General features: G+C 44.0%; 56 protein-coding genes (1 of these 56 running past the window's edge). 53 read left to right on the top strand and 3 right to left on the bottom strand.

The features are described 5' to 3' along the window. From HF966_RS07830 to uvrA, 20 genes are all read left to right on the top strand, one after another. Window positions 1-992: the 3' portion of a serine hydrolase domain-containing protein gene (locus tag HF966_RS07830; protein WP_246586711.1), read on the top strand. The gene continues 160 nt to the left of window position 1, outside the view; the window shows 992 of its 1152 coding nt (coding positions 161-1152); the start codon falls outside the window, past its left edge; the stop codon is at window positions 990-992. Between the two features lie 43 nt (window positions 993-1035). Then, a complete protein-coding gene (cshA, locus tag HF966_RS07825; protein WP_168677693.1) occupies window positions 1036-2610 on the top strand; it encodes a degradosome RNA helicase CshA in 1575 nt (524 codons plus the stop codon). Window positions 2611-2730: 120 nt separating this feature from the next. Continuing rightward, window positions 2731-3921 (top strand): bifunctional folylpolyglutamate synthase/dihydrofolate synthase, encoded by a 1191-nt coding sequence (locus HF966_RS07820; RefSeq protein WP_168677691.1) that lies wholly within the window; start codon window positions 2731-2733, stop codon window positions 3919-3921. Then, the gene (locus HF966_RS07815; protein WP_168677689.1) at window positions 3909-5312 is read left to right on the top strand and encodes an MFS transporter; all 1404 of its coding nucleotides are present in this window, start codon (window positions 3909-3911) and stop codon (window positions 5310-5312) included. Before HF966_RS07820 ends, HF966_RS07815 begins: the two co-directional genes overlap by 13 nt. A gap of 27 nt (window positions 5313-5339) precedes the next feature. Further along, the gene (locus HF966_RS07810) at window positions 5340-5981 is read left to right on the top strand and encodes a JAB domain-containing protein (RefSeq protein WP_168677687.1); all 642 of its coding nucleotides are present in this window, start codon (window positions 5340-5342) and stop codon (window positions 5979-5981) included. A 157-nt stretch (window positions 5982-6138) separates the two neighbouring features. Beyond that, window positions 6139-7356: a tRNA guanosine(34) transglycosylase Tgt gene (gene tgt, locus HF966_RS07805; protein ID WP_168677685.1), complete on the top strand. Its 1218-nt coding sequence runs from the start codon at window positions 6139-6141 to the stop codon at window positions 7354-7356. A gap of 83 nt (window positions 7357-7439) precedes the next feature. Then, window positions 7440-7796, top strand: coding sequence for a preprotein translocase subunit YajC (gene yajC, locus HF966_RS07800; protein WP_168677683.1), 357 nt, complete (start codon window positions 7440-7442; stop codon window positions 7794-7796). Between the two features lie 54 nt (window positions 7797-7850). Next, the gene (locus HF966_RS07795; RefSeq protein ID WP_168677681.1) at window positions 7851-8588 is read left to right on the top strand and encodes an alpha/beta fold hydrolase; all 738 of its coding nucleotides are present in this window, start codon (window positions 7851-7853) and stop codon (window positions 8586-8588) included. Next, window positions 8575-11130 carry a bifunctional lysylphosphatidylglycerol flippase/synthetase MprF gene (mprF, locus tag HF966_RS07790; protein WP_168677679.1) on the top strand — a complete coding sequence of 852 codons (2556 nt, stop codon included), beginning with the start codon at window positions 8575-8577 and terminating at the stop codon, window positions 11128-11130. Before HF966_RS07795 ends, mprF begins: the two co-directional genes overlap by 14 nt. Before the next feature lie 46 nt (window positions 11131-11176). Further along, on the top strand, window positions 11177-11839 hold the full coding sequence (locus tag HF966_RS07785) for a YfbR-like 5'-deoxynucleotidase (protein WP_168677677.1): 663 nt from the start codon (window positions 11177-11179) through the stop codon (window positions 11837-11839). Between the two features lie 75 nt (window positions 11840-11914). Next, a complete protein-coding gene (locus tag HF966_RS07780) occupies window positions 11915-13897 on the top strand; it encodes an ABC transporter ATP-binding protein/permease (RefSeq protein ID WP_168677675.1) in 1983 nt (660 codons plus the stop codon). A gap of 104 nt (window positions 13898-14001) precedes the next feature. Next, window positions 14002-15723 (top strand): ABC transporter ATP-binding protein, encoded by a 1722-nt coding sequence (locus HF966_RS07775; protein ID WP_168677673.1) that lies wholly within the window; start codon window positions 14002-14004, stop codon window positions 15721-15723. After that, window positions 15723-17504 carry an ABC transporter ATP-binding protein gene (locus HF966_RS07770; protein WP_168677671.1) on the top strand — a complete coding sequence of 594 codons (1782 nt, stop codon included), beginning with the start codon at window positions 15723-15725 and terminating at the stop codon, window positions 17502-17504. The genes HF966_RS07775 and HF966_RS07770 overlap by 1 nt, the downstream gene beginning before the upstream one ends. Window positions 17505-17648: 144 nt before the next feature. Beyond that, window positions 17649-18875 (top strand): glycosyltransferase family 4 protein, encoded by a 1227-nt coding sequence (locus HF966_RS07765; protein WP_168677669.1) that lies wholly within the window; start codon window positions 17649-17651, stop codon window positions 18873-18875. Further along, window positions 18876-19883 carry an LTA glycolipid anchor biosynthesis glycosyltransferase, IagA/BgsA family gene (locus tag HF966_RS07760; protein WP_168677667.1) on the top strand — a complete coding sequence of 336 codons (1008 nt, stop codon included), beginning with the start codon at window positions 18876-18878 and terminating at the stop codon, window positions 19881-19883. It abuts the gene before it with no gap. 20 nt (window positions 19884-19903) lie between these two features. After that, entirely contained in the window at window positions 19904-20944 is a 1041-nt protein-coding gene (locus tag HF966_RS07755) for a lysylphosphatidylglycerol synthase transmembrane domain-containing protein (RefSeq protein ID WP_168677665.1), read from the top strand. Further along, a complete protein-coding gene (locus HF966_RS07750; protein ID WP_168677663.1) occupies window positions 20934-21200 on the top strand; it encodes a YkuJ family protein in 267 nt (88 codons plus the stop codon). The genes HF966_RS07755 and HF966_RS07750 overlap by 11 nt, the downstream gene beginning before the upstream one ends. 64 nt (window positions 21201-21264) lie before the next feature. Then, window positions 21265-23418, top strand: a complete 2154-nt coding sequence (locus HF966_RS07745) for an LTA synthase family protein (RefSeq protein ID WP_168677716.1) — start codon at window positions 21265-21267, stop codon at window positions 23416-23418. A 70-nt stretch (window positions 23419-23488) separates the two neighbouring features. Further along, window positions 23489-25507 (top strand): excinuclease ABC subunit UvrB, encoded by a 2019-nt coding sequence (gene uvrB, locus HF966_RS07740; protein ID WP_168677662.1) that lies wholly within the window; start codon window positions 23489-23491, stop codon window positions 25505-25507. A gap of 119 nt (window positions 25508-25626) precedes the next feature. Next, window positions 25627-28491, top strand: coding sequence for an excinuclease ABC subunit UvrA (uvrA, locus tag HF966_RS07735; protein WP_168677660.1), 2865 nt, complete (start codon window positions 25627-25629; stop codon window positions 28489-28491). 52 nt (window positions 28492-28543) lie between these two features. Here uvrA and HF966_RS07730 read toward each other — a convergent pair whose 3' ends face one another. Then, window positions 28544-28666, bottom strand: coding sequence for a putative metal homeostasis protein (locus HF966_RS07730; protein WP_168677658.1), 123 nt, complete (start codon window positions 28664-28666; stop codon window positions 28544-28546). A gap of 245 nt (window positions 28667-28911) precedes the next feature. On the opposite strand from HF966_RS07730, the gene HF966_RS07725 reads away from it, so the two are divergent. From HF966_RS07725 to HF966_RS07600, 26 genes are all read left to right on the top strand, one after another. After that, window positions 28912-29880, top strand: coding sequence for a gluconeogenesis factor YvcK family protein (locus HF966_RS07725; protein WP_168677714.1), 969 nt, complete (start codon window positions 28912-28914; stop codon window positions 29878-29880). 5 nt (window positions 29881-29885) lie between these two features. Beyond that, entirely contained in the window at window positions 29886-30830 is a 945-nt protein-coding gene (gene whiA / locus HF966_RS07720) for a DNA-binding protein WhiA (RefSeq protein ID WP_168677656.1), read from the top strand. Window positions 30831-30942: 112 nt separating this feature from the next. Further along, window positions 30943-31566: an ATP-dependent Clp protease proteolytic subunit gene (locus HF966_RS07715; RefSeq protein ID WP_281418518.1), complete on the top strand. Its 624-nt coding sequence runs from the start codon at window positions 30943-30945 to the stop codon at window positions 31564-31566. A 210-nt stretch (window positions 31567-31776) separates the two neighbouring features. Continuing rightward, on the top strand, window positions 31777-32775 hold the full coding sequence (locus HF966_RS07710; RefSeq protein WP_168677652.1) for a D-2-hydroxyacid dehydrogenase: 999 nt from the start codon (window positions 31777-31779) through the stop codon (window positions 32773-32775). 134 nt (window positions 32776-32909) lie between these two features. Beyond that, complete coding sequence (locus tag HF966_RS07705; protein ID WP_168677650.1) at window positions 32910-34148, top strand: PTS sugar transporter subunit IIC; 1239 nt, start codon at window positions 32910-32912, stop codon at window positions 34146-34148. 330 nt (window positions 34149-34478) lie between these two features. After that, window positions 34479-35072 (top strand): aggregation-promoting factor C-terminal-like domain-containing protein, encoded by a 594-nt coding sequence (locus HF966_RS07700; protein WP_168677648.1) that lies wholly within the window; start codon window positions 34479-34481, stop codon window positions 35070-35072. A 154-nt stretch (window positions 35073-35226) separates the two neighbouring features. Next, window positions 35227-35763 carry a YqeG family HAD IIIA-type phosphatase gene (locus HF966_RS07695; protein WP_168677646.1) on the top strand — a complete coding sequence of 179 codons (537 nt, stop codon included), beginning with the start codon at window positions 35227-35229 and terminating at the stop codon, window positions 35761-35763. Next, complete coding sequence (yqeH, locus tag HF966_RS07690; protein ID WP_168677644.1) at window positions 35753-36892, top strand: ribosome biogenesis GTPase YqeH; 1140 nt, start codon at window positions 35753-35755, stop codon at window positions 36890-36892. The genes HF966_RS07695 and yqeH overlap by 11 nt, the downstream gene beginning before the upstream one ends. After that, window positions 36892-37206 carry a ribosome assembly RNA-binding protein YhbY gene (yhbY, locus tag HF966_RS07685; protein WP_168677642.1) on the top strand — a complete coding sequence of 105 codons (315 nt, stop codon included), beginning with the start codon at window positions 36892-36894 and terminating at the stop codon, window positions 37204-37206. The genes yqeH and yhbY overlap by 1 nt, the downstream gene beginning before the upstream one ends. A gap of 19 nt (window positions 37207-37225) precedes the next feature. Then, a complete protein-coding gene (locus HF966_RS07680; protein ID WP_168677640.1) occupies window positions 37226-37864 on the top strand; it encodes a nicotinate-nucleotide adenylyltransferase in 639 nt (212 codons plus the stop codon). Further along, a complete protein-coding gene (yqeK, locus tag HF966_RS07675; protein ID WP_168677638.1) occupies window positions 37857-38438 on the top strand; it encodes a bis(5'-nucleosyl)-tetraphosphatase (symmetrical) YqeK in 582 nt (193 codons plus the stop codon). Before HF966_RS07680 ends, yqeK begins: the two co-directional genes overlap by 8 nt. 35 nt (window positions 38439-38473) lie before the next feature. Continuing rightward, window positions 38474-38845: a ribosome silencing factor gene (rsfS, locus tag HF966_RS07670; RefSeq protein ID WP_168677636.1), complete on the top strand. Its 372-nt coding sequence runs from the start codon at window positions 38474-38476 to the stop codon at window positions 38843-38845. Window positions 38846-38890: 45 nt separating this feature from the next. After that, window positions 38891-39649: a class I SAM-dependent DNA methyltransferase gene (locus tag HF966_RS07665; RefSeq protein WP_168677634.1), complete on the top strand. Its 759-nt coding sequence runs from the start codon at window positions 38891-38893 to the stop codon at window positions 39647-39649. Continuing rightward, window positions 39646-40854, top strand: coding sequence for a nucleotidyltransferase (locus HF966_RS07660; RefSeq protein WP_168677632.1), 1209 nt, complete (start codon window positions 39646-39648; stop codon window positions 40852-40854). The genes HF966_RS07665 and HF966_RS07660 overlap by 4 nt, the downstream gene beginning before the upstream one ends. Continuing rightward, complete coding sequence (locus tag HF966_RS07655) at window positions 40844-41389, top strand: YceD family protein (RefSeq protein ID WP_168677629.1); 546 nt, start codon at window positions 40844-40846, stop codon at window positions 41387-41389. Before HF966_RS07660 ends, HF966_RS07655 begins: the two co-directional genes overlap by 11 nt. Before the next feature lie 94 nt (window positions 41390-41483). Further along, window positions 41484-42173 carry a response regulator transcription factor gene (locus HF966_RS07650; protein ID WP_010001175.1) on the top strand — a complete coding sequence of 230 codons (690 nt, stop codon included), beginning with the start codon at window positions 41484-41486 and terminating at the stop codon, window positions 42171-42173. 8 nt (window positions 42174-42181) lie between these two features. Then, window positions 42182-43288 carry a sensor histidine kinase gene (locus HF966_RS07645; RefSeq protein WP_168677627.1) on the top strand — a complete coding sequence of 369 codons (1107 nt, stop codon included), beginning with the start codon at window positions 42182-42184 and terminating at the stop codon, window positions 43286-43288. Beyond that, window positions 43269-43538 carry an acylphosphatase gene (locus tag HF966_RS07640; RefSeq protein WP_168677625.1) on the top strand — a complete coding sequence of 90 codons (270 nt, stop codon included), beginning with the start codon at window positions 43269-43271 and terminating at the stop codon, window positions 43536-43538. The genes HF966_RS07645 and HF966_RS07640 overlap by 20 nt, the downstream gene beginning before the upstream one ends. Window positions 43539-43589: 51 nt before the next feature. Next, window positions 43590-44510 carry a membrane protein insertase YidC gene (gene yidC, locus HF966_RS07635; RefSeq protein WP_168677623.1) on the top strand — a complete coding sequence of 307 codons (921 nt, stop codon included), beginning with the start codon at window positions 43590-43592 and terminating at the stop codon, window positions 44508-44510. A gap of 66 nt (window positions 44511-44576) precedes the next feature. After that, complete coding sequence (locus tag HF966_RS07630; protein WP_168677621.1) at window positions 44577-45350, top strand: TrmH family RNA methyltransferase; 774 nt, start codon at window positions 44577-44579, stop codon at window positions 45348-45350. A 102-nt stretch (window positions 45351-45452) separates the two neighbouring features. Beyond that, complete coding sequence (gene secG / locus HF966_RS07625) at window positions 45453-45689, top strand: preprotein translocase subunit SecG (protein ID WP_281418517.1); 237 nt, start codon at window positions 45453-45455, stop codon at window positions 45687-45689. Between the two features lie 71 nt (window positions 45690-45760). Beyond that, window positions 45761-48085 carry a ribonuclease R gene (gene rnr, locus HF966_RS07620; protein ID WP_168677616.1) on the top strand — a complete coding sequence of 775 codons (2325 nt, stop codon included), beginning with the start codon at window positions 45761-45763 and terminating at the stop codon, window positions 48083-48085. Between the two features lie 46 nt (window positions 48086-48131). Then, window positions 48132-48596, top strand: a complete 465-nt coding sequence (gene smpB, locus HF966_RS07615) for an SsrA-binding protein SmpB (protein WP_168677614.1) — start codon at window positions 48132-48134, stop codon at window positions 48594-48596. Between the two features lie 100 nt (window positions 48597-48696). After that, a complete protein-coding gene (gene rny / locus HF966_RS07610; protein ID WP_168677612.1) occupies window positions 48697-50253 on the top strand; it encodes a ribonuclease Y in 1557 nt (518 codons plus the stop codon). A gap of 126 nt (window positions 50254-50379) precedes the next feature. Further along, a complete protein-coding gene (locus HF966_RS07605; RefSeq protein WP_168677610.1) occupies window positions 50380-50781 on the top strand; it encodes a DUF948 domain-containing protein in 402 nt (133 codons plus the stop codon). Next, window positions 50782-51372 (top strand): hypothetical protein, encoded by a 591-nt coding sequence (locus HF966_RS07600; RefSeq protein ID WP_168677608.1) that lies wholly within the window; start codon window positions 50782-50784, stop codon window positions 51370-51372. Between the two features lie 27 nt (window positions 51373-51399). Here the strand turns inward: HF966_RS07600 and HF966_RS07595 are convergent, their stop codons facing one another. Further along, window positions 51400-52851, bottom strand: a complete 1452-nt coding sequence (locus HF966_RS07595) for a peptide MFS transporter (protein WP_168677606.1) — start codon at window positions 52849-52851, stop codon at window positions 51400-51402. A 300-nt stretch (window positions 52852-53151) separates the two neighbouring features. On the opposite strand from HF966_RS07595, the gene HF966_RS07590 reads away from it, so the two are divergent. Both HF966_RS07590 and HF966_RS07585 read left to right on the top strand, forming a co-directional pair. Beyond that, window positions 53152-53502: a hypothetical protein gene (locus HF966_RS07590; RefSeq protein WP_168677604.1), complete on the top strand. Its 351-nt coding sequence runs from the start codon at window positions 53152-53154 to the stop codon at window positions 53500-53502. Between the two features lie 27 nt (window positions 53503-53529). Beyond that, entirely contained in the window at window positions 53530-54609 is a 1080-nt protein-coding gene (locus HF966_RS07585) for a metaphase chromosome protein 1 (protein ID WP_168677602.1), read from the top strand. 26 nt (window positions 54610-54635) lie between these two features. Here HF966_RS07585 and HF966_RS07580 read toward each other — a convergent pair whose 3' ends face one another. Next, complete coding sequence (locus tag HF966_RS07580; protein ID WP_168677600.1) at window positions 54636-54959, bottom strand: hypothetical protein; 324 nt, start codon at window positions 54957-54959, stop codon at window positions 54636-54638. 255 nt (window positions 54960-55214) lie between these two features. Here HF966_RS07580 and gmk point away from each other — a divergent pair, with 255 nt between their 5' ends. From gmk to HF966_RS07555, 5 genes are all read left to right on the top strand, one after another. Continuing rightward, complete coding sequence (gene gmk, locus HF966_RS07575; RefSeq protein WP_168677712.1) at window positions 55215-55811, top strand: guanylate kinase; 597 nt, start codon at window positions 55215-55217, stop codon at window positions 55809-55811. Window positions 55812-55822: 11 nt separating this feature from the next. Further along, window positions 55823-56035: a DNA-directed RNA polymerase subunit omega gene (gene rpoZ, locus HF966_RS07570; protein WP_168677598.1), complete on the top strand. Its 213-nt coding sequence runs from the start codon at window positions 55823-55825 to the stop codon at window positions 56033-56035. Window positions 56036-56135: 100 nt separating this feature from the next. Further along, a complete protein-coding gene (locus HF966_RS07565; RefSeq protein ID WP_168677596.1) occupies window positions 56136-56645 on the top strand; it encodes a peptidylprolyl isomerase in 510 nt (169 codons plus the stop codon). Between the two features lie 42 nt (window positions 56646-56687). After that, window positions 56688-57065, top strand: a complete 378-nt coding sequence (locus HF966_RS07560; protein ID WP_168677594.1) for a CvfD/Ygs/GSP13 family RNA-binding post-transcriptional regulator — start codon at window positions 56688-56690, stop codon at window positions 57063-57065. A gap of 10 nt (window positions 57066-57075) precedes the next feature. Further along, a complete protein-coding gene (locus tag HF966_RS07555; protein ID WP_168677592.1) occupies window positions 57076-57444 on the top strand; it encodes a hypothetical protein in 369 nt (122 codons plus the stop codon). Window positions 57445-57671 lie beyond the last annotated feature (227 nt).

Genomic DNA, 57671 nt, shown 5'->3' with positions numbered 1-57671 from the left:
TCAAGGCAGCAAGATTAGATCAAAATGTTTTCTTGAAACAAGATCAAACAGCCGTCCAAGTAGATCAGCAGCTCAAAGCAGCGGGCTACATTGGCACAGCCCTGATTGTGCACCACAATCAAGTGATTTTGCAACAAGGTTATGGCTATGCTGACCATGCCAAGCAGCAACATAACAATGCCCAGTCATTGTATCAAATTGCCTCGTTGCAAAAGAGCTTCACAGCAACGTTAATTATGCAACAAGTTCAAGCTGGGAAACTCAGCCTTGATACGTTATTGTCAAAATATTATCCGAATGTGCCTGGGTCAAACCAAGTAACGATTCGACAAATGATGACGATGACCAGCGGGTTGGCCGAATACATCATGGGAAACAAGGCGAAAACAGAGCAAGATAATGTTGCTTTTGATGCAGCACACGTGCGGTTACTTAATTCTAAAGCATGGGCGTATCAGGCTGTGAATTATCGTTTACTCGCTGGTATCTTGATGCAGGTCACTGGGCAATCATACGACACGTTATTCAATCATGTTTTTAATCAGCAATACCATTTAAATATTGCTGATTATAGTCATTTTTTGACGAATGCGCATCGAACAATTGGGTATCAAAAAGCTGATTATAGTGCGCCAACCTATGATAACCCAGGATTATTTGCCCGGGAAACAGGCACAGGCAATATGGCAATGACCACTGGTAAGTTGTACACTTATTATCGGCTGTTGATTGATCATCAAATCACCGATAAAAAATGTTTACAAGCGATGTGGACGCCAGAAGCTGGGGAATCTTATAGTGCTGGGTTATACCATCATGCAAGTTATAATGACGGGCATGGCGTTATTACTGGCTATGAGCCCACCGTCGTCTTCACGCAAAATGGTCAAGATGCCGTGATTTTATTAAGCAACGTACTTGAAAAAGGGCATAGCTGGGAACCCCTCGCCAAGACCCTATTTACAGAAATTACAGCGATCAAAACGTCGTAACGTTTGATTGCAAACGCGCCAGAGCGCGCAGAGGAGAAAAATTTTGAAGTTTAGTGAACTCGGTTTGTCACAAGATATTTTGGATGCGATTGTAACCCATGGTTATGTGGAAGCAACACCTATCCAAGAAAACACGATTCCGCTCACATTAGCGGGTAAAGATGTGATTGGTCAAGCGCAAACAGGAACTGGTAAGACAGCTGCCTTTGGTTTGCCAATTTTGGAACACATTGATTTAGATAACAAAAATATTCAAGCTTTAATTGTTTCACCAACACGTGAATTGGCGATTCAAACAGCCGATGAATTAAAGAAGTTGGGGCATGACAAGCATGTTGATGTTCAGGTTGTCTTTGGTGGGGCTGACATTCGCCGTCAAATTCAAAACTTGAAGTCACGACCACAAATTTTGGTCGGCACACCTGGTCGTTTGCTTGATCACATTAACCGTAAGACGGTTAAGATTGACCAAGTTAAGACATTGGTTTTGGATGAAGCCGACGAAATGTTGAACATGGGCTTCTTGGATGATATTGAAGCTATCATCAACAACACACCAGCCGATCGTCAAACATTATTGTTCTCAGCCACAATGCCACCTGCCATTAAGCGGATTGGTGTGAAGTTCATGACGAACCCAGAACACATCCAAATTGAAGCCAAAGAATTGACAACAGATTTGGTTGATCAATACTTCGTTCGGATGCGTGAAAACGAAAAGTTTGATACAATGACACGTATCTTTGATGTGCAAGCACCAAAGTTGGCGATTGTGTTTGGCCGTACAAAGCGTCGCGTTGAAGAATTATCTCGTGGTTTGGAAGCACGTGGCTACCATGCAGCTGGTTTGCATGGTGATTTGACCCAACAAATGCGTTCACGCGTCTTGGCACAATTCAAGTCGCATGAAATTAACATTTTGGTTGCAACCGATGTGGCGGCACGTGGTTTGGATGTTAAGGATGTGTCACACGTTTATAACTTCGATATTCCACAAGACCCAGAATCATACGTTCACCGTATCGGCCGTACTGGCCGTGCCGGTGCCAAGGGTGTGTCAGTGACACTAGTTGCGCCAAATGAAATGGACTATTTGCGTGGTGTGGAAGAACTCACCAAGAAGCGCATGACACCTTTGCAACCCGCAACATTGCAAGAAGCACGTATTGGTAAGATTAAGAATGCGGCTGATGAAGTGTCAAAGTTAGTGAACACGGTTGATGTTGACGAAATTCAATCAGAAGTTGAAAAGTTGACAAACCAATACAGCGCAGAACAATTGGCAGCAGCTTTGTTGTCATCGGTTGCTGATTTGGCAAAGCAAAACACACCAGTTGAAATCACTCGCGAACGACCATTACCACGTCGTCGTGGTAATGGTGGCTCATCATCACGCCGTAATGGCAATGGCGGAAGCCGTGGTGGGAGCGAACGTCGTGGCGGTTACCGTGGTAACCGTGATCGTCGTAGCAATGGTGGTCCACGTCGTGAAGGCGGTGGTGCTAACGGCGAACGTCGCTTTGGCGATTACAAGCGTCGTGACGGCCGTTCAACAGAACGCCGCACTGGTGGGGCACCGCGCCAACATCGTGAATTCACTGTACGCGAAAAAGATTAATAAACCAGTCATTTACACCCGCCGTGTCATGCAGTCACAAGTGTAGATAATGTATACGATGAAACCGTCCAAACAAGTATTGGATGGTTTTTCGTTAGTTGTGAGTGAAGGAGACAAATCATGCAAAACGTAGCCGAAGCAATTGCCTATATTCATAGTCGACCAAAAGGTGGGCAAAAAGAATCCCTGGCGCGCATGCGCGCACTTTTAGCAGCCCTTGGAAACCCGCAAAACAACCTACCATCGGCTATCCACATCACTGGCACCAACGGCAAGGGGTCGGTGGCGACGATGACGAGTAATATTTTGCGCACAGCAGGCTATCGGACTGGTTTGTTTATGTCACCGTTCATTACTGATTTTCGGGAACGCATTCAAATTGATAATGCATTAATCCCTGAACAAGATTTACTGACAGTGACACAGCAAGTCGCAACGGCATTGGTGTCATTAGATGCAGCCCTCGCACCTGATGTCCCGACTGAATTTGAAGTCTTAACGGCAATCATGTTCACATATTTTGCGCAGCAAGACTTAACGGCCTTAGTGATTGAGGTCGGCATCGGTGGCTTGTGGGATTCGACAAATGTGATGCCGCATGCCAAAGTGGCTGTGATCACGAGTGTCGGCTTAGACCATCAAGCGTTACTTGGACCAACGTTGACAGATATTGCCGTGCAAAAAGCGGGCATTATTCATGATGATATGGCCGTCGTTGTTGGTGATTTGCCAGATGAAGCCATGGCAGTGATGGCGCAACACGCGTTGTCGCCGTTAATCCGCGGCCAACGCGGGGGCTATGTGCAAGGGTTGCCGGGGAGTTATCAGGTGCAAAATACGGCTACGGCAGTGGCAGCAGTTGAGGCGTTTGATGCGCACATCACGCCAGACCAGATGCAACAAGGGTTAGCCGAGAGCCAATTTGCGGCGCGGTTTGAGCGCATTAAGCCAAACGTCATCATTGATGGGGCGCACAACGTTGATGGGTTAACCAAGCTTTTTGAGGCGTTGCAACAACTCACGCCAAAACCGGCAACAATCACGTTGATTATTGGTAGCCTGACGGATAAAAATGTGACCTTAGCTTTTGATGACATTTTAAGTGATCCACGCTTTGATATTATCCTGGTGCCGTTTGTTGGCCCCAATGGTCGGCATAGTTTAGATATTTCAACAGCTGCAAAACAGCATCGGGTACAGACCGCAACGGATTGGCAGACAGCGTATCAAACATGTCCCGCAGAATTAATCGTATTTACAGGATCACTCTATTTTGTTAGTGAGGTGAGAGGACAAATATGCAACAAGTAGAAACAAAACTGTCAGCACGGCTGATTTTAAGCGTGTTGGCTATTGGCCTATTAGGCTTTACCGATATTATGTTGGAAACGGCATTAAATGTCAGTTTTCCAAAGTTAATGGCCACATTTAATGTGACGTCAAGCACTGTCCAGTGGTTGACTTCAGGGGTGATTTTGCTCACCAGTATGGTGGTCATTCTTTCACCTTGGTTAAAAAAACGTTTCACGAACCGTAGTCAGTTCGTGGTGGCGACCGTGATTTCCCTTATTGGTGTTTTAATTGATGCCATCAGTAATGATTTTGGTTGGACCTTATTTGGTCGGTTGTTGCAGGGGATTGGCGGTGGTGTCGGGATGCCGTTGATGTACAATGTCATTTTTGAACAAGTCCCCGAAAATAAGCGCGGCACCATGGTGGGGTTGGGCTCACTTATTATTTCCTTTGCGCCAGCCATTGGGCCAGCGTTTGGTGGGTATTTGACCCAAAATTTTGGTTGGCACACCGTCTTTTGGGTTGTTTTGCCGATTCAAATTGGTTCGTTAGTATTTGGCTGGTTCACAATTAGGCAGATCTCGGTTGTCGTGAAAGAAAAGCTGGATTGGCTTGGTTGGTTACTTTTGAGTACGTTTTTCGTAGCCGGTATTTTCATGATTGAACGCATGAGTACGCACGGTTTTACTAATATCTATAGTCTGGGACTATTTGTGTTAATGTTAGGCAGCATTGTGAGTTATTTGCTGTATGCTAAACATGAAACAGCGCCCTTACTTGATCCGAGAATTTTTAAGTTCAAGACGTTTTCGCTCAGTATTGCCGCTTCATTTGTGACCCAGGCCGTCAATCTCACGTTTAATTATGCCATTCCAATGGCGTTGCAAATTGTGCTGCTTAAAAATGCACAAGTTGCCGGATTGACGCTGTTACCAGGGGCGTTGGGTTATGCGTTAATGGCAATTGTGTCGGGGCGCTTGTATGATCGTTTTGGTGCTAAGCTGCCAATCATGATTGGTTTAAGCTTGATGCTCATTGGGACTTTACTGATGGCAACATTACCAATCAGTGTGGGCCACATGACCTTGAGCTTTATGATTGTTCAGCTAGGCGCTGGGTTCTGGTTTGGGAACAACATGACGCATGCTGTCAGTCACGTCGCCGTGACCTTTCAAAGTGCGGGGAATTCCATCTTTTCAGCCACGAATAATTATTCTGCTGCCGTTGGCATTGCCTTGGCTGCTGGTGTCTTGGCCATTTTCCAAAAGGATGCGGCAGGTTCAAAGTCAGCACTGATGACCGCGACCCAACAAGGGACAAGCTGGATGTTCCGCTTAGATATTATCTTAATTTTGATCGCGGCTGGCCTATCATTGTGGGCGTTGCGCGTTGTGAAGAAGCCGGATTAATGACGTATTATCTCACAGAGGTGTGAGATGACAATCAACGATCAAATTAAAAAGTATTATACAATTCTCGGGCAAGATGGCGCCCAACAGATCAAAACCTTACGGCGTTTTTTTCCCAATGACTACGATTTTAATGAAATGTCACAAGCCGTCGCCGAAGATTTCATTGCGCAAAATCCAACCTATAATCGCGCGCTATTACTCGGGGTCGCAATTGGTCAACGGGTAGTGAGCGCGACCCGACCAAAGTTGTTAAATGCCAAGTTTTCTGAAGAAATTGGGCATTACGCCAAACAGCAACTTGGACATTTACCACAGGAACAGCTCTGCATTGCGTTATTAGATGCGCAGCTCAACGTGATTGGTTGGGAAACGGTATTTGTTGGGAGCTTGACCCATGTCCAAGCTTCGCCGCGCGAAATCTTTCAACGGGTGCTCAAGGCCAATGCCCTGGGCTTTATGATGGTGCACAATCATCCCAGCGGAAATTTAACGCCGTCAGACGTTGATGTGAAATTTAGCCAACAACTCCAACATTTAGGGGATCAACTTGGGGTGCCGATGTTTGATTCCTTTATCGTGACACAAGAAAGTTATTGGAGTATGTCAGAAAATAGCCAGTTGTCTGCACAACGTGTGCAGGTCACATCGGCAAAGTTAACCAAATAAGCTAACGTTTGGACACGCGAGCAGTGTCTTGGCGGTAGCTTTTTTTGTCCACTGAAAACTGGTAGAATATAATAGATTGATTTTACTAATGAATAGCAAAGGATAAGTCGGCATATTACGACGTTTCGTCGATCATGGCCGATCATAAATACAAAAGATGACAACAGAAAAACCAGCAGTGTGGTATGAACATCTTCATACTGAAAAATATACCGGTGCGCGCCGTGGCCGGATTCATACGCCACATGGCACATTTGAAACGCCAATGTTTATGCCTGTGGGCACGCAAGGCGCTGTCAAAGGTGTCGGGACGCGTGAGTTAAAAGACATCGGTGCGCAATTTATTTTGAGTAATACTTATCACTTGTGGGTACGCCCCGGTGATGAACTCATCGCCCAAGCAGGTGGTTTGCACAAATATATGGGTTGGGACCAGGCCATTTTAACTGATTCTGGTGGTTTCCAGGTCTTTTCACTTTCTGATGCTCGGAAGTTACAAGAAGAAGGGGTGACTTTTCAAAACCATGTGAATGGTGACAAAATGTTTTTGTCACCGGAAGTGGCGATGCGCATTCAAAACAACTTGGGTTCGGATGTGATGATGCAATTAGATGAAGCCATTCCGTACTTTGAAAGTTATGACTACATTAAGGAATCCATGCAACGCTCGTTAAGATGGGCAGAACGTGCGCAAGTTGCCCACAAAAAGCCTGACGCCCAAGCCTTATTTGGTATTGTGCAGGGGGCAGGTTTCAAGGCACTGCGTACCGAGTCAGCCCAAGGATTGGTTAGTTTAGACTTGCCAGGTTATGCTGTTGGTGGGTTATCGGTTGGCGAATCAAAAACCGAGATGAATCGTGTGTTAGATTTCACGATGCCACTCTTGCCTGAAGACAAGCCACGTTATTTGATGGGAGTAGCGGCCCCTGATTCCTTGATTGATGGGGTTATGCGCGGAATTGATATGTTTGACTCTGTGCTACCCACACGCATTGCGCGTAAGGGAACGTTGATGACGCGCCATGGCCGTGTTGTCATAAAAAACGCCAAGTATAAGCAAGACTTCACGCCTTTGGATCCAGATTTGAGTTACTATTCACCAAATCCTATCCGAACACAGCAATTTGGCAACCAAGCGCAATTTGACAACCCCGGATACAATCCTTTCCAAAACTTGACGCGTTCATACTTACACCATTTGTTTAACGCCAATGAAATATTAGGCGCACAATTGGCCTCACAACACAATTTGCGCTTCTTATTACAGTTTATGGAAGATATGCGGACGGCCATTGAAAACGATGAACTCTTAGCATTCCGTGAAACAGTGATGGAAGAATATGGTTATAATAAGCCAAATGCGCGCTTATTCTAAAAAGTGATTGAATTTTTGATATAATAGTATTATAGTGTCTGGCAACCCCTGTCAGACCGATTCCAGAAAGAGGACAAAATCCCATGAATTTGAATTTGGTACTTCCAATTATTTTGATTGTTGGTATGTTTTGGTTTATGAACCGCCAACAAAAAAAGCAACGTGCAGCCCAAGAAGAACGACAAAATAGCCTTGAAAAAGGATCTGAAATTGTGACAATCGGTGGCTTGCATGCGGTTGTTGACAGCGTGAATAAGGAAGCAAAAACTGTTGATTTGGACGCCGAAGGTGTGATCTTGACATTTGATTTGGCTGCTATTCGCACAATCAAGCCAAAGACGCCTGAAGCAGGTGAAAAAGTGGTTGTTGATGACTTGAAGCCAGCTGAAACGGTGACTGAAGAAAAAATTGTTGATTCAAACGAACCAACTGACAAGTAAACGGTATAATGAAGAGAGCGATAAGCTCTCTTTTTTGGATGGTGGCAAATTGATATGGTAACGAAAACCATGGTGATGCCAGACGGCACAAAAATTGTATATGATGAATATGGTGATCGCCAGCAAGAAACCCTTTTTTTGTTACATGGTAACGGCAGTTCAGCGCGCTATTTTCGTCCGCAAATTGTTTACTACGAACAGTATTTTCATGTGATTGCGATCGACACGCGGGGGCATGGCCGGTCGTCTAATTCGAAGCGGCGTATTCAATTTGATGATGTCGTGGCTGACATCGACATGATTCGCCAAAAAGAAGCCATTAGCTGTTTTGGGTTGCTCGGTTACAGTGATGGGGCGAATATCGCAATGAAATACGCCACTATTCATCCCACTCGCGTCAAAAAAATGGTGCTCAATGCGCCCAATTTGTCCAAGCGTGGGGTGTATAAAATCCTATGGTGGGTTGATAGCCTCGCGCAATACTTGACGCGCTTGCTGGCACCGTTTAATCATTATGCCATGCGCCGCAATAAGCAGTTGCACGTGATGAGTGAACCATTAAACATTAGCCGACGGGATCTTGAGCGGGTTCAAGCACCAACGTTGTTAGTGATTGGTCAGTTTGATTTAGTGAAAAAGCGCCACATTGAACGGATTGCGGCCATTTTACCACACGCTGAAATCATGATTATTCCACGTCATAGTCACTTTGTGACCTATACCAATCCTAAAAAATTTAGCACCATGGTGCTGCCATTTTTACGCCAAGGGGGCAGGCATGAAAAAATTTAAACAGCTTTTATCACGGTTAATTGTCCCAACGGTGACTGTGATTCTAATTAGTCAATCGTTTTATATGACACGAGAAATCACTTGGGACATGATTTTTTCAACCATCAATGATATTTATTGGTGGCAGGCACTTCTATTGATGGTATTGGGCTTTGTCGCCGTTTTACCGACAGTATTAAACGATGTCATTTTAGCTAAATGGCAACATTACCATCTCAATCGGCGTGAATTATTAGCCCGTTCTTGGTTAATTAATGTGTTCAACATCAATGCTGGGTTTGTGGGCACTGTGGGCATGTTGTTACGCCGAATTTGGTTTTTCGACCAGAAAAACACCAATCATATGAAGCCCTATATTCAAATGTATATTCTGAGTTTGACGGGGTTATTTGTTGCCAGTGCAGGCGCGATTGTGGCCGTCTGGTTTAATTTTGTTCCGGGCTATGAGGATAATATGATTTGGTTGATGCTCTTGCTTGGCGCAGCAATCTTTGTTGGGCTGATGTCACTTGTGCCGCGTTTTCATTTTTGGCAAGGGATGACCCCACGGGCGTTGGTGCTTTTATCGGGGAATGCCTTACTCACTTACGCCCTGCAAATGGCCTTATTTGTCACGATTGGTCTCACAATCGGTGTCAACGTGCGCGTTGCCATCATGTTATTACTGTTTACGATTGCCAATACGATTGCCTTGGTGACGATGACCCCCGGGACTTGGGGTTCATTTGATGTGTCGATGTTACTCTTGTTTTCTGGGCTAGCAATTGATGTGGAGAAGGCAGTTGTGTGGCTAATTCTCTACCGGTTGGTCTATAACATGATGCCATTGGCGAGTGCACTGGTGTTGTTTTTCTATCGTTTGTCTCGGAAAATCAACACCGACTATCGCGGTGTGCCGCATTATGTGGCCTTATCGGTGACACATCAGCTGACAACAGTGGCCTTGTATTTAGCAGGGATTTTATTAGTGTTATCTGGCACGATGCCAAGTATCATGCAGCGCATTACAGTATTGCATCGATTGCGACCTTGGCCAATTACCTTTGCCTTAGCGAATCAATTGCCTAATATTTTACTGGGCTTCCTCTTGTTAATTAGTGCGCGTGGGATTGCTAATCGGGTTAAACGTGCGTATTGGTCGACCATTGTGGTGTTGATTCTTGTCGTGATCTATACCTTGATTTCATTTCGGCAAATCTTGCCCGTGGTCATTTTTGGCCTCTTGTTAGTCGCCGTTATTTTAAGTAAAAAAACGTTGTACCGAGAACAGTTTATTCATTCTTGGGAGCAACAAGTGGTTGATGGCGGTATATGGGGCTTGTTAATCATTAGCTACTTGGCGCTGGGCGTTCTCAATGCACCATTGGTGAAACACCATTTTCAGCGCCTGAACCAATTAGGGTTACTCCCATCAGTGCATTGGTGGTTAATGGGGACCGCAATTATTCTAGTTGTTACGGCGTTTAGCCTGCTCTTGTCACGTTATCTGAGTGCGCACCAGCAACAATTGGGTGTCCCGTTAGATGAACCACGACTTAATCAGCTGTTAGTGCTTGGCGATACCCATTACACCAACCTAGCATTCTTAGGTGACAAGCGCTTCTATTTTTATCAAGTTGCTGGCCAGGATGTTGTCGGCCTGCAATTTCGTGTGATCAATAATCAGGCCATGGTGATGGGCGATCCTTTTGGGGATAAAAAATATTTTGCGGCGGGGATGCAACAATTTGTAGATGATGCCGACGTCTTAGGGTATACGCCAGTTTTCTATGAAGTAAGCGAACAAGTGGCCATGTTAGCGCACGAATTTGGTTATGATTTCTTCAAACTCGGCGAAGAAGCGCATGTGATCTTGTCAGCATTCTCCACGGCTGGTAAAAAAATGCAAAACGTCCGGTCAGTTGTCAACCAGGCACAACGTGCCGGCTTTGAATATCAAGTTCTCACACCGCCGTTCAGTCAACAAATCATGGCGCAGCTCCAAGCCATCAGTCAAGAATGGCTGGCTGGCCGCGAGGAAAAAGGCTATTCGCTTGGTTTCTTTGATCCAAACTATCTGCAACGATATCCCATTGCTGTGCTGGCTCAAGCGGGTAAAATTGAGGCTTTTGCCACGTTGGTGACCTCACATTCTGAACAACAATTGGCCGTTGATCTCATGCGCTTCACGCAAGCAGCGCCCAACGGCGTGATGGATGTGTTATTTGTCAATACGATTGCGTATGCCAAAGCCCAAGGGTTACAGACTTTGAATTTAGGCATGTCGCCACTGGCAAACGTTGGTCAGCACCGGCAAAGTTTTGGTCGCGAGCGCTTAGCCAATTTAGTCTATCAATTTGGTTCTAAAGTATATTCTTTTGAAGGGCTACATCATTATAAAAGTAAGTTCACTAAAAATTGGGTACCCATGTATATCGCGTATTCCCGCAAATCTTGGGTGCTGATGGTGATGATTGGCTTACTGAAAATTGATAATAAAGGGGTCGCGCGTGCACCTGAAATGAAAGTCGTGTATGATAAGGATAACGATTTTGAACAATAAGGAGGAAAGTGTGTTGCTGGTTGACCAGCAACACATATGAGTGGCCATGCCAATGCACGAATTTTTTATGGGATTGAATCAATTAGAGTTGATTAATCGTGCGCCAGGATTCTTTAAGTATCAACCACACAATGTGGCCGCGCACTCTTGGAAAGTCACGCAAGTTGCCCAGTTTTTAGCAGATGTTGAAGCACAAAATGGGGCGAACATTAACTGGCAATCTGTTTATGAAAAAGCGCTCAATCATGATTACACCGAGCGCTTTATTGGTGATATCAAGACACCGGTTAAATATGCTACCGCAAATTTGCGCGCGATGTTGGCTGATGTTGAAGACACCATGACAGAAAATTTTATTAAAACAGAAATTCCAAGCGAATTTCAAGCCGCATATACCAGACGTTTGGGAGAAGGTAAAGATCACACCATTGAAGGCCAAATTTTATCAATTGCCGATAAAGTCGATTTAATGTATGAGGCGTATGGTGAATTAGTTAAGTTCAATCCAGAACCAGTCTATGTCAACATTTTTCAAAGTAGCTTAGAGGCGTTGGCCGATTTTAAAAGCATGGCGAGTGTCAAGTACATTGCAACCGATATCCTGCCAGATATTTTTGCCGCGGATTTTATTAATAAAGCAGGCCTGTATGATTTGGCAAAAAGCTTATTACCAGATTTTGCTGCCGTGGCGGAAAAGCGTGATGGTTGATGTGACTGTGTGATGCATTGGTCGATAATATAAATGAGTTAGCCGGGATGGCTCAGAATGAAAGTAGGATTTTAAATGGCGTTTTTGGAATTGCATGGGATTAAAAAGTCATATTATCTAGGTAAAACTGCCTTTCCAGTCTTAAAGGGGATTGATCTATCCTTTGAAAAAGGTGAATTTGTTTCGATTCTTGGTGAATCTGGTGGTGGAAAATCAACTTTGATGAACATCATTGGTGGCTTGGATCGTAACTTTGAGGGCCGTGTCGTTGTGGCGGGTGAACAACTGGATCATACCCAGGCCAAAAAATTGGATGTGTATCGTCGCGAGACAATTGGCTATATTTTCCAGAGTTTCAATCTCATCAACTACCAAACAAACTTGGAGAACGTTGAAACAAGCTTGAATATGACGACACTATCAGCGCGGGAACGTAAGCAGCGTGCAACCGAGCTTTTGACCAAGGTTGGTTTGGCTGAGCACATGCACAAGTATCCTTCGCAATTGTCAGGTGGGCAAAAGCAACGGGTGGCGATCGCCCGTGCCTTGGCATCTGATCCAGATATCATGATTGCCGATGAACCTACTGGGGCTTTAGATGCGGCTAACACCACCGAGGTTTTGGAATTATTGGCCCAAATCGCCCAAGAGGGGAAGTTAGTCATTGTCGTGACCCATTCGCAAGCCGTGGCCGATTACGGCACACGTATTGTGCATATGGCAGATGGTAAAATTGACGATGAAAAAAACCTCAAAGAAAAGTATGCCGTGCCAGCAACCACACCGCGCTTAACTTCTCACCCGCTTAAGCGCCGTGCCGTTTGGGATATGGCATTTGACCATTTGAAATACAAAAAACTGCAAAACTTCCTCATTATCTTCGGCTCGGCCATCGGTATTTTCTCTGTCATCTTCTTTCTCGGCTTGGGGAATGGTGTGAAAGGCTACATCAATGACCAAGTGAATGCGTTAGTGAATCCAAATTATCAAAACGTATTACGTAACACCACCCAAGATAAAAAGGCTACTGCGACTGAGCGCATGCGCGCCACGATGCAAGCCATGGCAACGAACTATTCTGCAACAACCCTTGATGCGCAACAATTAAAGCAATTAAGTCAAGTGGCTGGGGTGGACGCCGTTTATCCTGGTGGCAAGTATAATAATGCTGTCTTCACTTATGGGCAAGTACGTTCTGACCCAGTTCAGCTTGAAACGTGGACCCCACAATATGCAGCTAAGATTATTAAAGCAGGTCATCAACCGCAAAATGGTGAAGTTGTCATTGACTTGGCCTATGCGAAGAAAATTCAGGCGAATTATCAAGCCTTAATTGGCCAAAATATTAGTTTCAGTTATCTCGCTTATGATGCTAACAACCGCCCAGTCATGATCAAGACTTCAGCTAAGATCAGTGGTATCACAGATGGTGGCCAATCAGGCGCCTTATTTATTCAAAACTGGGCCACGATTCAAAATGATCTTAAGCAAAACCATGCGAATGCTGACGCAAACTACGCAGCAGTTCAAATTAAAAACACGAAGGCTGTTAAGGCGACGATGAAGCGGATTAACGCGGTGACGGCGAACCAGCAACAAGTCTTTGTCGGGGTATCGGTTGATGATATTTTAAGCACAATTAATACGATTACCAGTCTGGCATCTTATGTATTAGCGGCGATTGCAGGTATTTCACTGCTTGTTTCAGCGATTATGATTATTGTGACGACATATATGTCGGTTTCAGAACGCACGCGTGAAATTGGCGTCCTACGTGCCCTTGGGGCACGGGCCAAAGATATTCGCGGCTTGTTTACCAACGAAGCGCTTTTGATTGGTGGGATTTCAGCCGTACTGGGTGTAGCCATGGCTTATGTTATCCAAGTGGTGATGAACGGGGCTTTGAAAGGGCTAATTCATTTTAATATCGTACAGGTTTCATTGGGAAACGTTATCTTTGCTGTCATTATCGCGATTGTGATCGCGCTGGTGGCGAGTTTCGTACCTTCCCGTCGCGCTGCTAAGCTCAATACGATTGATGCGTTGGCGGCTGATTAGTTGGGATTAAAAAGTGCAGGCAACTGCACTTTTTTGACCGCATATTTTGCGGGACCACCCCTTAAAAAAGTAATGACGCATAGCGTTGAGTAGAGGAGTAATAGATGCAAATTTTAAAGGAACACGCTAAGCCGTACCGTCGAGATATCTTTTTCTCAATTTTGGCGGTGATGGTCATGGCGGGGGCCTCATTGTGGCAACCCAGATTATTACAACAGGTTATGAAAGCAATCATTGCGGATAATCAACACCAAGTGTTGACTAACGGGATTGCTTTAATCACCTTAGCTGTTATTGGTTTAATTGCTGGTGTGATTAATACAATTTTCGCCGCCAAGGTATCACAAGGTATTGCTGCCGACTTGCGTGCGAATCAATATCGGAAAATACAATCATTTTCATATGGGAATATTGAAAAGTTTTCGGCCGGTAATTTAGTTGTCCGCATGACCAATGATGTCAACCAGATTCAACAATTAGTGATGATGTTTTTGCAAACGTTAACGCGTATCCCGATTCTGTTTGTCGGTGCCTTTATTTTGGCCTTAATCACTTTGCCACGGCTTTGGTGGATTGTGATTTTAATGGTGATTTTAATTGTGTTATCATCGCAAGTTGTCTTCAAACAAATGGGCAAGTATTTTGCACAAATTCAAAAATTAATTGATCAAACCAACACATTAGCCAAGGAAAGTTTACAAGGTGTGCGTGTGGTGAAATCATTTAACCAAGAAGAAAATGAGACCGCCCGCTTCACAGCTAATTCAGATGAGTTAGCGCGGGTGAACACGACCATTGGTTACTTGTTTTCAACCATGATCCCGATGTTTATGCTCATTTCTTATGTGGCGATTGGGGCATCGGTATGGTTTGTGGGTCATGGCGTTGTTGCGCATCCTGATGACCTTGCCGCAATTACTTCATTTATCTCCTATCTGATGCAAATCTTTTTTGCCATTATGATTGGGGGCATGATGTCGACCTTTGCCTCACGTGGTTTTGTGTCGCTTGGCCGGATTAAAGCCGTCTTTGAGACAACGCCTGATGTGACTTATGCTTCAGATGCCCCTGAAGTTGACTTGTCAGGGGATGTGACATTTAATCAGGTATCATTTACCTATCCTGGGGATACTCAACCCGCTTTAGCGGATATCTCTTTCCAGATTAAAGCTGGGGAAATGATTGGGATTGTCGGCGCAACTGGTTCTGGGAAAACGACGTTGGCCCAACTGATCCCACGCCTTTATGATCCCACGACTGGTGACGTCTTAGTGGGTGGTGTGAATCTGAAAAAGATCAATGAGCAATCCTTGCGTCAAGCTGTTGCCTTTGTCTTGCAACGGGCAATTTTATTTAGTGGTAAAATTTCAGATAACTTACGACAAGGGAAAAGCGATGCGACGCCAGCTGACTTTCAACGCGCAGCCGACATTGCGCAGGCTGCGGAGTTCGTCAATCGTTACGAAGACGGCTTTGATCACCTAGTTGAAGAACGCTCAGCCAACTTTTCTGGTGGCCAGAAGCAGCGTTTGTCTATTGCCCGTGGGGTGGTCGGCACACCTAAAATCTTGATTTTGGATGACTCAACGTCAGCGCTTGATGCCCGCTCAGAAAAGCGTGTGCAAGAAGCCTTAGATCAGGAACTTGCTGGCACAACAAAGATTGTGATTGCTGAAAAAATCAGTTCCGTATTGCACGCAGACCGCATTTTTGTCCTGGATGAAGGGCGCCTAGTCGGTGTTGGCCCACACCATGAATTATTGGCGACGTCACCGATTTATCGTGAAATTTATGAAACGCAAAAGGCGAAAGGCGGTGACAACTGATGCAAGATTTTAAACGCGCAATGCACTATTTTTATCGTTACCTCAAGCGTTATTGGCTTGGCTTGGGCTTTGTGGTCATCGTGACGATTTTATCCACGTATTTCCAAGTCAAAGCACCAGTTTATATGGGACAAGCGATCACAGAATTGTCGCGGTATTTAGGAGAATACATGAATCCGGCGACCCATGCAACTGCAAGCAAAACACCGTTTTACCATGCGCTTGAAGCAATGATGGTGTGCTTTGGGTTGTCAGCGGCAACGATGTTTATTTCCAGTTTCATTTCATCACGTATTTCTGCACAAACTTCTGGGCAAATGCGCGTTGGCTTGTTTGGCAAGTTGCAACGGATGACCATTAAGTATTTTGACACGCATCAAGATGGGAAAATTTTGTCCTTGTTTACGTCCGATTTGGATAATATTTTTAACGCCATGAACCAAGCCATTTTCCAATTGCTGTCTCAATTAGCGCTGTTTATTGGGGTGATTTGGATGATGTTTGGCCAGAACGTGAAGTTGGCTTGGGTGACGATGGCCTCGACACCACTTGCAATTTTGATCGCCTGGTTTGTCATTGTGCAAGCACGCAAGAATATCAACAAGCAGCAAGAAGCCACTGGGGAAATGAATGGTTACATCAATGAGCAAATCAATGGTGAAAAAATCATTATTACGCAAGGCTTGCAACAAGCCTCAATTGCTGGTTTTGCCCCATATAATGAGAAGGTCAAGCAGGCAACATTCAAAGGGCAGGTTTATTCGGGGATGCTATTTCCTTTGATGCAGGGCTTGTCGCTGTTGAACCTCGCAATTGTCATATTCTTTGGGTCATGGTTAGTGGTTCATGATGGCATGGATAAGGCGACGGGCTTAGGCTTGATTGTTGTATTTGTTAACTATTCTCAAGAATACTACCAACCAATTACACAAATTACCTCAATCTATAATATGCTCCAGCTGGCCATTACTGGCGCTAAGCGCTTGTCTGATGTTCATGACCAACCTGAAGAAGTGAATCCAGCTAACGGTCATCAACTAACTACCCTACAGACAGGTGTGCAATTAGAACAAGTTCATTTTGGCTATCAACCGGACAAAGAAATTTTGCACGGCGTTGATATCAAGGTGAAAAAAGGCGAAATGGTGGCTTTGGTTGGCCCAACTGGTTCAGGTAAAACAACCATCATGAACCTATTGAACCGCTTTTATGATGTCACAGCTGGTGCGGTAAAATTTGATGGCGTTGATGTGCGCGACTTTGATTTGCAGTCGCTGCGCGACCATGTGGGAATTGTGTTACAAGACTCGGTGTTGTTTACTGGCACAGTGGCTGATAATATCAAATTCGGTCGACCGGAAGCAAGTGACGAGGACATGATTGCAGCTGCCCAACAGGCCAACATTCACGACTTTATTGTGAGTCTCCCAGAGGGGTATGCAACAAAGGTCAACGATGAAAGCTCCGTCTTTTCAACTGGACAAAAGCAACTGCTCTCCATTGCACGTACCATCTTGACCAATCCCGCGTTCTTAATTTTGGATGAAGCCACATCAAACGTTGATACGGTCACTGAAGCACGCATCCAAGCGGCGATGGATAACGTGATTGCTGGGCGTACGAGTTTTGTCATCGCACACCGCTTAAAAACTATTTTAGGCGCCGATAAAATTGTTGTGTTAAAAGATGGTCAAGTGATTGAAGAAGGATCACACGAGGCACTGGTAGCTGAAAAAGGCTTCTATGCTGAACTCTATCACAACCAAATGGTTTTTGAATAAGGAACAAGTCACGGTTAGCCGTGGCTTTTTTTATGGCTTAACTGGCGGTAAGGGGGATAATGAGTGGTCAAAATATTTTATGTTATAATTGTAGTATCGCTATTTATCGTACTTTTAATCTCTATATAAACTTTGGAGGACACAATGAATATTGGTCTCTTTACGGATACATATTTTCCACAAGTGAGTGGTGTGGCAACCTCAATTAAAACTTTAAAAGATGCGCTTGAGGCGCAAGGTCATCAGGTCTATATCTTCACTTCAACCGATCCAAAGGTGTCTAAAAACAAATTTGAACCACATATCTATCGTTTCTCAAGTGTCCCATATGTCGGCTTTAAAGATCGGCGGCTAGCTTTTCGTGGCTTGATTCAAGCAGTTGAAATCGCGAAGTCAGTCGAGCTAGACATTGTGCATACGCAAACGGAATTTTCGCTGGGCTTATTGGGTAAGTTCGTGGCACGGCAATTAAAAATCCCAGTCATTCACACGTACCATACAATGTATGAAGACTATACGCACTATGTGGCCAAAGGCTTACTCATTGGGCCAAAGGGTGTCGGGACGCTGATGAAAGCCTATATGGCTAGTATGGCTGGTGTTGTGGCCCCATCCCAACTCGTACAAGAAACGTTAGTACGTTATGGGGTTAAGGCACCCATTCGTATTATTCCAACGGGCGTTGCTTTGCCAACTCCAGGCGTGGCACACGAGAACTTACGTGAAAAGTTTGGCTTTACCCCCGAACAACCAGTTATTTTGTCGCTCGGTCGTCTCGCGTATGAGAAAAATGTCGCTTTGACGATTTCAGCCTTTTCAGAATTGTTACAGACGCGACCCGATGCGCGCTTGGTGATTGCAGGTGATGGGCCTGCCCGCAAGTCGCTTGAAGAGCAGGTGGCGGAACTGGACTTAACCACCCAAGTCGTATTTACTGGCATGGTTGATCACGACGATGTCACGGATTACTATGAAATGTGCCATGTTTTTGTCAGTTCGTCAGATACTGAGACGCAAGGTTTGACTTTTATTGAGGCCATTGCTTCCGACCGACCTTTTGTCGCCATTCATTCACCGTATTTGGATAATTTGGTTGATGATGATGCGATTGGCACGTTGGTTTCAGACTATGATGAGTTATTAGCCGGGATTGATAAGTATTTGTCTTATCCGCAAACACCCGCTGCGCAATTGTGTCGTCGGCAAAAAATGCAGGATATAGACGCCAATACTTTTGCCACACGGATGCTTGATTTTTATCACGATATTTTGTCCGACTATCATTCGGATGAATCAGACGATGCGTACCCAACCGCAGATGAGGTCGGCTATATGAAGCGCATTTTACGTAACCCATTTAGGAGAAATTAGTTGAAAGTTTTACTGTATTTTGAAAATCAAAAATGGATTGCCAAGTCTGGTATTGGGCGTGCGCTCAAGCTTCAACAAGCAGCGTTGCGCTATACTGATGTCACCGTCACCACCGACCCCAAAGCAAAAGATTACGATGTCCTCCACATTAATACCTATGGTGTCAAAAGCCATTATATGGTCAATGCGGCCCACCGAATGGGAAAAAAAGTGGTGTATCATGGGCATTCCACTTATGAGGATTTTAGAAATTCGTTTACAGGGTCTAATCTTATTGCGCCATTTTTTAAGCGCTATTTAGTCTCGTTGTATAAAAAAGCGGACGCAATAATTACACCCACCCCATATTCGAAGCAATTGTTGCGCGGTTATCGATTGCCACAACCCATTACGCCAATTTCAAATGGGATTCCCCTTGAAAAATATGCACCAGATGCGCATAAAGTGCAAAAATTCCGTGAATATTTTGATTTGTCACCTGAGCAAAAGGTAGTCATGAGCGTGGGCTTGTTTTTTGAGCGTAAAGGGATTTTAGATTTTGTTACCTTAGCCCAGCGACATCCTGAATACGTGTTTATCTGGTTTGGCTATACGGATTTACGGTTGGTACCGGCAAAAATTAGTCGGCTGATCAAAGGTGAACATCCCCGCAATCTGATATTTCCAGGGTATATTACTGGGGATGTGATTCAAGGGGCCTATCAAGGGGCTGATCTATTCTTGTATCCGTCATTTGAAGAGACTGAAGGCATTGTCGTACTTGAAGCGCTAGCTTCCAAACAGCAACTCTTGGTTCGTGATATTCCAGTCTATCATCATTGGTTACAAGACGGGGTTAATAGCTATCAAGCTAAAAATCTCGATGAATTTGATGATAAAATGGTCAAAATCCTCTCGGGCGCATTACCTGATTTAAGTGACGCAGGGTATGCGTTGGCTGTGGCACGCAATCTACCAGAAATTGGTCAGCAATTGCAGGCAGTTTACACGGCTGTTTTGCAAGATTAGTCACGGTCTAGGGGGCAAGTATGTCTAAAACAGATAAAATATCAGCAATCATTGTTGTCATTTTGACTGCTGTTGTGGTCTACTTTTTAACGACTGAGCTGCGTGGCAAAGGGAGCCAACTGAAGTTAGCCTTGGCCCACTTAGATTGGCGTTGGCTCGTCGGGGGGCTGGTGATGATGGTGCTTTCCATTGTGTTAGAAGCTGTTGCGACCTACACAATGTTGAATAAAACTGATCGGCAACGCACATCAGTCTTAGCGTTATTACGTGTGCCTTTGCTTAATTTACTCGGAACAGGTGTGACGCCCTTTGCAACCGGTGGGCAGCCGGCCCAACTTTTTGGATTAGCACGTTCGGGTATTGAAGGCGGACGGGCCATGTCCGTGATTCTTATGAAGTTTTTAGTCTATCAAGTCGTGGTCGTGGTATTCTTTATCATAGGATATTTTTCTGCCGAACATTTTATCTATGCACAGGTTGATCCCACGTTTGCGCAGTTTATTCCGCTAGCCATCACAATTCATGCGGTAGTCATTCTTGGCATTGTACTGGTCATGTTTTGGCCAGCGCTGACTTTGAAATTGGTGGATATGGTGGCGCCACTATTTCAAAAAATGTTATCCCGAGAACGCTACACGCGGTTACTTTTTACCGTGACGCAAAAAGTGGCCAATTTTCACCAAGAATCACGTCGCGTGATTGGGAGTTGGGAATCACTTGTTGGGGCAACGGTATTTACCGTGTTACAATTGATGGTTTTTTACCTGATTCCTTACTTTGTGATTCGCGCCTTTGGTTATGAAAACGTGAATCCTTGGTTGATTATTACCATGAACATCATGATTGTGATGGTGATTTCCCTCTTTCCAATACCAGGTGGTGTGGGTGGGGCTGAATTGAGCTTTCAACTGCTCTTTTCGCCATTTGTCAAAAACCCGGCAACCTTGATTTTGGTCATATTGATTTGGCGTCTCATTACATACTATTTTGGTTTGTTTGCCGGTATTATTGCTTACATGGTACCGCCAAGACAAATAGAAAGGCGAAACGATGCGACTTGAAAAAACGTATCAAGCCAGTGATCTCAAGCAGATTCTGGCACGACTACGCGCCATGATTGATGCCACTGATGGGCAACATCAAACGCGACGCTTTGATGCCTTCGGGATTGAAGCCATACAAGTTGATTATGATCAACTTACCCAGATTTGGACGGTTCATGAACATCGTGAAGTGCGTCAATTTCAATTTGATGATATTGATTTGGTGGCGATTGAAATTTTTGATGTCCTCCATGATCTTAAATTAATATTTTAAATACGCAGGACAGCCTGGTTAGCATGAGGGCTGTGTCATGATGCCGTATGTGAAGGAAAAAAATATGCGAAACTTGCTCAATAAAATGCCGAAACCCAAAGCAATTTGGCTGAAAATTAAGCGGACGATGGATACGTCTGCGCCGTTGGTTTGGTTTTTTGTACTCAATGTCGTGTTGGTTTGGTTTAAAACCTTTGTGAACTACCACATGAACTTTAATCTTGGGGCAGATGGGGCAACCCAACAATTCTTGTTATTTCTCAATCCGTTACCCACAGCAATTATTTTCTTGAGTATTGCCCTCTATTTTAGAGGGGCTTTAAGCTACTGGATTGCCATTTTATTTAACTTTATTCAATCACTTTGGTTGTTTGCCAATGTGTTATACTACCGTGAATTTTCTGATTTCTTATCAATGGGTATTTTGAGCTCTGGCAGCTCGACGGGTAATAATCTCGGCAAGTCGATTGCCGCGATTATTCACTGGTCCGATTACATGGTCTTTATTGATATTCTCATCTTGATTGGTTTGGTAGTATTCAAGCAATTAACGATTGATCGTAAAGGCGTCCAACGTCGTTTTGCCATTTTAACCACTGTCTTAGGTGTGGTTTTGATGTTTGTGGATTATGGGATTGCGTCGGCGGATCGCTCTGGTCTATTAACGCGTTCATTTGATAATAATTATATCGTCAAATATCTTGGTTTAAATGAATACGCGGTGTTTAACGCCGTACAAACCTATAACCAAACCGAAAGCCGTAAGCGTGCGAAGCCAGCCGACCTCACGAAGATTAAACAGTTTGTGGCTGGTCAAAAATTACCGGATAACATTCAATATTACGGCACGCAAAAAGGCAAGAACGTCTTTATGATCCATTTGGAGTCCTTCCAACAGTTCTTAATTGACTACAAGGTTGATGGCCGTGAAGTTACGCCTAACCTCAACCAGTTCTATCATGACCAAAACACCTTGAGTTTTGATAATTTTTATAACCAGGTGGGTCAAGGTAAAACATCTGATGCCGAAATGATGCAAGAAAACTCGTTGTATGGTTTAGCTACGGGTTCTGCCATGGTCAAGTATGGCACGAACAACACGTTTGAAGCACTTCCAGCAATTTTAGATCAACGGGGCTACACGACGGCCGCTTTCCATGGTGACGTCGCAAGTTTCTGGAATCGGGATAACACCTATAAGTCGTTTGGCTATAACTATTTCTTCTCAAAGTCGTATTTCCCTGATGCAGATAAGCCTAGTTACAATGTTGGCTATGGCTTAAAGGATAAAATCTTCTTGCAAGACAGTGCACGATATTTGGAACAATTACCTCAACCGTTCTATGCAAAATTGATTACGGTGACCAACCATTATCCTTATGATTTGGATAAAGAAAACATTGATTTCCCGGCCACTACGACGGGAGATAATACGGTTGATGGTTACGTGCAAACCGCGCATTACCTTGATCAAGCCTTTGGTGAGTTGATGACTTATTTGAAAAAGGCAGGGTTGTATGACAATTCAGTCTTTGTCCTCTATGGTGATCACTATGGTATCTCTGAGAACCATCAGCCAGCCATTGCGCAACTGCTTGGCAAGGATAAGGTGACCAATTATGATTTGGCACAGTTCCAAAAAGTGCCATTTATGATTCATGCCACCGGCCTAAAGGGTGGGGTAGATCACACTTATGGTGGCGAAATTGACATGATGCCGACGCTCTTGGATTTGCTTGGTATCCCAGATGATGGCTTAACCATGTTTGGTCAAGATATGTTGTCACCAAAGTATCAAGGTGTGGTACCGTTGCGAGATGGCGATTGGATTACCCCAACGTACATGAAGTTTAATAACCAATACTTCAACACCACAACTGGGGAGCAAGTAACGCTTGCTAGTGACCCTAACCTTAAACAATTGGCGAAGCAGACACAAAACTATGTTGATCAAGTTTTGAGTAATTCCGATGCTGTCATCACCGGTGATTTGCTCCGCTTTGATACTGCGCGACCGGACTTCCACCCTGTCAATAAAAAATCGTTCGACTATAAGAAGAGTGTTGGCTTGGCGAACCTCAAGGCCGCACAAAAGTCGAATCCGTCGAGTGTGTTGGCTAAAAATAAGGGCAAGTCTACGATGGATCAGTACCAAACGGATGCCCCGGAATTGAAGTCAGCCACAGATAGCAGTAATAGTAGTACAGAATCAAAATAAAACGAGCAAACAATAGAACGTTTGTTCGTTTTATTGTATAATGAAATAAAATCGATGAAGGAAGAAAACGATGCGTGAAAATGTTGCCAATCATGAGTTTGAAGTGGTTTCAAAATATGAACCAACTGGAGATCAACCGCAAGCCATTAACCAACTTGTCAGTGGCATTAATGCAGGCGTTAAAGAGCAGATTTTGCTCGGGGCAACAGGCACAGGAAAAACTTTTACTATTTCCAATGTGATTCAGCGCGTCAAAAAGCCAACGTTGGTGTTGAGTCACAACAAAACGTTAGCTGGGCAGATTTATGGCGAATTAAAAGAATTTTTCCCGCATAACGCCGTTGAATATTTCGTGTCGTATTATGATTATTACCAGCCAGAAGCCTATGTGCCGAGTTCTGATACTTTTATCGAAAAAGACTCCGCTGTTAATGATGAAATTGACCAATTACGCAACTCAGCTACGAGCTCGCTTTTGTCGCGCAATGATGTCATTGTCGTTGCCTCGGTGAGTTCGATTTTCGGATTAGGGGATCCGCATCAATATCAAGAACACGTGATTAACCTCCGCGTGGGCAATGAGTATGGTCGTGACCAACTGATGCGTGATTTGATCGACGTGCAATTTACGCGTAATGATATTGACTTTCACCGTGGGACGTTCCGTGTCCGAGGGGACATTATGGAAATTTTCCCCGCATCAGAAGATGAAATGGCGTTACGGGTGGAATTTTTTGGCGATGAGATAGATCGTATCCGTGAAATTAATTCATTAACGGGCGAAACGGCTGCCGAACGTGATTATGTCGCGATATACCCAGCCAAACATTTTATGACAGATGACGACCAAATGCGCTTTGCGTTAGCTGGGATCAATGATGAAATGACAGCCCAAGTGGCCAAGTTTGAAGCGGAAGGCAAACTCATCGAAGCCCAGCGTATTAAACAACGGACAGAATATGATTTGGCGATGCTTGAAGAAATGGGCTTTGTCGGTGGCATTGAAAATTATTCTCGTTGGATGGACGGCCGTCAACCTGGCGAACCACCATTTACGTTACTTGACTTTTTCCCGGATGATTTTTTAATTGTTGCTGATGAAAGTCACGTGACAATGCCACAAATTCGGGGGATGTTTAATGGCGACAAGGCACGGAAAGAAACCCTTGTCAATTATGGGTTCCGTCTACCGTCAGCACTGGATAATCGCCCATTAAAATTACCTGAATTTGAAAAGCATGTCAATCAGGTGATATATATGTCGGCAACACCAGGCGATTATGAATTAGAACGTGTCACCCCAGACCATATCGCCCAACAAATTATTCGCCCAACGGGCCTGCTTGACCCAGAGGTTGAAGTGCGTCCGGTGATGGGCCAAATTGATGATTTGGTGGGGGAAATTAACCAACGTGTTGACAAGAATGAGCGTGTTTTCATTACGACGTTAACCAAGCGAATGGCTGAAGATCTGACAGATTATATGAAAAATATCGGGATTAAAGTTGCCTATTTGCATGCTGACGTGAAGACGTTGGAACGCACGGAAATCATCCGTGACTTACGTTTAGGTAAATACGATGTCTTGATTGGGATCAATTTGCTGCGTGAAGGGATTGATGTACCTGAAGTGTCATTGGTGGCGATCTTAGATGCAGACAAGGAAGGCTTTTTGCGTAATCCACGTTCTCTCATTCAAACCATTGGCCGTGCAGCACGTAATGCCAATGGGCATGTGATTATGTATGCAGATAAAATGACGCAATCCATGCAAGGAGCGATTGACGAAACCGCCCGACGCCGTGAAATTCAAATGCAGTATAATGCCAAGCACGGGATTACACCAACGACGATTAAAAAGCCAATTCGTGATTTGATTTCTGTTCGCACTGAGACGACAAGTGGTGAAACCATTGATTTGACACAAGTTGCCTTTAAGGATCTGCCAAATGACGAGCAAAAAAATATTATTGCGAATATGGAAGGCCAAATGAAAGCTGCGGCTAAAGCATTGGACTTCGAAGAAGCAGCGCAATTGCGGGATAGTGTGATGGCTTTGAAGGCGCTGATGCCAACGAAGCAAAAATAGCTATCTCTTCAGCAGCGCTTGCTATAATAAACTGAGTATTTAAATTTAAGAGAAGGAAGTACGTTGCCAGTGGCTGATGCGGTTATGCCACATCAGCCACTGGCAACGTTTTGAAATCTATGGCGAAGACAAATATTGAAATTCGTGGCGCACGCGCACAAAATTTGAAAAATATTGATGTGGATATTCCAAAAGATAAACTCACAGTGGTGACTGGCCTTTCTGGGTCCGGGAAATCGTCTTTAGCCTTTGATACGCTCTATGCTGAAGGGCAACGCCGTTACGTGGAAAGTCTATCATCGTATGCCCGTCAATTTTTGGGGCAAATGGATAAGCCGGATGTCGACTCGATTGACGGTCTTTCACCAGCAATCTCGATTGATCAAAAAACAACCTCTAATAATCCACGCTCAACGGTTGGCACCGTCACAGAAATTAATGACTATTTCCGACTGTTATACGCGCGCGTTGGTCGACCGGATGAGCCAGCCGATGGCACCAAAATTATGATGTCCATTGATCAAATGGTTGAATCTGTCTACCAGCAATTAGCAACGGGTACGCGCCTGCAAATTTTTGCGCCCATCATTGTTGGTAAGCGTGGCTCGCATGACACGACGTTTGAAAACATGCGCAAGCAAGGCTATATTCGGGCGCGTGTGGACGGCACGGTTTTTGAACTCGATGCAGAAGCACCGAGCTTGGACAAAAATGCGGCCCATGACATTGAGGTGATGATTGACCGGATTGTGTTGCGTGATGATTCGCGCTCACGATTGTTTGATGCGATTGAAGCGGCGGTGCGTTTGACTGACGGGTTAGTGCAGTTGGATGTTGTGGCCCGAGACGGGGAACCCGCAGTGCCACCGTTGAAATTTTCAGATCACTATTTGGGACATTTAAAAGATTTTCGCGTTGGCCGTCTAGAACCGCGCCTATTTAGTTTTAATGCGCCCCTTGGTGCCTGTGAGGTGTGCCAGGGATTAGGTGTGACCCGTGAAGTTGATATGGACTTGGTGGTGCCTGACGGGGAGAAGACCTTGCGTGAGGGGGCGATTGCACCATGGAATCCTATCTCGTCAAATTATTATCCGGAAATGCTGCGGCAATTTGCCGAACAGTCAGGGATTGATTTGGATACGCCTTTTAATCAACTGTCTAAAAAGCAGCAGCAGTTGGTGTTAAAGGGATCGGGCAACAAAGATTTTCATTTTCACTATGAAAATGATTTTGGTGGTGTCCGCGATGTGGATATTCCATTTGAAGGGGTGATTCATAACATTTCACGACGATTCCATGAAACAAATTCTGAATTTACCCGCGACCAAATGGCAAATTATATGACAGAATTATCTTGTCAGGCTTGCCAAGGCTATCGTTTAAACGAAGCGGCACGATCAGTTAAAATTAATGGCCGGCATATTGGGGAAGTATCTGACCTGCCTGTTGACCAAGAACTTGCCTTCTTTAACAGCATCACTTTAGGTGAGCAAGATACAACAATTGCGGCACCAATTATTAAAGAAATTAAGGATCGTCTGGGCTTTTTAGCCAGTGTCGGGCTGCAATATCTCACCTTATCGCGCGCGGCTAGAACGCTTTCTGGTGGTGAATCGCAACGTATTCGCTTAGCCACACAAATTGGCTCCAATTTATCTGGGGTGTTGTATGTGTTGGACGAGCCGTCAATTGGTTTACACCAACGCGATAATGATATGTTACTCAAGTCCATGCAAAATATGCGGGACTTAGGCAATACTTTGGTTGTCGTGGAACATGATGAAGACACCATGTTGGCAGCCGATCACTTGATTGATGTTGGGCCGGGTGCGGGTGCTTTGGGTGGTGAGATTGTTGCGACAGGGACACCAGCAGAAGTTGCTGCGAACGCGAACTCTTTGACAGGTCAATACCTTGCGGGTAAAAAGTTTATTCCAGTCCCGGGAAAAAGACGGGCTGGTAATGGGCTTGCTATTACCATTAAAGGCGCACAGGAAAATAACTTGAAAAATGTGACGGTGAAATTCCCCTTGGGTAAGTTTGTGGCCGTGACCGGGGTGTCTGGTTCTGGAAAATCAACGCTGGTGAACCAAATTTTGAAGCGGGCCTTGAAGCAGAAGTTAAATCATAATTCGGAAAAGCCGGGCAAATATCGCGCCATTGATGGGGTCGAAAACATTGAACAAGTCGTCGACATCAATCAGTCTCCCATTGGCCGTACGCCACGTTCTAACCCAGCGACTTACACGGGTGTTTTTGATGACATTCGTGATTTATTTGCGCAAACAAACGAAGCTAAAATGCGTGGTTATAATAAAGGGCGCTTCTCCTTTAACACCAAGGGCGGCCGTTGTGAGAATTGTCGCGGTGACGGCGTGATTAAAATTGAAATGAATTTCCTTCCGGACGTTTATGTTACCTGTGAGGTTTGTGGTGGGACGCGTTATAACACGGAAACGCTTGAAGTCACCTACAAAGGGCACAATATTTCACAAATTTTAGACATGTCAACAACTGAGGCGCTTGCCTTTTTTGCGCCAATTCCAAAAATTGCGCGTAAGTTACAAACCATTGCTGATGTTGGGTTGGGGTACATTAAACTTGGCCAGTCAGCGACGACGTTATCTGGTGGGGAAGCACAACGCATGAAGTTGGCTTCGGAGTTGCATCGTCGCACAAATGGTAAAACGATGTATATATTAGATGAACCAACGACAGGGTTACACGTTGATGATATCGCTCGCTTATTGGTCGTTTTGGAACGGTTAGTTGAGGCCGGTAATACCGTCGTGGTCATTGAGCATAATTTAGATGTGATCAAATCAGCTGACTGGCTCATTGATATGGGACCAGAAGGCGGTGAGGGCGGCGGTAGTGTGCTAGTGACCGGCACGCCGGAAAAAGTGATGGCGAACTCAGCATCCTATACGGGTAAATATCTAAAAGACATTATCACCCGCGATTTGGCGCGGGCACAACGTTAAGTCCATGATAAAAGCCCCCTGTGATTTCACAGGGGGCTTTTATCAATGACGATTAGCGGGCAACGCGCTTTTGCTTCGCTAAATCGTGAATGGCCTTCAAAGCACGCTTACGTGTTTTGATGTTTGGGCTCTTCAACTTGCGTGCTGCTGAAGCAATATCCAATTTTTCTGTCATGTGATGAGATCTCCAATTTGTTTGTATTTGCAAATAGGGACGGTACCAGCTGTGCGTTGCACGCAAAGCTGGTACTAGCAATCTTACTTACATATAATTAGTATATCAAAAATCTAAAAATTTGCAAATAACATGCTAAAATATGATGTAAGGTGCGATAAAATTCAAGAAAGTGAACGCTTTAATGGCCAAGTGGCATGACGTATTTTGTGATGCAACTTTGGGCATTTGAACAGCTGGAAAATATGCCAAATAAACCAAAAATTGTCATCATTGGCGGTGGTTCAGGATTACCAGTCATTATTAAACCGCTTGTCAAAGAACAGATTGATTTAACAGCCATTGTGACCGTTGCCGACGACGGTGGTTCCAGTGGCCTTTTACGAAACTATATTAACATCGTCCCACCTGGTGATATTCGCAATATTTTGGTGGCCATGTCAGATGTCGATCCAGCAATCAAACAAGTCATGCAGTATCGCTTTGATGCCAAGGATGATTTTTTTGCGCAACATGCGGTCGGGAATTTGATTATTGCGGCGATGACAGAAATGCATAATAGTATTTTTGATGCGGTGCAACATCTGGCAGACTTTATGCGTGTTCGTGGCCGAATTTATCCAGTTGCCAACGAACCGCTCATTTTGCATGCTGAATTCAAGGATGGTGAAGTGATTGCTGGTGAATCTGAAATCACAGCGGCCCACAAGACAATTGACCATGTATGGGTGACGGGCGATGAATCGACTAGCACACCAAAGGCAGCCCCAGAGGTTGTGGAAGCGATTCTAGATGCCGATATGATTGTCTATGGGCCTGGGAGTTTATTTACATCAATCTTGCCGAATGTGGTCGTCCCAGAAGTGCGGACTGCCTTGCGATTAACCAACGCCAAGCAGGTCTATATCTCAAATATCATGACTCAAAAAGGGGAGACAGATGCCTATACGGATGCGCAACATCTCTTGGCTTTAAATGCCCATATTGGTGCGCAAAGCATTGATTATGTGATTGCCAATAATGCGATTGTGCCCGATGATTTTGTTGATTTTCAAAAATGGCATGAAATTTCACACCAAGTGAAGCTTGACCCTGCAGCCGTGGCTGTACAAGGGGCCAAGGAAATTCCGGGTGATTTCTTGCAACTCCGCGATGCTGGCGCCTTCCATGATGGCGAAAAAATCATGGCAGAACTGATGCAAATTTTGGAGTAAAAGACATGTCATACGCCTCAGACGTCAAAAAAGAATTAACTGGACTACTCGTACATGATGGCAATGCCAAAGCTGAATTATCGGCATTGATGCGGATGAATGGTGTCAGTACGCTTGGATTCGATCAAACGGTTGCTGTAAAAACTGAAAACGCGGCGATTGCGCGCCGTATCTACACGTTATTAACACAAAATTATGCGGGCGTCGATGTTGAAGTGACTGTGGCGGACCATAATTATTTATCACAGCATAAATCATATGGTGTGCTATTGAAATCAAACGTTGACGCCGTGTTGGATGATTTAGGTGTTGATCCATTTGGTTTACATCCAGAAATTCCCGCACGAATTTTAAATCAAAAAGATAAACGGCGCTCGTTTTTACGGGGGGCGTTTTTGGCAGCTGGCTCAGTGAACTCCCCAGAAAAAGCCAATTATCATTTAGAAATCTTTACAACACATGAAGAATTAGCCGAAGAATTATTACAAATGATGAAGGAATTTGATTTGCCGGCAAAAATCATTGAACGGGCGGGTGGCTTCATCGTTTATATTAAGCGCGCAGAAAAAATTGTCGATTTTCTTGTGGTCATTGGGGCCACGCAAACGATGCTGCGCTTTGAAGATATCCGGATGATGCGCGATATGCGGAATTCAGTGAATCGGATGATGAATGCTGAAATGGCCAACATGCAAAAAACTGCCGACGCAGCTAATAAGCAAGTCCAACAGATTCTGTTTATTGCCAACGCTATTGGCGACTTGGATTTATTACCCAAAAAATTGCGCGATATTGCCAAAGCCCGATTGGAACAACCCGACGCCTCTTTGTCTGAATTGGGGGATAGCCTAGAAATAAGTAAATCTGGGGCGAATCACCGGATGCGCAAGCTTAAAGCCTTGGAACAGATGATTAAAGATGATGTCCCGTATGATTTGACAAAGTTATAAAACAATTTTTAGCACTCTTAGTATGTTTGTGCTAAAATAGTCTTAGTTACTCAACATGATGATTGGGTAACCCAGAACAGCCAGTCATTTGCACTGTCAAATGGCTGGAATCATGAAAAGGAGCTTAACAACTATGTGGCCAGGAGTTATTGAACAGACAGCCAACGGCCGTGAAAGCTATGATTTGCCTTCACGTTTGTTAAAAGATCGTATTATTTTGGTACAAGGCGAAGTAGAAGATAGCATGGCAACGTCTATTGTTGCCCAATTGTTGTTTTTGGAAGCCCAAGACCCAACAAAAGAAATCTCAATGTATATCAATTCACCAGGTGGTTCAGTAACCGCTGGTTTGTCAATTACAGACACAATGAATTTTATTAAAGCACCTGTCACGACGATTGTAATGGGATTAGCTGCTTCAATGGGGACAATTATTGCCAGTTCTGGCGAAAAGGGTCACCGTTTTATGTTGCCAAACGCTGAATATTTGATTCACCAACCCATGGGCGGGGCTGCTGGTGGCACACAACAAACCGACATGGCCATTATTGCTGACCAGTTAACAAAGACACGCGCCAAGTTGAACAAAATTTTGGCTGATGCATCAGGCAAAGATTTGGAAACAATTGCACATGATACTGAACGTGATTATTGGATGAGTGCGGAAGAAACACTCGCCTATGGCTTTATTGACGGCATTTTGACTAAATCTGGTGAAATGCCTGTTGCAAAATAATGATGAGAAAACTAATCGATAACTGCTTAAGTTCCGATTGGCTTTTTTATTATAGAAATTCTGTTGTCATCCGTTAAAATGAGATGGGTTGCCATCAGATTATCAGCTGTGATATTAGTAATATAATAATCAAATTAAATTAATATTTTCACGTGCAAAACTGCACAAGATAAGGTAAAATAAAATAGTAATAAAAATTTGGAGGATCTTATGAAGATTTTTGCATACGGAATTCGTGATGACGAAAAGCCATCACTTGAAGATTGGAAGTCAGCCCACCCAGACGTTGAAGTGGATTATACACAAGACCTTTTGACACCTGAAACAGCTGCATTGGCCAAGGGGGCAGACTCAGCGGTTGTCTACCAACAATTGGATTACTCACGTGAAACTTTGACAGCATTGGCTGAAGCTGGTGTGACGAACATGTCATTGCGTAACGTTGGTACAGACAACATTGATTTTGATGCTGCTAAGGCATTGAACTTCAATATTTCAAACGTCCCAGTTTACTCTCCTAATGCGATTGCAGAACATGCCGCCATTCAAGTGGCTGCTTTGTTATCACAAGCCAAGGTCATGGAAAACAAAGTGCAAAAGCGCGATTTGCGTTGGGAACCAACAATTCGCCGTGAAGTGCGTGATCAAGTCGTTGGTGTTGTTGGGACAGGTCATATCGGTCGCGTCTTCTTGCAAATCATGCAAGGCTTTGGTGCCAAGGTTGTGGCTTATGATGTCTATCGTAACGCTGAACTTGAAAAGACTGGTGTCTATGTTGACACATTGGAAGAATTACTTGAACAATCAGATGTTGTGTCACTTCATGTGCCACATATTCCAGGTGTTAACGACCAAATGATTAATGCCGAAACAATTGCAAAAATGAAAGATGATGCTGTTTTGGTCAATGTGTCTCGTGGTTTGTTAGTTGATACAGACGCTGTCGTTGCTGCTTTGGATTCAAAGAAGCTCTTTGGCTTTGTCATGGATACTTATGAAGGCGAAGTTGGTGTCTTCAATAAGGATTGGTCAAAGACTGGCTTGGATGACAAGCGTTTGGATGACTTAATCTCACGTGAAAACGTGTTTGTCACACCACACACTGCCTTTTACACAACGCACGCCGTTCAAGAGATGGTACACCAATCATTTGATGCCGCTGTTGCATTTGCCAACGGCGAGACACCAGCGATTGCTGTGAAGTACTAATCACAAGAAGCCCGAGCAAACGCGCGGGTTTTCTTATGGCGTTTTTGCGCCAGCACTAGCGATAAATGAGCATGTTTACGGAATATGAGATGCAATTTAGTCAAGAATTGCTTTGAATTTTGTTGAGGGGAATTATGAGTATTAAAGCAGACGGCCAAAAGTGGGCCACAAAAGATTCACAAGCTTTACGCAATGAAGAATACGCCCGTAAAGCTTCAGAAAATGCACCGGTAACTTTTAACGGTGAAACAGAACTTAAGTTGAAGGATTTCTTCTTTAAAGTATTATCAGGATCAGCTCAAGGTATTTTGATTGGTGTGTTGCCTTCAGCGGTGATGAAGTATATCATTCAATATTCAGGCTTAGGCACAACGGCCTTTGGGGCGAATTTGAGTGCGATTTTGACGTTATTTACGTCATTGATTCCGGTCTTAATTGGTATGGCGGTTGCTTTGCAATTCAAGATGAAGAGTTTGGATGTTGGTGTTGTGGCGATTGCCACGGCCGCAGCCTCAGGATCAATTAAGTGGGCGCATGTCCCTGCTGGCTTTATGAATCCGGTTACAGGGATTAAATCAGTGGCACCCGCCAATGTTTACATTGCCAGCGGTGCAGGGGATGTCATCAATGCTATGATCGTGGCTGCCATTGCCGTCTTTGTGACGTGGCTTGTTGCCCGTTATCTCAAAGGATTTGGCTCAGTAGCGATTATCTTGAGTCCGATTATTGTCGGTGGTGGTGTTGGCTTGCTTGGTAAAACGATTGCGCCTTATGTTGGTGCGTTGACGACGTGGATTGGTAACTTAGTTGAAACCTTTACAAAGTTAGCGCCAATTCCAATGGTCATGTTAATTGCGATGGCCTTCTCGATTATTATTATTACGCCGGTTTCAACCGTTGGGATTGCTTTGGCTATTTCATTGTCAGGGATTGGTTCGGGCGCTGCGGCAATGGGTGTTGTGGCGACAACCATTGTCTTGTTGATTAACTCATGGCGTGTTAACAAGCCTGGAGTAACGGTTGCGATAGCTTTGGGTGCGATGAAGGGGATGATGCCTTCTGTATTCGCCAAGCCGGTCACGATGTTACCATTCTTACTTTCCGCAGCGATATCTGCGATACCAGTTGCTTTGTTTAACATTCAAGGCACACCAACAACAGCTGGCTTTGGTTATATTGGGTTAGTTTCCCCAATCCAATCAATGGTGAAGGATCCAACCGTACCAGCGAAGGTAATGAATCACTTCATTAATCCATTAACTGCATTAATCGCTTGGTTGGTGATTCCTGTTGTGGCTGGCTTTATTGCACAATACGTCTTTAGCAAGTTGTTGAAGTTGTATACACCAGCTGATTTCCAACAAGAATTGTAAAATTTAAACTGATTTTTTAAAGACGTCACGTCATTGCGTGGCGTCTTTTTTTGCAAAATAACACAGAAATATGACCGACTATCGCATTTATGTTACAGCAATATTAAACCGCGATGGTTTTTGGGGCTGTTTGGCCGCTTTTTGACAAAAAATTAGTGATCGGTTGTTCTGTCAAAATAGGATAAGAATAAGGCTAAGACGGCTATTTTATCCGAATATGGCGTAAATAATATACTAAATAATATTAATTTGTTTAATAAAAGGGTTTTGTACCGGTTTAAGATTGTCGGTGTTACATTGGTGTAATGTTTATCCCGCAAAATAGTCTTCATGATGTTAAAGAAAATTTTGATTACAAGTGCAACAATTACAGGTGTGACGTTAGGGATGCTCGGCGCTCAACTTAAAGCCGAGACACACCCAACGGATGCTGCGTCAGTCAATGAACAGGTTGATGTCAAAGCAGTAGATCAGGCCGTTGCGTCATTAGCAGATGTGCAATCTGTCCAACTATCAGCTAGTAAAGCCGTCGCAGAAAAGACAGCCCAAGCAGTGCAACCAGCCGCCCCAGTTGCAACACCGGTCGCTGAAGTGACACCGGCAGTTAAGCCAACAGTGGCACCAGCAGCTGTTACGCCAGTAGCCGTACAAGCTGCGCCAGCACAACCAGTGGCTGCCGCACCGGCATCAGGTGATTTACAATGGTTGATTTCACGTGAAAGTAGCGGCAATGTGAACGCACAAAACGGCGCTTATTATGGTATTGGGCAATTGAGTGCAGCAAACTATGCGAGATATGTCCCTGGCCAAGATTATCGTGGCAATTATGCGGTACAATTGGAAGCCATGCAGAAGTACATCGCAGAACGTTACGGGTCAGTTTCGCAAGCCATCTCACATTGGCAAGCCAATAACTGGTATTAAACCCAGATTATCATGACTCACTATGATAAGAAAAAGTACACCTCGGTGTACTTTTTTAATTGGTGTGCGTCAATGCTGCGGTAAGAGTGGTTTCAAAATTAAGGGCATTGTAGTGTATAATAAAATAGAATAAATAAATTGGATGATGAGTTGCATGCGCTTAGAACATTTTACGCCAACCTACATGGTTGAAAGAATATATGATTTGACGGTTGAAGACTTAAAGGCTCACGGGATTAAGACGGTCTTGGCTGATCTTGATAATACGTTACTCGCGTGGAATAATCCAAATGGCACGCCTGAATTACAGCAGTGGCTAAAGGATTTGCGAGAAGGTGGGATTGAATTAATCGTTGTGTCAAACAATACAACCAAGCGTGTGGCCAAAGCGGTTAAACCTTTAGGTGTACAGTTTGTGTCTTGGTCACTCAAACCATTACCACGCGGTATTTTACACGTGATTCGGACACACCATTTAGATCGACAATCAGTCATTATGGTTGGTGATCAGATGTTGACCGATGTTTGGGCGGCAAACACTGCTGGTGTCCGCAGTGTCCTTGTCAAGCGCTTGATTGATTCGGACATGTGGCAGACGTGGCTGAATCGTAGTATTGAAAAACAAGTGAAAAAAATTGTCTTTCGTGCGCATCCACAATTGAAATGGGAGAAATCACTTCGTGACAACTGAAGTAACGGACGCTTACGTCCGAGAACAATTAGATGATGGGCTACGCTGTATTGGCTGTGGCGCATTGATGCAGGTTGATGACCCTGAAAAATCAGGTTATTTGCCAATGAGTGCCTTGAAAAAGGCAATTGACAGTGATGAATTATTTTGCCAACGGTGCTTCCGTTTGCGACACTATAATGAAATTCAGCCAGTTGAACTCACTGACGACGATTTTGCTCGGTTATTACACCAAATTTCGGATACCAAGGCACTTATTGTCTATGTCATCGATGTGTTCGATGTGACTGGATCAGAAATTGCTGGGTTGCCACGCTTTGTTGGGCAGGATAACCCAATTTTGGTTGTGGCGAATAAAGTCGATTTGCTGCCAAAACTTTTAAATAAAAATCGTTTGAAGCAATGGTTGCAGGCTGAACTGAAGGCGCAAGGTATAAAAGCGGCAGATATTTTCTTGACGTCAGCCACAAAACCACAAAACCTTGACGAACTCTTGGCCACGATTGATGACTTGCGCGCTGGGCGTGATGTCTTTGTTGTTGGTGTCACAAATGTTGGTAAATCAACTTTGATTAACCAAATTATCAAGGCAAGTACGGGCGTACAGGACCTCATCACGGCTTCGCGCTTCCCAGGGACAACTTTAGATCGCATTGAAATTCCTTTGGCTGATGGCAAGCAGTTGATTGACACGCCAGGAATCATTAAGCGTGACCAAATTGCGCATGTGTTACGCGATAAAGATTTGAAGTTTGCACTTCCTAAAAACGAGATTAAGCCACGCACTTACCAATTAAATGCAGCACAAACACTCTTTATTGGTGGCTTGGCGCGCTTTGATTTTGAAGCGGGCACACGTGCTGCAATGACGGCGTATTTTGAAAATAATCTCAATCTTCACCGTACAAAGCTTGCTGGCGCTGATGCGTTTTACGACAAGCATGCGGGGCAGTTATTAACGCCTGCACCGCAAATCACCACACCACTCGTCAAGCACACTTTTAACACTTCAGAGAAGAGTGATATTGTGTTTGCTGGGCTGGGTTGGATTTCCGTGCCGGCTGGCGTACAAGTCAGCGGTTGGGCACCACAGGGCGTTTCCGTCCTTATTCGAAAGGCAATGATTTAATGTTACAACTCACTGGAAAACAAAAGCGTTTCTTACGCGCACAAGCTAACACGCTGTCACCTATTTTTTCTGTCGGTAAAAATGGGTTGACTCAAGCGTGGGTTGATGAAATCGTTTTGGCGATTGCCAAACGTGAATTAATCAAAATTAGTCTACAACAAAGTGCAGATGACTCAGCAAAAGCAGTTGCCGAATATATCCAGGCACATTCAGATATTACGGTCGCACAAACGATTGGTCGGACACTCGTTTTGTATTTACCTGCGCAAGAAGATAAGTATAAGAAAGTTTCTGTGGCATTAGCTAAGATTTAATTAAAAGGTAGTCATGTCAATGCAAGGGATAGCAGCAACGATCACACAAGGGCAACCTCAGTTAGCCCCCATGCAAACGCCACACCGTGTGGGTATTTTTGGTGGGACGTTTAACCCACCACACATTGGGCAACTGGTTTTGGCTGAATGTGTTGGCCGGCAATTAGGTCTTGAAAAAGTCTATTGGATGCCCAATGCGCAACCAGTAGATGGGACGCATGCCAGTGCAATTGCACCGGCGGATCGTGTGCAGTTGGTGCGACAGGCAATTAAGGGCAATCCTTTCTTTGATATTGAATTAATTGAGGTGTATAACGGCGGACGATCGTTTACGTACCAGACGATGCTAGAACTGACCCAAGCGCACCCAGAAAATGCTTATACCTTTATCATGGGTGGGGATCAAGTGGAAAAGCTGCCCACATGGGAGCACATTGGTGAACTGGCCCATTTGGTGACATTAGCAGCTGGCAACACAACAGGCCAAAAACAGCAATCGGACTATCCGATTATTTGGTGTGATGTGCCGCAAATTCAAATTTCTTCTTCAGAAATTCGAACAAAGTTGCGCTTAAATCAAAGTGTGCGGTATCTTGTGCCCGAACGGGTAAGTTACTTGATTGAGGAGTATAATTTATATCGGGGGTTATATGACTAAATATTTTGATGGTAGTATGGTCGAATTGGAAGCCAAAGTCGCAGCACAATTGTCCGATTATCGTTTTCAACATGTGTTACGCGTGCGCGACTACGCCTGTCAACTGGCCAAACAATATGGTGTTGATATGCAAAAAGCTGAGGTAGCCGCATTGGTACATGATTATGCCAAGGAACGCTCAGACGCTGAATTTTTGGCGGTTATTCAGTCGCGACATCTCGACCCTGATTTGGTCAATTGGGGGAATTATATCTGGCATGGTGTCGTAGGTGCTGAAATGATTCAAGCCGAATTAGGCATCGATGATCCAGAAATCTTAGCTGCAGTACGCCAACATACCACTGGTGCTGGGGCTGACATGTCGTTGTTATCGCAAGTGATTTTCATGGCAGATTATTTGGAAATCGGGCGCACCTTTCCTGGTGTTGAGACGGCCCGAGCTGTGACAGCGCAGTCATTGGCAGCAGGGGTTAAATACCAGATTGTGCATACCGTTTTGCATTTGGTAGAAAAAGAAACGCCGATTTATCCAAAAAGTATCACGACATATAATTATTGGTTGCCACGCGCTTAAGCGATTGGGCCATAACGAAAGTAAAGGGAAAAATTTTGACAACAGCATTAGATGTAAAAACAGTATTGGAAACAGCGATTCAAGCGATTGATGGTAAAAAGGCCAATAACATTGTGGCATTAGACATGCAACAGGTGAGTTTAATGGCGGATTACTTTGTTATCGCTGACGCTGCATCTAACCGTCAAGTGCAAGCAATTGTGACGGAAGTAAAAGACAAGATTCAAGAGGCTGGTGGCGAAGTCAAGTTAATTGAAGGCTTCCAGGCTGCAGATTGGGTTTTAATTGATTTAGGCGATGTGATTGTGCATGTCTTTTCAACAGAACAACGTGATTTCTATAATTTGGAACGTCTTTGGCATGATGCGCCTTATCTAGATATTACAGAATTATTGGTGGCAGACTAACTAAGATGAGCGGCAGCTCGTCTTTTTTCTGTTAGAATAGAGCATATGACAAACGACAATTTACAAGAAAATTATTCAACTTTTGCAGCGAAATATGATCAACTATTTGATGATGAGATGTATACAGCTTGGGCGGACTTTGTCGCGGCACAAACGCACCCTGAGGATCTATTAGATCTTGGTGGTGGCGCTGGCCGGTTGGCCGTTTTACTCGCGCAAAAAGGCTATCAGGTCGATGTATTAGACTTGTCTACGGATATGTTATCCTTGGCACAACAACATGCATCTACGGCAGGCGTTGAGGTGAATTTACTACAAGCCGATATGCGCGAGTGGTCGGATTGGTCAAAGAAATATCCAACCATTGTGAGCTTTGCGGATGCGCTGAATTATTTGCCAACTTTGGTAGATTTTCGCGCAGCGATTCGTCAAGTAGCAGATCACCTCACATCTGGTGGTCAGTTTTTATTTGACGTGATTACCCCACATCAAGTGAATGTGGGCTATGCGGACTATTATTATAATAACGATGACGATGCCGATAACATCTTCATGTGGACAAGTTATTTAGGTGAAGCGGCCAATAGTGTTGATCATGATTTAAAGTTTTTTGTGTATGATGATACGATTGATGGCTTTAAAATCATACGTGAGATTCATCATGAACAGACTTATCCGTTAGCCACCTACCAACAGGAATTGCGTGACGCTGGCTTTACAGATATCTCAGTTTCGGCAGATTTCGGTCAATCAGCCATTCAAGAAACAACGGACCGGTGGTTCTTTAAGGCGGTGAAAGCATGAAAGTTGTTGGTTTAGTCACTGAATATAATCCGTTTCATAATGGGCATCGTTATCATATCCAGCAAGCCAAAGCAGTGACTGGGGCCGACGTTGTCGTTGCCGTGATGTCGGGCAATTTTGTGCAACGTGGTGAACCCGCATTATTTGATAAATGGACACGGACGCAAGCTGCCTTAGCAAATGGGGTGGATCTGGTGATTGAGTTGCCAACGTTCTACGCCGTCCAGCCCAGTCATATATTTGCTGAAGGGGCCGTACGCTTATTGGCGGCGATGGGCATTAAAGACATGGTCTTTGGGAGTGAACATGCGGAAGTGGACTTCTTAAAGCTTGCCGAACAAGCGCCCAGCGTGGAATCCGGTCATGCCTTTCAGGAGAAAAATCAAACCTTTGCCCAGGCCTATGCCACGCAATTGGCTGAAGAGACGGGTTTTGTGTTAGAAGATCCCAATGACATTTTGGCTTTTGGTTATGCCAAAGCGGTCCTTAAATTGGGCGTTGAGATGACATTACATCCAATCCAACGGGTGGCTGCCGGTTATCATGATCAAGGTTTTGCCGATGACCAAACCATTGCTTCGGCGTCATCAATCCGTTTGGCTTTGCATAAAGGTAAATTTGAAAAGGTGCAAAGTGTCGTGCCAGCAGCCACGTTGGCAGCATTGACAACTGCGCCCAATACGATTGCCTTTGAAACGCCATTTTGGCAGTTGCTGAAATATCGCTTAACGACTGATACGATTGGGCAACTCGGCCAAGTTTATCAAATGGCGGAGGGACTGGAACATCGCTTGGCTGCGGTGACTTTGGGTGAACCTGGGCCGAAAAACTATCAAAACTTTATTAAGACGGTCAAGTCCAAGCGTTACACCTTTGCCCGCATCCAACGGACGTTGCTTTACACGCTCTTAAACGTCAAGGTTGATCAGATGCAAGCCGCGATGCAAGATCCATATTTACGAATTTTGGGCTTTACCGATGCTGGTCAAACGTTCTTAAGTCAAATTAAGAAAACGGTCACTTTGCCATTAATTAGCAAAGTTGATCAAAATTTGGCCAAGGCAAACTTGCGCTTGGACTATAAAGCGGGTAAGTTATGGCAAATGTTAGCCAGTGACGGTGGACAACAACAAGATGTGACGCGTCAACCAATTCATTTTGTCCACAGTACGCATGAAGATGGGGGAAACACAAATGAAATTTAATAAGAATCAATTACAAAAGTATCGTCAACAAGCGCTTACAATCGATGAGACACTCGATCTTGCTGGCATGGCACAAGCCCGTTTTGAAAATACCATCTTGGCACTCTCGCCTCTCCAAGTCACTGGTCAAATTCATTATGTTGATCATGATGATTTGTTGTTGCATGCGCATATCGTCGGCCAAGTCACCGTCCCGTCATCACGTTCTCTGGCACCCGTTGAATTGGCTGTCGATATGACCATTGATGAGCGGTATATTGAAGAAGCAACCCGATTAGATGACTTTGAAGAAACTGATGCAGTCTTTGTATTAGAAAATGATACACTTAACGTCGATGAAGCCATACTTGACAACATCGTGGCTGCGTTACCTTTGCAAATTTTGACACCTGAAGAAGTCGAAAATGAGACGTTACCGGCTGGTAAAGATTGGCATGTTATCAGCGAAGAAGCCTTTGAAAATGAGAAAAAGGCAGCTGCAGACCAGCAATTGGACCCTCGGCTTGCAAAATTAGACGATTTTTTCAAAGAATGAGAAAAAACTTGCAAAAGTTTAGAAACTACTCTAAAATATAGAGAAGTAAAAGAATTGGATTCGGCTTGGCCGACTAAACTATTGAGGACAAATAATGAGTAAAGTATTGATTGTTGAAGATGAAGAAAATTTGGCAAAGTTTGTTGGTCTTGAACTCAAGCATGAAGGCTATGAAGTTGAAACTGTGTTAGACGGCCGCTCTGGGTTGGATGCCGCACTGGAAAATAATTATGATGTCATCTTGCTTGATTTGATGTTACCTGAACTAAACGGTTTGGAAGTTGCGCGTCGTTTGCGTGAAACGAAGAAAACACCAATCATTATGATGACAGCCCGTGATTCTGTCATTGACCGTGTTTCAGGTTTGGACTACGGGGCTGATGACTACTTGGTTAAGCCATTTGCCATTGAAGAATTGCTGGCACGTATCCGGTCACTTCTCCGCCGTATTGCGATTGAAACAGAATCAAGCGATAAGCATCGTTCAATTATCAACTTCAAAGACTTGCGGATTGAAAAAGAAAACCGCATTGCGCGCCGCGATGATCAAATTATTAACTTGACCAAGCGTGAATATGACCTTTTGTTGACCCTTGTGGAAAACATTAACGTGGTGCAATCACGTGAGCAATTGTTGAAAGAGGTTTGGGGCTTTGATTCTGAAGTCGAAACCAACGTAGTCGATGTTTATATTCGCTACTTACGTAACAAAATTGACGATCCAGAAAGTAAAGCATCGTACATCCAGACTGTTCGCGGAACTGGTTATGTGATGCGCAGCTGATAATTCATATGGTTGACAACACAAAAACAACTCAAAAAGCCACACGCCGTTTCTCATTAAGTTGGCAACTGTCACTGGGGATGGCGTCTGGTTTTTTTATTGTCTTCATTCTCTTTGCGCTCGTTGTGACGGCGCATATTAAGCAATACTACGGTATGCTTCCGGCACGCTTGTACCACTGGCTATGGGGCACAGTTTTTCTCGGTGGCTTAGCCACGTTCGTGTTTGCTTTTTTGCTGGCACGCTTTATTTTACGGCCGGTGAAGTCCATTGAGACAACAATTGAAGCCCTACGTGATGATCCAATGACGGATGTTCGAGCGCAAAAAACAGGCCCAAATGACGAGTTTTCTGATTTAATTAGTGTATTAAATCGGATGATTGATCGGTTGCAAAACTTAATTGCTGCTCAGCAACAATTTGTTTCGGATGTGTCACACGAATTGCGCACGCCGGTCACAATCGTGAAAGGGCACATGGACTTGTTGAATCGCTGGGGAAAAGATGAGCCAGAAGTATTAGACGATTCGATTAAATCTTCCTTAGCTGAAATGCAACGGATGGAAACGCTCATTAATGAAATGTTGAATTTAACCCGTGCTGAGCAAATTCCAATTGAAAATGTCCAAGAAATTACTGAAATCGGTGGCTTAACTCATCGGGTCTTTGAAAACTTTAAGCTCATTCATCCAGAGTTTATCTTCACATTTGACGATGATCTCACGCAAGTCGCCAACGTGAAAGTACGCCAAGATCATATGGAACAAATTTTGATTATCTTAGCGGATAATGCCGTGAAGTACTCGTCAGATCGCAAAGAAATTCATTTTGCTTTATCACAGACGGCTAATCGTGTTGAAATTGGGGTTCAGGACTTTGGTGAAGGCTTGTCGAGTGAAGATGCAGTGCGCGTCTTTGATCGTTTCTATCGGGTGGATAAAGCCCGTTCCCGAGCAAAAGGGGGCAATGGGTTAGGTTTGAGCATCGCGCAACGCCTCGTTACTGCCTATGGTGGTGAAATCACCATTGAAAGTGCGTTAGGTTCAGGCTCTATCTTTACGATTCGCTTGCCACTGTATCGAGAGGATGCTGCTCATGGTCAGTTATCAAATTAACGTGTACGGTCGTGTTCAAGGTGTTGGGTTTCGTTGGTTTACACAAACTATGGCCGAACAGTATCACCTTGTTGGTTGGGTCCGCAACCAGTTAGACGGGTCTGTGACCATGGTAGTTCAAGGGGAATCGCGAGATGTTACTGAATTTTTAGCGATCGTGGCTGAGGGTCCAGGACCCTATAGCCGAGTGGATCGCATTGAAAAAAAGCCCATCGCGCCGTTTAAAGGGAATAACTTTACCATTCAGTAAAAATTCTTGGTATAATGGTTATCTGTAATAACCAGGAGAAAAAATAACCTCATGAAACAAGTCAAGCGCGTACTAACAGTAGCTTTTGTGATTTTAGATATCATCTTGATTACCGGTGGGTATGATGAACATAGTAAAATGTATCGCTGGATTGGTCACCCATTAGCCGACATCATGACCAATATTGCGCACTTTATTGGCGGTGTTAATGGCATTGGTTGGGCAATCATCATTATTACAGCTGTCTTGCGTTTAATTTTGTTGCCATTCTTCTTGAACCAACAAGTGAATACAACCCTGAACCAAATTAAAATGCAGACATTAAAGCCTGAAATTGACAAGTTACAGGCATTGTCTCGTAAAGCTGGGACAACAGAAGAACAACAACAAGCTAGCATGGCCATGATGTCCTTATACCGTGAAAATGATGTGAGCGTGATTGGTGGCATTTCATTTCTAACGATGGCCATGCAACTCCCAGTCTTTTCAGGCTTGTACTCAGCGATTTTGCACGCACCAGCCTTGAAGGGCGCCACCTTTTTAGGTTTTGGGTTAGGAAAGCCACAGCTTGTCTTTGCCATTGCGGCTGGTATTGTATACTTAATTCAGGCGTGGTTGGCGATGCAACATATGCCTGAAGAACAAAAGAAGGCATCAGCAACCATGATGTTTATTAGTCCAATCATGATTTTTGTCTTTGCTATGATTGCTAGTGGCGCCATTGGGCTGTACTTTGTTGTTGGTGGGTTGTTTGCTTTGTTGCAGTCATTAATTTTGCATTTTCAACGACCAGGGTTGGAACAACGCGCAGCACGTGAATTTAAGATCAAGAAGACAGCTGAAGATTTGTTAGCTGATCGCACGCAAGCACCACAAGCAGCAACACCTCGTGAAGTCACGACCGGCAGCCAAACAACGGTATTGCCGCCAAAATCACAACGAAATCGCAATGCTGGAAAACAACAGCGTTAATGTTTAAGTACGTCAAGTCACTTGGCGTACTTTTGTCAGTTCTAAAGAGAACAGAAGGAGATCATAATGGATCGTATCTTATCAAATCAAAATAGCCGTGTTAAAGCTTGGGCCAAGCTTGCCACTAAAAAAGGCCGGACAGAGAATAAAACATACTTACTTGATGGCTGGCATTTAGTTGAAGAAGCCATTAAAGCACAAGCAAAGTTCCACGCCGTGATGGCCACTGAAGCGCAAATGGCGCAACATTTACCAGATGTCCCACATGGTGTTCCGGCTTTTGAAATTAGCGAAGAAGTAGCCAAGCATATTGCCGGTACAAACACACCACAAGGAATCTTTGCCGAAATATCATTACCAGACAAGACGTTTGACCCAAGTTACGTTCACGATGGGGCTTGGTTGTTGTTAGATAAAATCCAAGATCCAGGTAATGTGGGGACTTTGGTGCGTACTGCAGATGCTGCTGGCTTTAAAGGGGTCGTGTTTGGTGAAGGCACAGCTGATGCCTATTCACCAAAGGTTGTTCGGGCAATGCAAGGCTCACAATTCCATTTGGAAGTTCTAAACGGTGATTTGAATGAATGGGCCGATGCTTTGACAGCCAATGATTTGCCAGTTTACGGGTCACAATTGGATGAATCAGCACAGTCTTATCGTCAAGTGCAACCAAGTACGCAATTTGCCTTGATTGTTGGAAATGAAGGCCAAGGCATGGCCGATGAATTGGCAGCTAAGACCACGGCTAATTTGTATATCCCAATTCAAGGGCAAGCAGAAAGCTTGAATGTGGCCATCGCTGGTGGCATTTTGATGTTTAGCTTGGCAGCCGGCAACTAAGTTCGTCGAAGTGACGTGCAGTAAACGTCTGAATGTTTCTGTGCAAAGCGTAGGATTCTTTGTTATAATAAGAATTAATGATTTAAAGTAGGGGTTATGACTGTGGCACAAATACTCACCGTTGCTTTGATTGTCGTGGGTTTCTTGCTCATTGTGACAGTCATGATGCAACCAAGTAAACAACAAGATGCATTGTCCGCTTTGTCGGGTGGTGCTGGCGATTTATTCGCCGAACGTAAGTCACGCGGGTTTGAAGCTGTCATGCGCCGTGCTACTGCCATTTTAGGCGGGCTCTGGTTCATCATTGGCTTTGCCCTCATGTACTTATCAGCACATTAAAATTAATAAAGGTCAGTTTGCTCTTTTTGTAGACTGACTTTTTATTTTGGAAAAATATAGAAGGAAAAAATATGGCATTAGAACAATTAAAATCTCAAATTGGTGGCTTTTTAAAGGCTAACCGCGAGCAAGCCTTTACTGCACAAAATATGGCCGATGGGCTGCGGATGAATTCAGCCGCTGCATATCAAGAGGTCGTTAACGCGATGCATGCGCTTGTGCGTGACGGTGAAGCCATCGAAACAGACGGCCAATTCTCATATAACGTCAATGCTGGCTATGTCATCGGCGAATATCGTGCCAATGATAAAGGCTTTGGTTTCGTGAAGTATGATAGTGAATTACCGGACTTTTTTATTAATCCTGAAAACACTTTGCAAGCTATGCAAGGGGATACGGTGCGAGTTTCAACAGTGAAGCCCGCCCCGGCCCCAGATCGTGGCCCAGAAGGTAAAGTCGAAGAAATATTAACGCACGCATTTGAACGCGTGGTCGGCACGTTTTCACTTGGTTCGGAAGCCAAAGGGATGATTGGTGAAATCAAACTCAGCGATAAAAAAGCCATGGGCTTTAAAGTATTGGTGAGTGGGGATGGTCTCACACCAAATGACGGGCAAATTGTCGTGGCAGAGGTCTCACGTTTCCCAGATAAAATACATCCACGTGAACTTGTGGCTGCAGTCACAGAAACGCTCGGCTATAAAGATGAACCGGGCATGGATATTTTACAAATTGTCTACGCCAAGAAAGTCCCAAGCGAATTCCCGCAAGCAGTCCTTGATGATGCGGCAAAGATTCCAGTGGATGTCCCAGAATCTGATTGGGCCGGCCGTGAAGATCTCACAGAACAAACCTTAGTGACTATTGATGGCGCAGATACCAAGGATATTGATGATGCGGTTGTTGCTTGGAAATTAGATAATGGGAATTATCATTTGGGCGTGCATATTGCTGATGTCTCACATTATGTGACAGAAGGCTCAACAATCGATGCTGAAGCCTACACACGTGGGACTTCTGTGTATTTGACGGATCGCGTGATTCCAATGTTACCGCGTAATATTTCAAATGGTATTGCCTCATTAAATCCAAACGTCGTCCGTTTAGCGATGTCGGCTGAAATGGAGATCAATCCCGAAGGTCGTGTGGTGAACCATCGTTTGCATACATCAGTAATTAAGTCCCACGCCCGTATGACCTATGATGCGGTGAACAAGATTCTTGAAGGTGATGTCTTTGTCCAAGAAGAGTATGCCCAGTTGACCCCAATGTTTAAAGTGATGGGTGAACTACATGAAATTTTGTATAACATGCGCAAGCAACGGGGAGCAATCGAATTTGATGCACCCGAGGCACAAATTATTGTCGATGGCGAAGGAAAAGCAATTGATATTAAGCTACGTGAACGTGGCACAGCAGAGCGCATGATTGAATCCTTCATGCTGGCAGCCAATGAAACAGTGGCAGAACATTTTGATAAGTTAGAAGTGCCATTCCTCTATCGTATTCACGAAACACCAGATGAGGAGCGGGCCAAGTCATTCTTTGAATTTGCTAAAGCATTGGGGCATCCTGTTTATGGTGATCCAAGCAAGGTGACACCAGGGATGTTGCAACAATTAATGGCTGATGTTGCAGGCGACCCAGCTGAACAAATGATTTCTACCATGATGCTGCGGGCGATGAAACAAGCCAAGTATTCACCGGACCCAGTCGGTCATTTTGGCCTCGGGGCATCATACTATACGCACTTTACGTCGCCAATTCGTCGTTATCCTGATTTGACGGTACACCGTTTAATTAAGTGGTATCAAAGCCATGGTTATGGCGTCGAGGCCCAAGCGAAGTATGCTGATAAACTTGGCCAAATTGGCGAAGACACGAGTACGCGTGAACGTCGGGCGGTCGATACGGAACGTGACGTTGATGCGTTGAAAAAAGCAGAGTATATGCTCGATAAGGTCGGTTTGGAATTTGATGGTGTGGTCAATTCAGCTTTGAAGTTTGGCTTGTTTATCAGTCTTGAAAACACGGTTGAAGGCCTGGTGCATATTTCTAATTTGACCGATGATCACTACGAATATGATGAATCACATGCGGCCTTAATTGGACGTTCAAAGCATCGGATTTTCCAAATTGGCCAAAAAGTGCGTGTGAAAGTTTTGCGTGTGAATAAGGAAGAGCGCACGGTTGACTTTATCCTCGTTGATCCAGAAAGTGCCCCAACGACAGATATCCGTGTGGCTTCAAAAACAAATGGTAAATTTGGTAAAGGGCGCAATCGTGAAGAACGACGTAAAAACGAGCGACGTGGCAAGTCTGAAGGCCCACGCCAACGTCGCGGCAACTTGGATGCAAAACAAGGTCAAAAGCGTGATGCCAAGCGAAATTTCTAAGCGTTTGCCAAGATAATTTGCAGATGACTTGATGGAGGGAATCAAGATGGCCAAAAAGCCACAAAATACAGAAAAATATCTGGCCCAAAATCGGAAGGCACGGTTTAACTATGCCATTGAGGAAACATTTGAGGCTGGTATGGCGTTGACTGGCACGGAAATCAAATCCGTTCGTGCGGGTCAGATCACCATCGGGGATGGGTTTGTCACGATTCATGATGGCCAAGCCCTGTTAACCAATGTGACGATTGCTGCCTACGCACAAGGCAATCAGTTTAACGTCGACCCTGTGCGTACACGCCAATTATTATTGCACAAGCGTGAAATTAGTACTTTGAACCGTGCGGCCGCCATGCCGGGCGTGACGATTGTCCCGCTGAAAGTTTATTTAAAGCATGGTTTTGCCAAAGTATTAATCGGAATTGGCCGTGGTAAAAAGAAGTATGATAAACGTGAGGATATCAAACGCCGTGACCAAGAACGTGAACTTGGCCGCCGTTTGAAACATTAAGGGTTGCGGGTGCTTGGGGTTTGACGTTAGGCTGGTTTACGGCTATACTTAATATATGTGAAATAGTTAAAATTTCACAAGCTGAAAGGAAATGATACCTATGGTAGTAACACTCATTTCAGCGCTCTTCGCAATTGTAATTGGTCTCGTTGCGGGTTATTATGGTCATCTTTGGCAAGATGACAAACAAATTAACTCGACGAAGCAAATTGCAGCTAACATTCTTGAACAAGCAAACAAAGAAGCTAAAAGTCTCACACGTGCAGCGAAAACTGACGCAAAAGAAATGGCCCAAGATTATCGTAATCAAGTGGATTTAGATTTCAAAGACCGTCAAAAGCAGTTGCAGCAACAAGAACAACGGCTTGAAGATCGTATCTCGAACCTCGACAAGAAAGATGCGGCCTTGAATCAGCGTGATGCGCAATTGATTCAAAAAGAAAACCAAGTCCAGCAACGTTTGGATGATGCCAATCAAAAGAAAACAGTTGCTGATGATTTGGTAGCGGCCCAACAAGAAAAATTGGAAGAAATCGCCCAATTGACACCTGTTGCCGCAAAAGAACAAATTTTAAGTCAAACGAAACAAAGTTTGGTACGTCAACGCGCCGCTTTAGTGAAAGAAGCTGAAGACGACGCGACAAGTGAAGCAGAAAAGCGGGCGCGTAACATTATCGTTCAGGCCATTCAACGTTCATCAGCAGACGCTGTCGCTGATGTGACGGTTTCTGTTGTTCACTTACCAAGCGAAGACATGAAGGGCCGAATTATCGGTCGTGAAGGTCGGAATATTCGTACATTGGAATCATTAACAGGAATTGATTTAATCATTGATGACACACCAGAATCAGTTGTCTTGAGTGGGTTTGACCCTGTTCGACGTGAAATTGCCAAGATGGCATTGGATGCGTTAGTGGCTGACGGTCGGATTAATCCGTCACGGATTGAAGAAACCGTTGAAAAGGCCCGTCGACAAATTGATGAAACGATTCGGGAAAAGGGTGAGGCAGCCGTCTTTGAGCTTGGCTTACGCGGCCTGCACCCAGATTTGATTAAAATGATTGGACGAATGAATTATCGGACGTCTTATGGTCAAAATGTGCTCCAACATTCAATCGAGGTCGCAAAACTTGCGGGAATGATGGCAGCAGAGCTTAAAATGGATGTCGCGCTTGCGAAGCGCGCTGGATTAATACACGATATCGGTAAATCAGTAGATGCTGAAGTCGAAGGTTCCCATGTTGAATTGGGCGTACGACTTGCCGAGAAGTTTAACGAAAAACCAGCTGTGATCAATGCCATTGCATCACACCATGGGGATGTACCAGCCACGTCACCAATTTCTGAATTAGTGACTGCTGCTGATGCGATTAGTGCCGCACGTCCAGGGGCACGAAGCGAATCACTTGAGAATTATGTCCAACGTTTGAAGGATTTAGAAGCGATTGCCAACCGTTATGACGGGGTAGAAAGTGCTTTTGCCATTCAAGCTGGGCGTGAAGTTCGGGTGATTGTGGAACCAACAAAGTTAACGGATATTCAAGCCACGGTTTTGGCACATGATATCAAGACAGATGTTGAAGAAAAGCTAGAGTATCCTGGTCATGTCAAAATTACAGTTGTCCGTGAAACACGCGCGACTGATTATGCCCACTAATAAACAAAAGTTACTCGTTGAGTAACTTTTTTTGTTATACTAAGACTATATGAAAACGATATTGTTTTCATATAAATTTAACAAAACTGCAGTAAACGAATTTAATATCACTGTATGGAGGGATTTATGGAACCAGGACAATGGGCACTTATCATTTTTGCGGTCGCTTTCTTACTACTGGTATTGTTTATCGGTGTATTCTTAATGCGCTTAACACAATCACTCAAGGTGATTACGTTAGATGTGGATACGATTGCCCGCTCGAGCAATGAAATTCTTGGCAACGCCAATACACTGTTGAATGATGTCAACGGTAAAGTGAAGACGTTGGACCCTACAGTACAAGCAGTAGCCGATCTATCTGTCACTGTTTCACAATTGAATGCATCGGTACAAAATGTGACAAGTAAGTTTTCGTCTGGCAAGGTTGCCAGAGGATTTGGCGCAACTGGCATGGCAGCTTCTGTTGCCAGGTCTGCAATGCGTAAGTACGGCCACAAGAAGTCAGCAAAAAAGGAGGCAAAATAAATGTCAAAAGTAAAAGGATTTTTCATTGGCGTTGCTGCAGGGGCAGCAGCCTATGCTGCATTTAAAGCGTTGCCAAAGTATCGGCAAGATGAATTGAAGGCTAAAGCAACTGAAACATCTGAATCATTACGAGAATCAGCTTATGATGCGGCATATGCCGCAGCTGACTTTGCTGGGGATGTGACAGAAAAAGCTAAAGTAAAGGCCAGCGAACTAAAAGCCAAGAGTCAAGATAAGTATAGTGAACAAATCGATTTGGCGGCCGATCAAGTGAAGCATTTGAGCGATCAAGCGACACCATTGGTTAATAAGGCGAGAGATGCTGCACTGGCCTATGTTGACAAGGCACAAACCTCTTTGAGCGATTTGCGCGACAAGTTTAACACGCAAGACATTGAATTGACGCAGGATGACTTAACGTTAGATGAAGCGCTTCGTGATTTGGCCGAAGAAGCCCAAGTGGCAGCAGAAAGCGTGGCGGACAAGACGACCGACCAAGTGGCTGAGACAACACAACAAGTTACGGCAAATGCTGAAAAAACCGCCGATAAAGTAGCAGAAAAAGTCGATCAGACAAAAAATAAGGCCTAAAAAAAGCTCACATCATGTGAGCTTTTTTTATTGAACGCCTTGCATCAAAGCTTGAATACGTTTTGAAATAAAGACTAAGATGACGCCCAGAAGAACAGAACCTAAGCCGAAATAGAAAAAGTAAGCAACTTCGTTTTTAGCATTATATAACGTCACCAGTTGGGCGTTTAAAGCCGAACCAACAGCAGATGTCAAGAACCACATCGACATCATTTGTGAGTTAAAGGCTTTAGGGGCCAACTTCGTAGTGACTGACAAACCAACGGGTGAAATCAACATCTCACCAATAATGACGAGGGCCCATGAGCCAACTAACCATAATGGTGAAACTTTACCGCTCGTACCATACAGTGCGCCAGGCACAGCCATAATCAAGAAGCTGAGGCCGGCAAACATTAAGCCAATGGCAAACTTCATCGGTGAAGAGGGTTGGTTTTTCTTCCAAGCCGTCCAAAGCCATGCAAAGAAAGGCGTGTACAACATAATAAAGAGTGGATTTAAGGATTGGAACCATGAGACAGGGAACCATGAAGCATCCACACGTTCTGCGGCAAAAGTTGCTAACACAACAGAGCCCTGTTCTTCAATTGCCCAAAACAAAACACTTGCGATGAAGAGTGGAATATAAGAGACCACGCGCAACCGTTCGGTCGGTGTGACCTTGGTTGAAGCAATCATCCAAACAAAATAAAAGACCGGGATGAGAATGGCCACAACCGTTAATAGATTAATGTAGTCAGGTAGTGAATTCCAACCAACCAGATTCATCATCACGATGACGGCAATTAAGCCGACAACGCCCAAACTTACTTTTAAAATGAGTGGTTTTACTTCTTCTGGCTTTAGCGGATCAGTTGGCTTTAAATATTGTGGATCCAATGTCTTAAGCCCACCAAAATGATAAACAATTAAACCAATCAACATGCCAATGGCAGCCAACGAAAAGGCAACGTGATAACCAGCTGCTTCTTGGGCAGCGCCAACGGCAAGTGGTGCCAAGAAGGCCCCTAAATTGATACCAAACACGAAAATTGAGAAGCCGGCATCGCGGCGGCGATCATTTTCCGTGTACATTGTCCCAACTAAAGTAGATACATTAGGCTTTAGGAAACCAGTACCCAAAATAATTAAGATGATTGAACCAAACAAGGCGCTTGCGCCAAACGGCATCGCTAAGACGGTGTGCCCAAGCATGATCAAGACGCCACCCCAAAATACTGATGGGCGCGCCCCGAGCAAACGATCGGCGACGAATCCGCCAATTGCGCCTGAGAGATAAACCATTGAGGCATAAATTGCCATAATTGATGCGGCAGTTGTTCGAGTAATATGCAAATCACCGGTACTGATGAGATACCACATGTAATAAAGCAAGATTGCACGCATACCATAATATGAGAAACGCTCCCACATTTCGGTCATAAATAAAGTTAATAACCCTAAAGGTTGACCGAGAAATGTCTTTCCTTTGTCTTCCAAGATAGTCCTCCAATTGACTTTTGGTAAGCAGTTATTGCTATAACAACGTTACCAAGATATTTATTAAAAATACCTTTCTAGTCTACGCTAAATTACTGGAAACTACAAATAATTTACAAACGTAATATTTTATTCAAACCGATGATGATTTGCACATTGACAGGCCAATGTGCTGCAGTTTGTGCAATTGATTTGAAGTAAATCGGGGCAATCAGTGGTCAGCGGCATGATTTATCTGTACAATAGGTAAAGAATGAATTTAAGTTAAAGGAATGGCGTTGCAAGAAACGTCGCATAAATATGGCAAAAGAAAAGTTTGACGCAGGGGCATTTTTATCATCCCTCTTCCACTACGCACACGATTTTAATTATAATCATATTGTTTTTGAGGCAAATCGTTACAAGATTTCAGTTAATCTGGTGCGTAAATCAGCAACCTATGGCAATGCCGATATGTTTTATGTTTCGGCAGATACCAAGGCTTTTGCACCGGTCATGTCAGCAATTAATGCCGCCATTGAGGTAGCTGAACTTGCCGGGAAGCAACAGGCGAGTGTTGCCACGCCGGCACTTGAACGAGAGACCCAAGTCTTTCAGTTCCGTTTGCGCGAATTTGGTAATGGTAAGTACAGTTTGGATCTCAGTATTTAAAGTCGAGAGAAAGGACCACACGACAGCATGAAACAAGGTAAGTCAGCACAAATTAAAAATATCAAGCATCGCCAGCAACAACAAAAGTTTTTGAACAAGCATAAGTTGCCTGAATTCAATTACAATGAGTTTGCCGGATTTTTGCGAGCCCGTTATTATTTAACCCATCATCAAAAGTATGCGCCGGAAACATTTGAAGTGGCGTCATTCTTTTTAGATGATGTGATTGCGATGATGGTCAATCATAATTTCACACAGTTTACCAGTAATGAACGTGCGGTGGTCAAGTTAAATGAAGTGATGCAAGCGGCCTTGGTGAATAGTGACGATCGTGATTGGCGTTATTTTGTCATGTTGGTACCAGTCCTTTATGATATGCAACAATTTATCGTGAAAGAGGGCAGTGTCAATGAGCGTTTTGTTGCTCAGGCCCCAAAGTTTGATATTAACTTCTGGCGCATGATTATGCGCACCGTCATGGCGATTAATTTCTTTAAGTGGCAGGGAAAAGATGTTGCTGAAATGATGAAGACCTCTTCGGCTATTGATGATCTCCAATTTAAGTTTTTACAGGCAGACGATCAAGACGACCATTTTAATTTGTCGGTCATTGCTGAGACCTTTAGAGGGTTAGCACCGCAGCTGCAACCGTTAAAAGGGGCTGCTGATGTGACAGTGCATACTCCCGCACTCACCCAAGCGCAAGTGCAAGAAGAATTAGCCTATGCGGATAAGCGCTTAGCCCAATTCAAGGCAGCATCAATCAAGGACGTGGTTAGCGAAAATGTCGTCGGGATGTTACGTGGTTTTCATCAGGGGATCGCTTCAGAATATCAGGCCACTCATGAGACATGGGAACCAGCAATGTTTAATGGGTTGGCATCGGCACACCTTTTTGAATACTGGGCGCCACAATGGGAAAACTTAGATGGTATTGGTGGCGAAGTGAAGTCTTATCTGACTTTCCTAAGTGAGAAGCAAGACATTCAAGGGTTAAGACAGTTCCTCACAGGTACTGCTGCGATTGATCGCTATATTGACGTCGCCGCACTCAACTACCGCCTTGGGCAATTGTCAGATGACAAATTGGCAGAATTAGTCATGTAAAAAAAGCCGCGCAATTGCGCGGCTTTTTACTGTGAGATAAAGCGGATAGTACCCGGTAAGATGATTGTCATTTGATGTGTTTGTGGCGATTGGACTAATATTTCACCGTGGTCATTTTGGTACACGTAACCTGAAAAATCAGTTACGTCCTCGGCGAGTAATGAGTTATTAACTTGAATTGTGGCCACTGACTCTGAATTCAATGCGGCTGTTAAACGCACAATTAATTCGTCAGCGGTCAATTGGCGCTTCAAAGGCACACGCTTTTTAGGCGTGAACATTTTTTTAAGGCGACGCATATGATATTGTAGTTGCGATGCAACGGGTTGGTGTACAAGATAATTTTGCATAAACTTGCTCCTTGAATCATACGATATCTATATCATACGAACAAACGTTCAAAAAAGCAACCCCTAAATTTAAAATGGCGTCGTTTATTTTGATGTTCGGGTATAAGATTGTTGATAAAACAGGGTGTAATGTGGATAACGTCTAATCTTGTCCATGGGAACAAATATTCCGATTTTGTGAATGCACGAGTAACCGTTGAATATCAAGGGGAAAGCCGGTATAATGTTATCATTAGTACGTAAAGAGGATAAATGATGACGCAGCGTGGTTTACTAATTGTGCTTTCAGGCCCTTCTGGTGTAGGTAAGGGAACTGTGCGCAAAGCAATCTTTGAAGAAGATGGCATTGATTTTCAATATTCGATTTCAGCAACAACACGTCAACCGCGTGTTGGCGAAGTTGATGGTGAAGATTATTTTTTTGTTTCTCGTGATGAATTTGAAGAAAAAATTGTCAACGGGGACATGCTTGAATATGCCCAATATGTGAATAACTACTACGGCACACCGAAAAGTTTCATCGACGAGACTTTGGCGAGTGGCCGTGATGTATTTTTGGAAATTGATGTTCAAGGCGCACTGCAAGTCAAGTCGAAGATGCCGGAAGGGATCTATATTTTCTTGACACCACCTGATTTGACGAACTTACGCGAACGATTAGTCGGTCGGGGGACAGATTCACAAGAAGTGATTGAAAAGCGTGTTGCAGCCGCACGTGATGAATTGAAACAAATGATCAACTATGACTATGCTGTTGAAAATGATCAAGTCATTCACGCTGTTGACCGCATCAAGGCCATTATTACGGCTGAGCGCTTACGCGTTGCCCGCGTTTTTGAAAAGACACTATAAGGAGAATTACCATGTTACTTTATCCATCCGTTGATAAGTTGCTTGAAAAAGTTGACTCACGTTATAAGTTGATTGCCCTCGGGGCAAAACGTGCCCGGGAATTAGACGCGGGACTGCCTGCAACGCAAGAGAAGTTTAATTCGAATAAGTCAGTTGGTCAAGCATTAGAAGAAATCGAAAATGGCGACGTTATTATTGACCCTGAATTAGAAGATCAAGTTTAACCGACGTAATGAGAACACTCAAAAAACACCTATCGCACGATGTTGATGTCGGATCGGGTGTTTTTAAATTGAAAATGATAAGTGTAAAAAGGAGCATATCATGATAGATTATCCACAACAAGATGCTGCCAACTACCCAGGACCAGTGGCAACATTTAAAACAAACCATGGCGACATTCAAATCAAGCTTTTTGCTGATTTGACACCAAAGACTGTCGAAAACTTCACGACACATGCCAAGAACGGTTACTATGATAACGGCATTTTCCACCGTGTTATTCGCGACTTTATGATTCAAGGTGGCGATCCTGAAGGTACTGGTATGGGCGGTGAAAGTATTTGGGGCGGTAGCTTTGCTGACGAATTTTCAGATAAACTATTGAATGTCCGTGGGGCGTTGTCGATGGCTAATGCTGGCCCTAACACAAATGGGTCACAATTCTTCATTGTACAAACAGAAGAGACACCTTGGCTTAATGGAAAGCACAGTGTCTTTGGCCAAGTCATTGCGGGGATGGATATTGTGGATAAAATTGCGGGTGTCGCAGTTGATATGTATGATAAGCCACGCGAAGATGTTAAAATTGAAACGATTGAAATTGCAGACTAAGCGTCTGCTTTTTTTGTTATAATGGTAATGAGGATTTAAATTATGACTTATCATATTGGACAAAAGCTGAAAGGGCGTATCACAGGGATTCAACCTTATGGTGCATTTGTCATGCTAGACGACCATACGCAAGGGTTAATTCATATTTCTGAATGCCGGTCAGGCGTTGTGCGTGATTTGAAAAACGAATTGGAAATTGGTAAAGAAGTGGTTGTCACAGTGTTAGATATCGAACAATACACGAATAAAATCAGTCTGTCTTTACGTCAAGATAGCTTGTTGCCATTACCTGTTTTACCGAAGAATATCAATTTGCGAAAACATTTTTGGACGAACAACTATTTGAACTATGGCTTTGCGCCAATTGCTGAACATCGGGATCAATGGGTAGCTGAAGCATTGGCACGTATTGGTCAATAAAGGAGAGCACATGTCACTTATCGCTGCAACTGCAATTGCTTATGAGAATAACTTACCTTACTTTTTGGTTGAAAAGCAGGGCGATGACTATCGTTTTTTCACAGCCAAAATGCATCGGCACAATCAAGAAACGTCTTTAGGGGTTGTTTTACGAGAATTAAAAAAGATGGGATTGGCGGATTTTGACAACTGGCGTTTAGGTGAATTGACCAGTGTGAAAACAGATGGCCAACTGCTATCACTTTATTCCTTTGAAGTCACAGACATGGCTGCGATTACAACGGCATTGGATAATCAACTAACCTTTGTGCCAGCAAACAAGTTACATGGCTTGCTAGAAACCTTACAAACAACAGCTTTCGTGAGTTTTGAAGAATAAACAAAAAGAAAGTGTTGACATTTTTTAAAAAGCGCGTATAGTATTAATAGTTGTCTGATACGCAAACAACTGCTGATAAAAAGCTTATCAAAAAAGTTTTTAAAGAAGTAGTTGACAAGTGATTAGCAACGTAGTAGAATAATAAAGTTGTCTTAGGGGCGCGAAAGCGCAGTGAGATGATTGCGAAAAAACATTTTAAAATAAAGTGTTGACAAGCGATCGTTAAG

This window comes from Leuconostoc holzapfelii, from assembly GCF_012396485.1.
Lineage (GTDB): Bacteria > Bacillota > Bacilli > Lactobacillales > Lactobacillaceae > Leuconostoc > Leuconostoc holzapfelii.
This window is presented reverse-complemented; position numbering and strand designations above follow the sequence as displayed.

Bases quoted from the DNA above. Each gene is read 5' to 3' on its own strand.
- HF966_RS07820 (WP_168677691.1), top strand. From the start codon at position 2,731: ATGCAAAACGTAGCCGAAGCAATTGCCTATATTCATAGTCGACCAAAA.
- HF966_RS07815 (WP_168677689.1), top strand. From the start codon at position 3,909: ATGCAACAAGTAGAAACAAAACTGTCAGCACGGCTGATTTTAAGCGTG.
- HF966_RS07810 (WP_168677687.1), top strand. From the start codon at position 5,340: ATGACAATCAACGATCAAATTAAAAAGTATTATACAATTCTCGGGCAA.
- tgt (WP_168677685.1), top strand. From the start codon at position 6,139: ATGACAACAGAAAAACCAGCAGTGTGGTATGAACATCTTCATACTGAA.
- yajC (WP_168677683.1), top strand. From the start codon at position 7,440: ATGAATTTGAATTTGGTACTTCCAATTATTTTGATTGTTGGTATGTTT.
- HF966_RS07795 (WP_168677681.1), top strand. From the start codon at position 7,851: ATGGTAACGAAAACCATGGTGATGCCAGACGGCACAAAAATTGTATAT.
- mprF (WP_168677679.1), top strand. From the start codon at position 8,575: ATGAAAAAATTTAAACAGCTTTTATCACGGTTAATTGTCCCAACGGTG.
- HF966_RS07785 (WP_168677677.1), top strand. From the start codon at position 11,177: ATGCCAATGCACGAATTTTTTATGGGATTGAATCAATTAGAGTTGATT.
- HF966_RS07780 (WP_168677675.1), top strand. From the start codon at position 11,915: ATGGCGTTTTTGGAATTGCATGGGATTAAAAAGTCATATTATCTAGGT.
- HF966_RS07775 (WP_168677673.1), top strand. From the start codon at position 14,002: ATGCAAATTTTAAAGGAACACGCTAAGCCGTACCGTCGAGATATCTTT.
- HF966_RS07770 (WP_168677671.1), top strand. From the start codon at position 15,723: ATGCAAGATTTTAAACGCGCAATGCACTATTTTTATCGTTACCTCAAG.
- HF966_RS07765 (WP_168677669.1), top strand. From the start codon at position 17,649: ATGAATATTGGTCTCTTTACGGATACATATTTTCCACAAGTGAGTGGT.
- HF966_RS07755 (WP_168677665.1), top strand. From the start codon at position 19,904: ATGTCTAAAACAGATAAAATATCAGCAATCATTGTTGTCATTTTGACT.
- HF966_RS07750 (WP_168677663.1), top strand. From the start codon at position 20,934: ATGCGACTTGAAAAAACGTATCAAGCCAGTGATCTCAAGCAGATTCTG.
- HF966_RS07745 (WP_168677716.1), top strand. From the start codon at position 21,265: ATGCGAAACTTGCTCAATAAAATGCCGAAACCCAAAGCAATTTGGCTG.
- uvrB (WP_168677662.1), top strand. From the start codon at position 23,489: ATGCGTGAAAATGTTGCCAATCATGAGTTTGAAGTGGTTTCAAAATAT.
- uvrA (WP_168677660.1), top strand. From the start codon at position 25,627: ATGGCGAAGACAAATATTGAAATTCGTGGCGCACGCGCACAAAATTTG.
- HF966_RS07730 (WP_168677658.1), bottom strand. From the start codon at position 28,666: ATGACAGAAAAATTGGATATTGCTTCAGCAGCACGCAAGTTGAAGAGC.
- HF966_RS07725 (WP_168677714.1), top strand. From the start codon at position 28,912: ATGCCAAATAAACCAAAAATTGTCATCATTGGCGGTGGTTCAGGATTA.
- whiA (WP_168677656.1), top strand. From the start codon at position 29,886: ATGTCATACGCCTCAGACGTCAAAAAAGAATTAACTGGACTACTCGTA.
- HF966_RS07715 (WP_281418518.1), top strand. From the start codon at position 30,943: ATGAAAAGGAGCTTAACAACTATGTGGCCAGGAGTTATTGAACAGACA.
- HF966_RS07710 (WP_168677652.1), top strand. From the start codon at position 31,777: ATGAAGATTTTTGCATACGGAATTCGTGATGACGAAAAGCCATCACTT.
- HF966_RS07705 (WP_168677650.1), top strand. From the start codon at position 32,910: ATGAGTATTAAAGCAGACGGCCAAAAGTGGGCCACAAAAGATTCACAA.
- HF966_RS07700 (WP_168677648.1), top strand. From the start codon at position 34,479: ATGATGTTAAAGAAAATTTTGATTACAAGTGCAACAATTACAGGTGTG.
- HF966_RS07695 (WP_168677646.1), top strand. From the start codon at position 35,227: ATGCGCTTAGAACATTTTACGCCAACCTACATGGTTGAAAGAATATAT.
- yhbY (WP_168677642.1), top strand. From the start codon at position 36,892: ATGTTACAACTCACTGGAAAACAAAAGCGTTTCTTACGCGCACAAGCT.
- HF966_RS07680 (WP_168677640.1), top strand. From the start codon at position 37,226: ATGCAAGGGATAGCAGCAACGATCACACAAGGGCAACCTCAGTTAGCC.
- yqeK (WP_168677638.1), top strand. From the start codon at position 37,857: ATGACTAAATATTTTGATGGTAGTATGGTCGAATTGGAAGCCAAAGTC.
- HF966_RS07665 (WP_168677634.1), top strand. From the start codon at position 38,891: ATGACAAACGACAATTTACAAGAAAATTATTCAACTTTTGCAGCGAAA.
- HF966_RS07660 (WP_168677632.1), top strand. From the start codon at position 39,646: ATGAAAGTTGTTGGTTTAGTCACTGAATATAATCCGTTTCATAATGGG.
- HF966_RS07655 (WP_168677629.1), top strand. From the start codon at position 40,844: ATGAAATTTAATAAGAATCAATTACAAAAGTATCGTCAACAAGCGCTT.
- HF966_RS07650 (WP_010001175.1), top strand. From the start codon at position 41,484: ATGAGTAAAGTATTGATTGTTGAAGATGAAGAAAATTTGGCAAAGTTT.
- HF966_RS07645 (WP_168677627.1), top strand. From the start codon at position 42,182: ATGGTTGACAACACAAAAACAACTCAAAAAGCCACACGCCGTTTCTCA.
- HF966_RS07640 (WP_168677625.1), top strand. From the start codon at position 43,269: ATGGTCAGTTATCAAATTAACGTGTACGGTCGTGTTCAAGGTGTTGGG.
- yidC (WP_168677623.1), top strand. From the start codon at position 43,590: ATGAAACAAGTCAAGCGCGTACTAACAGTAGCTTTTGTGATTTTAGAT.
- HF966_RS07630 (WP_168677621.1), top strand. From the start codon at position 44,577: ATGGATCGTATCTTATCAAATCAAAATAGCCGTGTTAAAGCTTGGGCC.
- rnr (WP_168677616.1), top strand. From the start codon at position 45,761: ATGGCATTAGAACAATTAAAATCTCAAATTGGTGGCTTTTTAAAGGCT.
- smpB (WP_168677614.1), top strand. From the start codon at position 48,132: ATGGCCAAAAAGCCACAAAATACAGAAAAATATCTGGCCCAAAATCGG.
- rny (WP_168677612.1), top strand. From the start codon at position 48,697: ATGGTAGTAACACTCATTTCAGCGCTCTTCGCAATTGTAATTGGTCTC.
- HF966_RS07605 (WP_168677610.1), top strand. From the start codon at position 50,380: ATGGAACCAGGACAATGGGCACTTATCATTTTTGCGGTCGCTTTCTTA.
- HF966_RS07600 (WP_168677608.1), top strand. From the start codon at position 50,782: ATGTCAAAAGTAAAAGGATTTTTCATTGGCGTTGCTGCAGGGGCAGCA.
- HF966_RS07590 (WP_168677604.1), top strand. From the start codon at position 53,152: ATGGCAAAAGAAAAGTTTGACGCAGGGGCATTTTTATCATCCCTCTTC.
- HF966_RS07585 (WP_168677602.1), top strand. From the start codon at position 53,530: ATGAAACAAGGTAAGTCAGCACAAATTAAAAATATCAAGCATCGCCAG.
- HF966_RS07580 (WP_168677600.1), bottom strand. From the start codon at position 54,959: ATGCAAAATTATCTTGTACACCAACCCGTTGCATCGCAACTACAATAT.
- gmk (WP_168677712.1), top strand. From the start codon at position 55,215: ATGACGCAGCGTGGTTTACTAATTGTGCTTTCAGGCCCTTCTGGTGTA.
- rpoZ (WP_168677598.1), top strand. From the start codon at position 55,823: ATGTTACTTTATCCATCCGTTGATAAGTTGCTTGAAAAAGTTGACTCA.
- HF966_RS07565 (WP_168677596.1), top strand. From the start codon at position 56,136: ATGATAGATTATCCACAACAAGATGCTGCCAACTACCCAGGACCAGTG.
- HF966_RS07560 (WP_168677594.1), top strand. From the start codon at position 56,688: ATGACTTATCATATTGGACAAAAGCTGAAAGGGCGTATCACAGGGATT.
- HF966_RS07555 (WP_168677592.1), top strand. From the start codon at position 57,076: ATGTCACTTATCGCTGCAACTGCAATTGCTTATGAGAATAACTTACCT.